Origin of the sequence: Streptacidiphilus jiangxiensis (assembly GCF_900109465.1) — a bacterium.
In the GTDB taxonomy this organism is placed as follows: domain Bacteria; phylum Actinomycetota; class Actinomycetes; order Streptomycetales; family Streptomycetaceae; genus Streptacidiphilus; species Streptacidiphilus jiangxiensis.
The window spans coordinates 1-57,520 of the sequence record NZ_FOAZ01000011.1 but is presented as its reverse complement, the minus strand read 5'-3'; the positions used below and the strand labels follow the sequence as shown (position 1 = coordinate 57,520).

Below are 57,520 nucleotides of genomic sequence, written 5' to 3'. Positions count from 1 at the left end.
AGGGCTGCCATCGCGCCAGCATAGGACGGCCCACCGACAGCCCGACCACCCCCGATCGGCCGGAAAACTCCCCGCCTCGCGCCCGGAGTTCCCCCGCGCCGGATACCGATCCTCATACCATCGGATACGTGCTCGACACCGCCGAACGGTCGGCCGGTCGACCGGCGGTCCCGAACAAGGAGCCGGTAAGAGATCTGATTAGTCGTCCCCCGTTCAACAACCGTCCCCCCTCAGGCCATGGCGGGCCACTACTCATGTCGCGGGCGTTGCGCTGGCCCAGACCACTTGAACGACAACTCGAGCAACAGCGCGCGACGAGGAGACCCAGAAGTGACCCGACGTTCCCTGCGCCTTGCTGCGATGCTCGGTTCCGCCGGCATGCTCGGTGGCGCGTTCTTCGCCCAGGCCGTTGCCTCCCCCCTGAAGAGCGCGTCCACATCGGAGCAGCGCCACGTCCTCCTGCTCTCGGTCGACGGTATGCACCAGTCGGACCTCGAGTTCTACATCGCCGCGCACCCGGACTCCGCGCTCGCCCGTCTGGTGAACGGCGGCACGCAGTACACGCACGCGAGCACCACCAACCCGTCGGACAGCTTCCCGGGCATGGTCGCCCAGGTCACCGGTGGCGGCCCCGGCACCACGGGCGTGTACTACGACGACACCTGGAACGCGAAGCTGCTGCCGGCCGGCACCACCGACTGCAAGGGCGTCAAGCCCGGCGTCGAGATCGACTTCACCGAGGACCTGGACAAGGACAAGTCCAGCATCGACGCCGGACAGGGCCTCAAGGGCCTGCCGGGCTCGATCCTCCAGATGACCGGCACCCCGCAGAACCTGATCGACCCGGCCAAGCTGCCGGTCGACCCGAAGACCTGCAAGCCGGTCTACCCGCACTCCTACCTGCAGGCCAACACCATCTTCGAGGTGGCCCAGGACGCGGGCCTGCGCACCGCGTGGTCGGACAAGCACGCGGCCTACGACATCCTGAACGGCCCGACCGGCACCGGCATCGACGACCTGTTCACCCCGGAGATCAACTCCGACGCGAACGGCTACCCGGCCGGCAACGACTGGACCACGGACAACAAGGCCACCGAGCAGTACGACAACTACAAGGTCGCGGCCGTCCTCAACGAGATCGACGGCTTCAACCACCAGCGCACCGACCGCGTCGGTACGCCGTCGATCTTCGGCATGAACTTCCAGGCCGTCTCCACCGCGGAGAAGCTGCCCACCTCGGAGGGCCTGCAGGGTGGCTACGTCGCCAAGAACGTGCCCGGCCCGCTCGTGATCAAGAACCTGGACTTCGTCAGCGACGAGATCGGCCGCATGGTCGCCGAGCTCAAGAAGCGCCACCTGGACAAGACCACCACGATCATCCTGTCCGCGAAGCACGGCCAGTCGCCGACCGACCCGAAGGCGCTCAACCGCATCGACGACGGCCCCCTGCTGGACGGCCTGAACGCGGCGTGGAAGAAGCTCCACCCGGCCGCCGGCGACCTGGTCGCCCACGCGGTGGACGACGACGGCATGCTGATCTGGCTGAACGACCGCTCCGCGGCGGCGACGGGCTTCGCCAAGGCGTACCTGCTCGCGCAGAGCGGCAACGGCACCGACATCAACAAGGCGCCGAAGGCGTTCACCCACAGCGGCCTGTCCAAGGTGTACGCGGGCGCGGACGCGGCGAAGTACTTCGGCGTCAAGCCCGGTGACGCCCGCGTCCCGGACATCTTCGGCATCGCGCAGTACGGCGTCGTCTACACCGGCGGCACCAAGAAGGTCGCCGAGCACGGTGGCGCCCACGCGGACGACCTGAACGTCCCGCTGGTGATCAGCGGCGCGTACGTGCCGCAGCAGGTCATCGACAACCAGGCGGTCCAGACCAAGCAGATCGCCCCGACCATCCTGGCCCTGCTGGGCCTGGACCCGACGTCGCTGGTCGCGGTCCACAAGGAGCACACCCAGGTCCTGCCGGTCCGCTAGTGCCGTCGAGGCCCGCACCGTCACCTACGGCGGTGCGGGCCGGCCCACGGGCGCGAGGAGACTGGGCGAACAACCGCCCTGGGCGGATGGCCCTGCACAGTGAGGACCATCCGCATGCCGGAGGGGGCACCTCCCGGCCGAAGGCCGGGGGCCGGGGGCTGGTCGCGCCCCGCGGCGGAGCCGCATACCGGCAGCGCCTCGCGCCCCTGGGGCTTCACCCCTACCGGGGCTCCGCCCAGGAGAGCAGCATGAGCGCGGCGTCGTCGCGGAGGGGGCCTCCGGTGGCGCGGACGACGTCGGCGTGGACGCCCACGAGCGCGGCGTCGAGGTCCTCGCCCGCCGCGGCGATCAGCTCGGGGAGGCGCGCGGCGAGGGGGTAGAAGGAGCCGTCGGGGCGGCGGGCCTCGACGACGCCGTCGGTGCACAGCAGGAGCCGGTCACCGGGCGCGAAACGCTCCCGCCAGGGCTCGGGCTTGCCCCCGGCCAGTTGGGCCAGGCCCAACGGGACCCACGGATCCGGCGGTTCCAGCGTGGCCGCCGTGCCGTCCCCGGCGACCCGCAGCGCCGGGACATGACCGCAGTGGACGAGCTCGATCGTGTCCGGTGGCTCGAACTGCACCAGCAGCGCCGTGGTGAACTCCCCGGCCACCGCGTGCCGCGCGACACTGCGCTCCAGACGCCGCGCGACGCCCGTCAGCTCCGGCTCGTCGTAGACGGACTCACGGAACGCGCCCAGCACCAGCGAGGCCATCCGCACGGCCGGCAGGCCCTTGCCGCGGACGTCGCCGATCAGCGCGCGGACGCCGTAGGGGGTCTCCAGGACGGCGTAGAGGTCGCCGCCGATCTGGGCGAGGTCCACCGCCGAGACGTAACGGGCGGCGACCCGCACGGGCCCGACGCGTGGCTCGGGCGGAGGGAGCAGGGCGAGCTGCGCGGCCTCGGCGACGGTGCGGACGGCCACCAGGTGCCTGGTCCTGACGATCCGGAAGTGCGAGATGAACACCGCCGCGAGGGTGAGCGCGGCGTAGGCCACCAGGGTGCCTTCGAAGAGCTTGCGGGCGTCGGCGTCGCCCAGGCCGTCGTAGCGGGTCAGCCCGACCATCAGCAGCAGCCCCAGGCAGCTGCTGACCACCACCTCCATCGGGTAGAGCAGCAGCGCGGCCAGCGGCGGGACGACGGACATCAGCGAGGCCAGATAGGTGTCCTGACCGGCGAGCAGGTCGGCGGCGCAGACGGCGGCCATCGCGCCGCCGATGGGCAGCAGGCGCTGCCACATCGGCAGGGCCAGCAGCGCGGATCCGTCGTCGAGCGGCTGCGGGACCGACGGCAGGGCGCTGCCCTCCTGCCGACCGACCCGATTGCGCGCCACGAGGCGAATCTATCGGAACGCCCTGTAAGCGACACGTTTGGAACGGATCGGGTGAGCTCACCGGCACCGCCGTCCGGAGCTGCGACTCGTCCGCGGATGTGGCAGAAAGAGGAGGTGGTCCACTCGCCCGGAGGTCCGGCCCAGCGCACGCACCGCTGGCGGACGTGTTTCCTCTCCGGCCTCGCGCTGTGGCTGGCGAGCGTCGGCGTGACCTACTGGACCGACAACCACAACCTGCTGCCCACCGTCGTGCTGCTGGGCAGCTTCCTGGTCCCGGGCACCTTCGTGGTCTGGGCGCACGAGCGGTACGGCCAGGACCTCGGCACGGACCGCATCGTCGCCTGTTTCGCGGTCGGCGGGATCATCGGCGTCCTCGGCGCCTCGCTCCTGGAGTACTACCTGCTCGAATCCACGATCTGGCTCTACCTGGGCGTAGGACTGATCGAGGAGGCGGTCAAGGCGTGGGCGCTGATCCTGCTCACCCGCAACGCGCCCGCCGCCGGAGTCCGGCACGGCCTGGTGCTGGGCGCGACGGTGGGCTTCGGCTTCGCGGCGTTCGAGAGCGCCGGCTACGCGTTCAACGCGGTGCTCACCGAGCACGGCTACTCGCTGCTGGACCTGGTCTCCACGGAGATCCTGCGCGGCATCCTCGCGCCCGTGGGCCACGGGCTGTGGACGGCGATCCTGGGCGCCGTCCTCTTCCACGAGCGTCGCGGAGACGGCCGGTTCCGCTTCAACGCGCCGGTGCTGCTCACCTATCTGGGCGTCTCGGTCCTGCACGCCCTGTGGGACAGCACGCATGGCATCGCGACCTGGATCGTCGGCAGGCTCACCGAGACGCGCTGGCAGCGGGCCGTCTTCGAGCTCGGCTACCTGCCCAGCCCCACGCACCACCAGGTGGAGCTGTTCGCGTTCTTCTCCACGAGCGGCCTGGTCCTGGTCGCGGCGCTCGGCCTCGGCTGGCTGGGGCTGATCGTCCACCGGGCCCGCCGCGAGGGTGATCTGCCACCGCGCCGACGGCGCCGCCCGCGACCTCCGCAGCCGCCCCTCGAGCCGCACCAACGGTGGTACCGGCCGGAGCCGCCGAAGCGGTGACGTGGAACACGTGACACACCTCCGAACCGAGGTGCGGCCCCGCCCACCTGTGGGCTAGCTTTTCCCTGATGATCCGTGCGCGCTCGTTGTCGCACGGGTCATGACGAACAACCACATCTATGGGGGGATTCATCATGCGCACTGTCATGCGCGCCGCCGCCGTGGCCGCCGCCGCGGTCGCCACCATCGCCGGCACCGCGGGCGCCGCCTCCGCCGCCCCGGCCACGCCGCACTACGCCACGCTCAGCGTCGCGCACACCGAGAAGGCCAACACGCCCTTCCACCTGTACGGCACGGGCTACGACGCCCGCACCAACTCCGGTGAGCTGTGCCTCCAGGGTCGCATCGACTACCGCGGCCACTGGAGCAACTGGCAGACCGTCCTGTGCGAGGCCCACCGCTCGGGCCACAAGCTCGCGTTCGACGGTGTCGCCCGGACCGGCTGGCCGGCCGGCACCTACGACCTCCGCATGGTGCTCGTGTCGCACCCGCGCGCGGGCGTGTGGAAGCCGCTCGACTACTCGTCGCAGCACATCCTGACCGTGCGCTGACACGGGTCGCCCGGCTGGGCGACGAGCACGACGGCCGGGCCCGCTCCCTCGGGGGGCGGGCCCGGCCGTTTGCTGTCCGCTATTCCCGGCACCCGACGTGGCTCATCTCACCTCCGTCAAGGCCTACCTACGGTGGCGTAGGTCACTTCATGCAGTGAAGTATCGACCCATGCCGACATCGCGATCATCCCAGGAGACCCCAGAGATCACGTCCTACGTGGCCATCGGCGACAGCTTCACCGAGGGCCTGAACGACCCCGGCCCCGACGGCGGCTTCGCGGGCTGGGCCGACCGGCTGGCCCGCCTGCTGGCCGAGCAGCGCCCGATGACCGGGAGCGGCCACTACGACCTGCGCTACGCCAACCTCGCGGTGCGCGGCCGCCTGCTCGACCAGATCGCCGCGGAGCAGGTACCGCAGATCGCCCAGATGCAGCCCGACCTGGTCAGCATCTGCGCGGGCGGGAACGACATCCTGCGCCCGGGCAGCGACCCGGACGACGTGGCCGAGCGCTTCGAGCAGGCGGTCACCCGGATCACCCCGCACGCGGGCCGCCTGCTGATCTTCACCGGGTTCGACACCCGGGAAACCCCGGTGCTCAAGCACCTGCGCGGCAAGATCGCCACGTACAACGCGCATCTGCGCGCGATCGCCGACCGTCACGACCTCGCCGTCGCCGACGTGTGGGCGCTGCGCTCGGTGCGCGACCGGCGCGCCTGGAGCGAGGACCGGCTGCACCTCTCCCCCGAGGGCCACGAGCGGGTCGCCCAGCTCGCCGCCCGCTCGCTCGGCGTACCCGCCGGCGACCCGGAGGCGCCGTGGCCGCCCACCGCCCCGCACACGCCCGCCGAGCTGCGCCGGGAGAACATCCAGTGGGCGCGGGAGTTCCTGCTGCCCTGGGTCGGCCGCAGGCTGCGCGGCGAGTCCTCAGGCGACCACGTCTCCGCGAAGCGCCCGGAGCTGGAGCTGCTGTAGGCCCACCCCTCCTCCTGGCACGACCTGGTCCGGCATGCCCGCCGACCACACCTTCGGGTGTGGTCGGCGGGCTTTCTGCTACCTGGAGCGACGGGTCGTTACTCTCGGTACTGTCGAGGATTTTCCACACCCTCCCCCCGCGCGATGGAATACCCCAGGGGGGTATGGTGTTGGCATCATCAGGAACGACAGAACGCACGACCCAAGCCTTCAGGAGGCAGCCATGACCACCGCCGTCTTCACCGTCACCGGCATGACCTGCGGCCACTGCGAGAAGTCGGTCTCGGAGGAGCTCGGCGCCCTGCCCGGCGTCCTCCAGGTCGACGCCGACGCCAAGACCGGCCTCGTCACCGTCGAGTCGGAGCAGCCGCTCGCCGACGACGCCGTCCGCGCGGCCGTCGACGAGGCCGGCTACGAGCTCACCGGCCGCAGCGCCTGAGCCACACCCCGCACGCCCACCGAGGAGGGAACGGCATGACCACGGCCACCCCGGGCATAGACCCGGCCGCCCAGCGGATCGAGCTCGCCATCGGCGGGATGACCTGCGCCTCGTGCGCGGCCAGGATCGAGAAGAAGCTGAACCGGATGGAGGGCGTCTCCGCCACGGTCAACTTCGCCACCGAGAAGGCCAGCGTCGACTTCGTGCCGGACGTGGACGTCGCCGACCTCATCGCCACGGTGGAGAAGGCCGGTTACACCGCCGAGCCGCCCCCGCCGCCGGCCGCTGCCACCTCCTCGCCCGAGGCGGACGGTGCCGAGGCGCCTTCCGCCCAGGCCGAGGAGACGGCGCGGCTGCGCCGGCGGCTGCTGATCACCGTGGCGCTGAGCCTCCCGGTCGTGCTGCTCGCCATGGTCCCGGCCTGGCAGTTCCGCAACTGGCAGTGGCTCTCGCTGACCCTGGCCGCGCCGGTCGTGGTCTGGGGCGGCTGGCCGTTCCACCGCGCCGCCTGGACCAACGCCCGGCACGGCGCGGCCACCATGGACACCCTCGTCTCGGTGGGCACCCTCGCCGCCTTCGGCTGGTCCGTCTGGGCGCTCTTCTTCGGCAACGCGGGCATGCCCGGTATGCGCCACGGCTTCGACTTCAGCCTGTCCCCGCAGGACGCCTCCTCCACGCTCTACCTGGAGACGGCGGCCGGAGTCACCGCCTTCATCCTGCTCGGCCGCTACCTGGAGGCCCGCGCCAAGCGCCGGGCCGGCTCGGCGCTGCGCGCCCTGCTGGAGCTCGGCGCGAAGGACGTCGCCGTGCTGCGCGCAGGCCGCGAGGAGCGCATCCCGGTCACGCAGCTGACCATCGGCGACCGGTTCGTCGTCCGGCCCGGCGAGAAGATCGCCACGGACGGGCAGGTCGTCGAGGGCAGCTCGGCGGTCGACGCGTCGATGCTGACCGGTGAGTCCGTCCCCGCCGAGGTCGGCCCCGGAGACGCCGTCACCGGGGCCACCGTCAACTCAGGTGGCCGCCTCGTCGTCGAGGCCACCCGGGTCGGCGCGGACACCCAGCTCGCCCGCATGGCCGCGCTGGTCGAACAGGCCCAGACGGGCAAGGCCGCCGCCCAGCGGCTGGCCGACCGGATCTCGGCGGTCTTCGTCCCGGTGGTACTGCTCCTCGCCGTCGGCACGCTCGTCACCTGGCTCGCCACCGGACACGGCGCGACGGAGGCGTTCACCGCCGCCGTGGCCGTCCTGATCATCGCCTGCCCCTGCGCGCTCGGCCTGGCCACCCCGACCGCCCTCATGGTCGGCACCGGACGCGGCGCCCAGCTGGGCATCCTGATCCGCGGCCCCGAGGTGCTGGAGTCCACCCGGCGCGTCGACACCGTCGTCCTGGACAAGACCGGCACGGTCACCACCGGCAAGATGGCACTGGTCTCCGTCCACGTCGCCGACGGCGAGGACGGAACCGAGGCGCTGCGGCTCGCCGCGGCCGTCGAGCACGCCTCCGAGCACCCCATCGCCGCGGCGATCGCGGCCGCGGTCGAGGCGCCCGCCCCGGTGGCGGACTTCCGCAACGTCCCCGGCCTCGGCGTCCAGGGCGTCGTCGACGGCCACGCCGTGGTCGCCGGGCGGGAGCGCCTGCTGGCCGACTGGGCGATGCACCTGCCCGCTTCCCTCGCCGAGGCGAAGGCAGCGGCGGAGGCGGCCGGGCGGACGGCCGTCCTCGTCGGTTGGGACGGCGCCGCCCGCGCCGTCCTGGAGGTCGCCGACCGCCCCAAGCCCACCAGCGCCGAGGCGATCCGTCGCCTGCGCGAGCTGGGCCTCACCCCCGTCCTGCTGACCGGCGACAACGCGGCCGTGGCCCACTCGGTCGCCGCCGAGGTCGGGATCGACGCCGAGCAGGTCATCGCGGAGGTCCTCCCCGAGGACAAGGCCGGCGTCGTCGCGAAGCTCCAGGCCGAGGGCCGCGTGGTCGCCATGGTCGGCGACGGCGTCAACGACGCCGCCGCGCTCGCCCAGGCCGACCTCGGCCTCGCGATGGGCACCGGCACGGACGCGGCGATCGAGGCGGCGGACCTCACCCTCGTCCGCGGTGACCTGCGGTCGGCGGCGGACGCGATCCGGCTGTCGCGACGGACGCTCGGCACCATCAAGGGCAACCTCTTCTGGGCCTTCGGCTACAACGTCGCGGCGCTGCCGCTGGCCGCACTGGGGCTGCTGAACCCGATGATCGCGGGCGCGGCGATGGCCTTCTCCTCGGTCTTCGTCGTCACCAACAGCCTCCGCCTCCGGCGGTTCCAGGCTCAGACCTGAGGTCGAACTCCCGCAGGAAGTTGCACGATCCAGGGGCGCGGGGAACTGCGCGACCAGCCACCCACGTGCGGATGGTCCTCAGAACAGGGCCATCCGCGCGTCGTTGGCTTCTCGCGCAGTTCCCCGCGCCCCTGAGGGCACTCACCTGCCCAGCAGTTCGCCGCCGTTGCAGTGGAGGATCTCGCCGGTGATGTAGCCCGCCTCCGGGGAGGCGAGGAAGTGCACCGCCGCTGCGACGTCCTCGGGTTCGCCGACGCGGCCGACGAGGGTCCTGCCCGCGCGGCGGACCAGCTCCGCCTCGTCCAGGCGGTCGCCGAAGAACTCCGTGCCGGCCACCGTGCCGGGCGCCACCACGTTCGCGGTGATCCCGTGCGGGCCCAACTGTGCGGCCATGAAGTGGTTCCAGGCGTGCAGCGCGGCCTTGGACGCGCCGTACGAGTCGGCGCCCCGCACCGCCGCGATCGAACTGATCGTCACCACCCGGCCCTGACCCTGCGTCAGCCGGTCCCGGACGGACTCGGTGAGCAGCACCGCCGTCAGCACGTTGCGCTCGAAGTCGCCGCGCCAGCGGGCCAGGACACCGTGCGGGCCGGTGCCGGGCGCGATCTCCCTGCTGCCCGCGTTGTTGACCAACACGTCGATCCGGTCCGGCAGTTCCTTCAGCAGCGACGCGACCGCGTCCGCGTCCGCGAGGTCGCAGACGAGCGGTCGGACCATGGCGCCGAGCGACGTCGCGGCCCGCTCCAGCACCTCCCGGCGCCTGCCGACGATGGTGACCTCGTCACCCGCCTCCGCGAAACGCCGCGCCACCGCGAGTCCGATGCCGGTGCCCCCGCCGGTGACCACGACAGATCTGGCCATCTCCGCCCCCACTTCGCAGTTCGAGCCACGTGATTCCTACCACGCGTGCTTTCGTCCCCTTCGTGCCGGGTCGCCCCGACCCGCCCGGGCGCTGCCCGGGACTGCGGGCGCACGCATGACCACGAACGGCGATGGGACCGCTCCCGACCGGCATATGCGGAGGTGGTGAGAGTGGCATCACATAGGCCGACCGTAACTTCGTCCGCCCAACTTTGTGTTAGAACTCCAGAGCCGGGGTTCCGGCGGATCCCGGTGCACGGCCGCCGTCGCTGGGCGGCCGACAGCGCACGGCGCGGGCGTGATCAGGGTGGTTGAGCGGCCTCCCCCGCGCCCCGCCGTGCGCGCAGCGCCCCCGCGGGCCACCGCAGACGTGAACGGGCCCCTACGGCCGCCGTGGCGGCCGTAGGGGCCCGTTCTGCATTGCGGGGATGCCCCCGGAGGCGTCAGCGCGCCTCGATCGGGACGTAGTCCCGGATGACCTCGCCGGTGTAGATCTGGCGCGGACGGCCGATCTTGTTGGTCGGGTCGACGATCATCTCCTGCCAGTGGGCGATCCAGCCGGGCAGCCGGCCCAGCGCGAACAGCACGGTGAACATGCTGGTCGGGAAGCCCATGGCCCGGTAGATCAGGCCGGTGTAGAAGTCCACGTTGGGGTAGAGCTTGCGCGAGACGAAGTAGTCGTCCGTCAGCGCGTGCTGCTCCAGCTTGAGCGCGATGTCGAGCAGCTCGTCGGCCTTGCCCAGCTGCGAGAGCACGTCGTGCGCGGCGACCTTGATGATCTGGGCGCGCGGGTCGAAGCTCTTGTAGACGCGGTGGCCGAAGCCCATCAGGCGGACGCCGTCCTCCTTGTTCTTCACCTTGCGGATGAAGGCGTCCACGTCGCCGCCGTCGGCCTTGATGCCCTGGAGCATCTCCAGCACGGCCTGGTTGGCGCCGCCGTGCAGGGGGCCCCAGAGGGCGTTGATGCCGGCCGATATCGAGGCGAACAGGTTGGCGTGGGAGGAGCCGACCAGACGGACCGTGGAGGTCGAGCAGTTCTGCTCGTGGTCCGCGTGCAGGATCAGCAGCTTCTCCAGCGCGTTGACCACGACCGGGTTGAGCTCGTACTCCTCGGCCGGGACGGCGAAGGTCATCCGCAGGAAGTTCTCCACGTACCCGAGGTCGTTCTTCGGGTAGACGAAGGGGTGGCCCTGGGCCTTCTTGAACGCGTAGGCCGCGATCGTCGGCAGCTTGGCCAGCAGACGGACGCCCGAGAGGTAGCGCTGCTCGGCGTCGAACGGGTTGTGGCTGTCCTGGTAGAACGTCGACAGCGCGCTGACCACGGAGGACAGCATGGCCATCGGGTGGGCGTCGCGCGGGAAGCCCTGGAAGAAGCGCTTGATGTCCTCGTGCAGCAGCGTGTGCTGATTGATGTCGTGCTGGAAGATGCGCAGCTGCTCCGCGTTGGGCAGCTCACCGTTGATCAGCAGGTACGCGGTCTCCAGGAAGGAGCCCTGCTCGGCCAGCTGCTCGATCGGGTAGCCGCGGTAGCGGAGGATGCCTTCGTCACCGTCGATGTAGGTGATCGCGGACTTGCAGGCGGCGGTGTTGCCGAAGCCGTTGTCCAGGGTGGTCAGGCCGGTCTGGCCAAGAAGCTTCGAGATGTCGAAGCCGTCGTTCCCGACGGTGGCCTCGGTCACCGGGTACTCGTACTCGGCGCCCTGGTAGCGGAGTACTACAGAGTTGTCGCTCACGTCTTCCCTCATCACCAGCGGAATGACCCTGTTCAAGGGTTCAAGGGGTGCCCTGACTCCCTCCTACCTTCCCCCAGGCGGGTTACACCTGTGCAGGCGGGGTGGCCCAAAAGAGCCGAAGGTCACAAAGAATCGGGTCATTCGCTTTCAAGTTCTGACAGCGGAACCTACCCCCGAGTCAGCCTATGGTCCAAAGCCGTGTGTCGGCGACCTGCGGAGACGGCACGTACGGCCTGGCCCAGGGCACGGCGTGAGCCGACCAGCACCACCAGCTTCTTGGCGCGGGTGACAGCGGTGTACAGCAAGTTTCGCTGCAACATCATCCACGCGCTCGTCGTGAGCGGGATCACAACGCAGGGGTACTCGCTGCCCTGCGAGCGGTGGATGGTCACCGCGTAGGCGTGGGCCAGCTCGTCCAGCTCGTCGAAGTCGTAGTCGACGTCCTCGTCCTCGTCGGTGCGGACCGTGAGCCTCTGCTCCTCCGGGTTGAGCGCGCAGACCACCCCGACGGTGCCGTTGAAGACCCCGTTCCGCCCCTTGTCGTAGTTGTTGCGGATCTGGGTGACCTTGTCGCCGACCCGGAAGGTGCGGCCGCCGAAGCGGCGCTCGGGCCGGTCCGGACGCGACGGCGTGATCGCGGCCTGGAGCAGGGTGTTCAGGTTGCCCGCGCCGGCCGGGCCGCGGTGCATCGGGGCCAGTACCTGGATGTCGCGGCTCGGGTCGAGGCCGAACCGCCGCGGGATGCGGCGGGCGACGACGTCGACGGTCAGGTCGGCTGTGCGCTCGGTGTCCTCCTCGGCGAAGAGGAAGAAGTCGGCGAGGCCGTCCGTGATCGGCGGGACGCCCTCGTTGATCCGGTGCGCGTTGGTGACCACGCCGGACTGCTGGGCCTGACGGAAGATCCGGGTGAGCCGGACGGCCGGGACCGGGCTGCCGGGCGCCAGCAGATCCCGCAGCACCTCGCCCGCGCCGACGGAGGGCAGCTGGTCGACGTCGCCCACCAGCAGCAGGTGCGCCCCGAGGGCGACGGCCTTGGCCAGCTTGTTGGCGAGCAGCAGGTCCAGCATGGAGGCCTCGTCGACGACGACCAGGTCGGCGTCGAGCGGGCGGTCCCGGTCGTAGGCGGCGTCCCCGCCGGGCTTGAGCTCCAGCAGCCGGTGGACGGTGGCCGCCTCGCCGCCGGTGAGCTCGGCGAGGCGCTTGGCGGCCCGCCCGGTGGGCGCGGCCAGCACCACCTTGGCCTTGCGGGCCAGCGCCAGGGTGACGATCGAGCGGACCGTGAACGACTTGCCGCAGCCCGGGCCGCCCGTGAGCACGGCGACCTTGCTGGTCAGCGCGAGCTTGACGGCCGCCTCCTGCTCGGGGGCCAGCTCCGCCCCCGTCTGCCCGCGCAGCCACGTCAGCGCCTTGGCCCAGTCGACGTCGGCGAAGGCGCCCAGGCGGTCCTCCGGTGCGCGCAGCAGGCGACCCAGCTGGGCGGCGAGGGAGACCTCGGCACGATGGAACGGCACCAGGTAGATCGCGCTGACCGGGACGGCATGCCCGCCCTCGTCGTGCTCCTCCCCCGGGACCTGCTCGCGGACCACGCCCTCCTCGGTGACGAGCTCCGCCAGGCACTCGATCACCAGGCCGGTGTCGACGGCGAGCAGCTTGACCGCGTCGGAGATCAGCTGCTCCTCGGGCAGGAAGCAGTGGCCCTGGTCGGAGGACTGGGACAGGGCGTACTGCAGGCCCGCCTTGACCCGTTGCGGGCTGTCCTGCGGGATGCCGACGGCCTGGGCGATCCGGTCGGCGGTCAGGAAACCGATGCCCCAGACGTCGGCGGCGAGGCGGTAGGGCTCGTTCCTGACCACGGAGATCGAGGCGTCCCCGTAGTTCTTGTAGATCCGGACGGCGAGCGAGGTGGAGACCCCGACGCCCTGGAGGAAGACCATCACCTCCTTGATCGCCTTCTGCTCCTCCCAGGCGGCGGCGATCAGCTTGGTGCGCTTGGGCCCGAGCTTGGGCACCTCGATCAGCCGGGCGGGCTCGGCCTCGATGACGTCGAGGGTCCGCTCGCCGAAGTGGTCGACGATCCGCTCGGCCAGCCGCGGCCCGATGCCCTTGATCAGCCCGGAGCCGAGGTAGCGGCGGATGCCCTGGACCGTGGCGGGCAGCACGGTGGTGTAGTTCTCGACGGTGAACTGCTTGCCGTACTGGGGGTGGCTGCCCCAGCGGCCGTGCATGCGCAGACTCTCCCCCGGCTGGGCACCGAGCAGCGCGCCGACGACGGTGAGCAGCTCGCCCCCGCCACGGCCGGTGTCGACGCGGGCGACCGTCCAGCCGGTCTCCTCGCTGGCGAAGGTGATGCGCTCCAGCACCCCCTCGACCACCGCCAGTTGGTTCATGGGCAGCACCGTAGCCGGTGTCACCGACAGCGGACGAGCCGCTCGAAAGCGTTCGAATCAGCTCGAAAATGACCAATAAAAATTCTTCCCGACCAGGCCGCCCCGGAGCGGGTGAATTGTCAGTGGGGCGCGGAAGACTGTGAACCGGCTCACCGGACACGACCCAATGGAGCGCACCATGCTGAGCACCGACTACACCCCGGGCACCCCGCGCTGGATCGACCTCGGCACCCCGGACGTGGCGGCCACCGACGCGTTCTACACCTCCCTCTTCGGCTGGGCGAAGGAGGACGCCGGCCCCGACGCCGGCGGCTACGGCTTCTACACGAGCGCCGGCAAGCGCATCGGCGGCGTCGGCCCGATGATGGACCCGGGCGCCACTCCGGCCTGGACGGTCTACTTCGGCAGCGACGACGCCGAGGCCGCGGTCAAGGCGGTCGAGCAGGCCGGCGGCACGGTCCGCATGCCGGCCATGGACGTGATGGGCTTCGGGCGCATGGCCCAGCTCACCGACCCGCAGGGCGGCGAGTTCGCCGTCTGGCAGCCGCAGCAGACCAAGGGCTTCGACATCGTCAACGTCCCGGTCTCCCTCTCCTGGACGGAGCTGCACACGGCTGACGCCGAGGGCGCCCGCGCCTTCTACACCTCCGTCTTCGGCTGGACGGTCACCGACAACGACATGGGCGAGTTCGTCTACACCGTCGCCTCGATGGGCGGCGACGAGAGCTCGTTCGGCGGTCTGATGGGCCACTTCCCCGGCGAGACGGAGACGTACTGGCTGCCCTACTTCGAGGTCGCCGACTGCGACGCGACGGCTGCCAAGGTCACCGAGCTCGGCGGCACCCTGCTGATGGGTCCGGCCAGCCTCGACGGCGTCGGCCGCATGGCCTCCGTCCGCGACCCCCACGGCTCCCTGTTCTCGATCATCACCAGCGAGCAGCCCAGCTGACACCCCGGACCGGGAAGCTGCCATCGCAAGCTGGGAAGAAGCCGCCACAGGACGCGGTTGTGGCTGAACGCTGCCGACTACCCTCTGCGTCAGCCCTGCCACGTTCCTCGGAGGATCACATGAGCCTGACCGACATTCCGCTGAAGACCCTGGGTGGCGAGTCCACCAGCCTCGCCGACTACACGGGCAAGGCGGTGTTGCTGGTCAACGTCGCATCCAAGTGCGGCCTGACGCCGCAGTACGCGGGTCTGGAGCGGCTCCAGGCGGCCTACGGCGAGCGCGGCTTCACGGTGCTCGGCGTGCCGTGCAACCAGTTCGGCGGCCAGGAGCCCGGTTCGGCGGAGGAGATCCAGACCTTCTGCTCCACCACCTACGGCGTCTCCTTCCCGCTGCTCGAGAAGACGGACGTGAACGGACCGGAGCGCCACCCGCTCTACGAGGCGCTGACCACGACGGCGGATGCGGCCGGCGAGGCGGGGGACATCACCTGGAACTTCGAGAAGTTCCTGATCTCCGCCAAGGGTGAGGTCGTGGGCCGGTTCCGCCCGCGCACCGAGCCGGAGGCGACGGAGCTGGTCACGGCCATCGAGGCGCAGCTGCAGGGCTGAACGCCGGTCGGGGGCGGGCCCGCCGCGTAGGGTGATGATCATGACCGACATCACCTTCCGGCGGGCGACCGCCGCAGATCTGCCCGCCATCGTGGCGCTGCTCGCCGCGGACTCGCTCGGCAGCGGCCGGGAGACCCCGGACGATCTCGCTCCGTACGAGGAGGCCTTCGTCCGGGTCTCGGCCGATCCGAACCAGCACCCGATCGTGGCCGAGCGGGCAGGCGAGGTGGTCGGCACGCTGCAGCTCACCGTGATCCCGGGACTCTCACGCCGGGGAGCCACCCGCACCATCATCGAGGCGGTCCGGGTCCGTGGTGACCAGCGCGGCAACGGCCTCGGCACGGCACTGATGGAACACGCCATCGCCGAGTCTCGCCGCCTCGGCGCCTCGCTGGTGCAGCTGACCAGCGACCACACGCGCGCTGATGCGCACCGCTTCTACGAGCGGCTGGGGTTCACCGGCTCGCACACCGGCTTCAAACTGCCGCTGAGCTGATCCGGGCCGTTCAGGCCTCTTCCTCGTCCTGCTCCTTGCGCTGGACGGTGCCGGGGGTGCCGTCGGCGCGGAACCACTCGGCGACCAGCTCGTCCTTGGTGCCGAAGCGGACCAGGTGTCGGCCGACGACGTCCTCCAGGCGGTCGAGGTCGGCCTCGTCGCCCTCGACGACGAGCAGCAGCGCGTCCGGGGCGGCGGTCATCGTGGCGGTGCCGGCGCCGAACGTCAGCGAGCCCTGCCCGGTCTCCTCGTCCCAGTGGGTCTCCAGCTTGCGGCTGAAGTGAGAGGCGAGCTGCTTGGCGTATCGGTTGGGGCGGGCGGTGGCAACGCGTGCGTGTGAGCGGGCCATGGGGACTCCAGAAGGATCGAACGGCATTCAGCCAAGGCGAATCCCTGGCCGCTTAGGCGAGCCTAAGGCATAATGAGTCTGGCTCTCTAATTATTTCTCTCGCCGGTTCTGACCGACTCTGTCGATATCCTGGCTTCCCCCGACGCAGGAGCCCATCCGTGACCGCCGCCCCCTCCGCGACCGCGCCCGAGCCGATCCCCACCGAGGTCGAGCTCGCCGACGCGATCATGCGCGCGAGCAAGCGCATGCGGAAGGCCACTTTCCATCGGCTGGCCCCGCACGGACTGACCCCCTCACAGGGCCGCGCGTTGGACACCCTCTCCTGGAGCGGCGGCCGCGGCATCCGCCTCAACCAGCTCGCCGAGCGGCTGCGGATCGCCCCCCGCTCGGCCACCACCGTGGTCGACGCCCTGGAGGCGGCCGGCCTGGTCACCCGCTCCCCCGACCCGGACGACCGCCGGGCCACCCTGCTCCAGCTGACCGAGCGGGGCGAGGCGGCGGTCGCCCAGATCGCGGCGGTGCGCCAGGAGGTGGCGGCGGAGTACTTCGGCCCGGTCAGCTCGGCCGAACGGGTGACCCTGCTGCACCTGCTGCGTACGGCGGAAGAGGCCTACGAGCAGGCCCACCCCCATCACGGCCCGCACGGCCATCAGCATCCGCATCCGCACGCCACCCCGGTGCAGCAGCCGTAGCCGCCGGGGCGCGGCGGAGCGAGGCGATGGCGATCCCGGAGATCACCAGCACCGCCGCGGCGCCGGAGAGCCAGGTGAGCGCCTCACCGCGGAGCAGCCACGCCGAGGACATCCCGAAGACCGGCACCAGCAGCGAGAACGGCGCCACCACGGACGCGTCGTGACTGCGCAGCAGCCGTCCCCACAGGCCGAAGCCCAGCAGCGTCGCACCCCAGGCGACATAGAGCAGTGAGCCGACGGCGCCGGGACTGAAGGTGGTGAGCGCCTCGAGGTCGGCCCGGGGGCCCTCCGTCAGCACGGAGAGCAGGGCCAGCGGCAGTGGCGGCACCGCGCTCACCCAGACCATCCAGCGCAGCGCGTCCGGCGGAGCGGCCCGACGGGTGATGATGTTGGAGAATCCGAAGGCCGCGGCCGCACCGACCACCAGGGCGAACGCCCCCAGTGGCGCGGATCCTCCACGGGACGCCTGGTCCAGCGCCGCGACAGCCATCCCGGCGACGGCGACGGCCAGCCCCGCGAGCCGTCGACGGCCGATTCGTTCTCGCAGCAGCGCCGCCGCAAAGACGGCGGTGAACACGGCCTGGCCCTGCTGCACGAGCGAGCTCAGACCCGGCGGCATGCCGGCCTTCATCCCCTCGAAGAGCAGCCCGAACTGCAGCGCGCCCAGCACCAGCCCACCGGCCAGGACGTAGCGCCAGGGCACCCCCGGCCGCCCGACCAGGAAGACGGCCGGTACCGCCGCGACCAGGAACCGCAGAGCGGTGAAGAGCAGCGGTGGATAGTGGCTCAGGCCGCCGTCGATGGCGACGAAGTTCACGCCCCAGACGGCGGCGACGATCACGGCGAGTCCGACATGGCGCCCGTTCATGCACCGAGCATCACGCCGGGCATCTCTTCAGCACCAGCAACTAGTCGTTCAGCAATCCGTTCACAGATGCTGAACAGAGCGGCGAGGCCCATCCGACGGACCGTCACCCACATGCTCCGATAAAGCTGACAGATGCGCTGCTCGTCCCAAAAGATACCGTTTATGACGTTTCGTTCGTTGGCGGCCGCCGGCGCGCTGCTCGCCCTGCTGCTCACCACACCCGAGAGCCAGGTCGCCGCCGCGGGAGCGCCCGACTCGACGGCGTTCGGCGGGGCGTCCCGGGTCGGCGCGATCTTCGGCGCCTCCCCCGACCGCCCCGACCACCACTTCTGCAGCGGCGCCGTCGTGGACAGCCCGACCCGCAACATCGTGGTGACCGCGGCTCACTGCGTCATGGCCCCCGGGTCCGGTCGCGCCCGCGGCGGTCTCACCTTCGTGCCCGGCTACCACGAGGGCGCCCGCCCGTTCGGCACCTGGTCGGTCGCCACGGTCGTCGCCGACAGCGAGTGGACCGTCCAGGGCAGCCAGGACTCCGACGTCGCCTTCCTGATCCTGCGCCCGGACGCCTCCGGACGCAGGATCCAGGACGTGGCCGGCGCGGAGGCCCTCGCCTTCAATCCCGCCGGGGGCTCGGCGGCGGTCGCCGTGGGCTACCCCAGCCGCACCGACCAGCCCGTCTTCTGCTCCTCCCGGCTGCAGCGCTTCACCTCCCACCAGTTCGAGTTCGACTGCCCCGGCCTCCCCGGCGGAACCAGCGGCGCCCCGCTCCTGCTCGACACCGCCCCCGGCGACCGCGGCCACGGCACGGTCGCCGGCGTCATCGGCGGCTACGAGGAGGGCGGGGATTCGAACGATGTCTCCTACGCGACGTACTTCGGCCCGTCCGTCGCGGCCGTCTACCGCGCGGCGGTCTCCTGGGGATGAGCAGCCGAGGGCGAGGGGCCGGGAGTGGAGGCCAAGGGTGAGCGGCCGTCGGCTCCCGACGGCCGTAGGCTGCGTGCATGATGGATCTGGGACGACTCCGCGCGCTGCACGCCGTGGCCGTGCACGGCTCCGTCGGGCGGGCGGCCGCGGCACTCGGCTACACGCCCTCGGCCGTCTCCCAGCAGATCAGCAAGCTCGAACGGGAGACCCGGACCCCCCTGCTGGAGAAGCGCGGCCGGGGCGTCGTCCTGACCGACGCCGCGCAGGAGCTGGCCCGGACTGCCCAGGCCGTGCTGGCCATGGTGGAACAGGCCGAGGTCGGGCTGGAGGCCCGGCGTGGGCAGGTGCTCGGGCGGCTCTCCCTGGCGGCGTTCGCCACGGCCGCCCGTGGCCTGCTGCCCCCCGTGCTCGCGGACCTGACCGACTGCTACCCGGAGCTGGAACTGCGGGTGCTGGAGAGCGACCCGTACCTGATGGCGGACCTGGTCAGCCGGGGCGAGATCGACCTCGCGGTCGTCCAGGACTGGCCGAACACCCCGCTCGCCACCCCGGAGGGCGTCGCCCGGCGCCATCTGGGCCTGGACGTGGTCGACGCGGTGCTGCCCGCCGACCACCCCCTCGCCGCACGGGACCTGCTGAGCGTCACCGATCTGCTCGGGCAGCGCTGGGTGAACACCCCCGCCGGGACCATCTGCCACGACTGGCTGATCCGCACCCTGCGCGAGGCCGGCGAGGAGCCGGACATCCGCTTCCAGGCCACCGAGTTCGACACCCAGATCGCGCTGATCGGCGCGGGCCTCTGCCTCGGGCTGGTGCCGCGGCTCGGTCGCGCCCCGCTGCCGCCCGGCGTGGTGGCCCGGCCGATAACGCCGGAACCGACCCGCCGCGTCTCCGTGCTGTGGCGGGAGCACGCCTCGCGACGCCCCGCGATCATCGCCGCCCTGGAAGCGCTGCGACGCCACTGGCCGGAACGCGCGGCGGCGCCGGAGCCGGTCGTCGCGGCCGTGGGCGCGCAGCGCGGCTGACGGTCCCGGCCGCTGTCCCGTCCCGACACCGGCACCGGCACGGGCACCGGCACCGGGAGCCGACGGGAGGTCAGCTGTTGGCCAGTCCGATGACGAGCCACATGAAGCCGGAGCCGGCCACCGTGCACAGCAGCGTGGAGCGCGAGGGGTGGGGGCTGTGCGCCTCGGGCAGGATGTCCGAGGTCGCCAGGTACATCAGGAAGCCGCCGAAGAACCCGAGGTAGAGCCCGACGACGTGCTCCGGGATGGTGAACGCCAGCGTGATCGCCGCACCGATGACGGGCGCGATCGCGTCCAGGGCCAGCAGCGTCAGCGCCCGGCGCCGGTCGTTCCCGTAGAGACGCGTGATCGTGTAGGTGTTGTAGCCGTCCGCGAAGTCGTGGGCCAGCACCGCGACGGCGACGACTGCACCGAACGTGTTGCCGACCTGGAACGCGGCACCGATCGCGAATCCGTCCATGAGGCTGTGCACGCACAGTCCTGCCGCGGCGGCGATGCCAAGCTTCTGCGACCTGCCGTCCGGGCCGACGGCACCCGCGACCCCGTGGGCGTGGCCGTGTCCGTGGGCGTGCGGCAGCCCGCCGTGCTCGTGAGCCGCGTACTCACTCTCGTGGGCCCGGTGGATCGCCACGGACCGCTCGGCTATGTGCAGCACGAGAAAGCCCACCACGAACATCAGCAGTGCTTCCGGCACACCCCACAGGTGCGTTCCGGCGGCGTCCAGCGCCTCCGGCAGCAGGTCGAAAGCGACGACGCCCAGCATCAGTCCGGCCGCGAGACCCAGCAGCAGATGTCGGCGGTCGCCGAACCTTCCGGCCACGAACCCGCCGAGGAGCGTCATCACGAAGGCCCCAGCAGCCACCAGTACCGGCATCAGCGCACTCGCATTCTCGTCACGACCCACAAGTCGGCAATGATAATGCTTACCGATAACCGCTTCGCTGTCGGGACGCGCGAGGGTGGCGGCGCCCTGCCCAGTCGCCGCCACCCTCCTTGCGGGCCCACCCTCGGCGCCCTGGACACCATCCTCGAGGACACCCCGCCACCCCGCGCGCCGACTGCTCCGCACGGGCGACGCGTTCCCCGGCCGCGGGCCCTCCGCCGCGGGCTCCTCGACCCAGGGCTCCTCGACCCAGGGCTCCTCGCGGGGTTCAGCCCTCGTCGGCCTCCGAGTACACCTGCCACAGCGAGGGCGCACCCTGCGCGGCCCAGTCCCGGCCGATCGCCGTCACGTCGAGCTCACGGCCGCTCGCCAGCCGGACGAACGGGCGCCCGTCCCGCAGCAGCTCCCAGCCGGCCCCGGCGACGGAGGCGACGATCACCGTTCCGAGGTAGAGCCCGGCGTCGTGCCCGAGCTCGGTGGCGTCCTGCGGGTCCGCCCGCGGGTCGTCCCGCCACGACGGCGGCAGTTGGTCGAGAGCGGACAGCGACTGCGGGCTGTCGTCCAGCTCCAGACCCGCGTCGGCGACCCGGCCGCGCAGCAGCGCGCACTCACCGAGCATCTCGGCCAGCGTCCCGGGGTCGTCCACACCCCCGGGGTAGAGCCCGGCCCGTGCCTCGGCGTCATCCCGGCGCGTGCGCCACCGGTCCAAGAAAGCGAAACCCATGGCTCAAGCGTGACACCGGACCGCCGGTTGCACCCGCAGGGGCGCGAGGAAGTACGCCTTGCTCCCGCCTCAGGTGTGGCAGCCACCTCAGTGGTGCGGGGAACTGCGCGGGAATCCCCCGACCTTCGGCCGGGAGGCGCCCCTCCGGCATGCGGATGTTCCTCGCTGAACAGGGCCACCGCACAGGGTGGCCTCTCGCGCGGTTCCCCGCGCCCCTGGCGGCCACGCCGCCAGGAGGCGGCTCAGCCGCCGAGCTCCGCGCCCAGGTGTTCGCGGATCAGGGCGCGCAGTTCGCCTCCGTCGATCAGGCGGAGCCCCGCGCAGTCCGCGGCGGCCAGCACCGCCTGCGGGTGGAAGCTGCCGGTCGTGGCCCAGATGCCCGCGTGGGCCGCCTCCTCGTCCATCACCTCGGCGACGTTGCGCACCGCCTCCGCACCGACCACCGCCGGACGGCGGGCCACGCAGACGACGTGCGCCTGCTCGACGAAGGTGGCGCCGTCTCCGTGGGCGATGGCGAGCAGGCCGTCACGGCCGACCAGGCGGGCGTCCCAGTCCGGCAGGCCCATCGCCGCGAAGAGCTCGGCCGCGAGGCCGGAGAACTCGCCCGGCGACAGCTCCTCCGGCAGCGGCGCGGTCGGGCTGCTCACGCCGTAGGGGGCCACCGGTCCGGGGCCGTAGGGGTCGTCGCTGATCCGGCAGGGCAGCTCGCGCAGCCGGGCCACCGCGTCCGCGTGCGCCGCGGGCAGCAGCGTGCGCGCGTACAGGTCGCCGCGTCGCGCGTCGACGCTGAGCAGAGTCGTCTCGCCCGCCTCCGCGGTGACGATGCGTCCGTTCAGGACGACGCCGTCGAGATGCGACTCGGTGTCCGCGGCGACGACGGCGTCCAGCGCGCGGAGCGCGACGCGGGCGACCAGGAGCAGGTAGCGCTCGACGCACTGCGCGCGTGGGCGCGGGATCGGCTCGACGCCGCCCTCGGACTCGTCCGGCGAGACCCGGAAGGCGAGCGCGGGCGGGACCACGCCGACGCCGGGCAGCACCAGATCGATGACGGCGGTACGGGTCAGCGGCCGGTAGCCGACGCGTGCGGGCACCTCCAGGCCGGGCAGCCGGCCGGCCGCGGCCAGCGCGCGTTCGAGGACCGACTCGACGGCGGCCGGCTCGCCGTCCTCGTAGGCGTGCCGGTACTCCACGAGGCGCTCGTTGTAGGAGCGGACCGCGTCGGCACGGTCACGCTCCTCGCGCTCGTAGGCGAGCCGGACCTCCTCGGCGCGGTCCCGCAGCGTCCGCTCCTGGTCGCGGTACTCGCGCAGGGCGCGCTGGTGGGTCAGCCGGGCGGAGGCGAGCCGCTGCTGATAGGAGGCGTCGAGCAGGGGCTGTCCGGAGTGGCCGACCGGCAGCCCGGCCATGTCCGGTTCGTAGTCGGCCCAGCGCGGCGGCTCGGAGACGGCCGCCGACGGCAGCGGGCGCGGGGTGTACTCCCGGCGCAGCGCGTCGAAGTCGACCGCGGGCGAGGGCTCGGCCGCCAGGTCGAGCAGTTCGTCCAGGCGCTGCTCCGCCGCCTCGGCCACCTCGGTGTACTGCTGCGCCAGAACCGCCCGCCGACGCCCCGTCACTTGGCCTTCCCCTCCGCCGTCCCGCTCACGCCACCTGGGGCCAAGCATCTCATCGGCAAGTCTGTCCATCTCCCCGATCAGCCACACTGCACGAGCCAACGGGCCGTCAGCGGCTGATCCTCCCACCGTCACTCGTCCGGGCGGTACATCGCGAGTATGGCGTGGAGCGGCACCCCGTCCGGATCGGCGGGCTCGGCATTGAGGTCGTCGACGAGCCGCCGCACCCGGTCCAGGTAGTGGGCCACACGGTCGGCGCCGATCCGGAAGTCGGCAATCATCACGACCGGCCGTCGGCCCTGGTCCTCGTCGTCGAGTCGGACCCGGCCCGCGCGCAGGGCCTCACCGAGCTCGCGCTCGAACGAGGTCAGCGCCGACTGGACGATGCCGAACGCCACGTCGCGCGCCTCGTCCTCACCCGCCGCGGTGGCGGCCAGAAAGCCCCGGCTCAGCTGGATGCTGCGCTGCGCGGGGGTGTAGCGCTGCTCGACGATCCCGGAGACCACGCGGGTCTCGGCGACGAGGATCAGGCCGGCCTCCTCCAGGTGCTTGAGGTGCCGGTAGAGCTTGGTCTGCGGCTCCCCCAGCTCGCGCGCGAGCTCCTTGGCCGTCCAGGTGCGGCCGCCCGGGCCGCTCATCGCCTGGAGGATGCCGAGCCGGAGGGGGTCCGAGAGCGCCTTGAGCGTCTCCACGTCCTCCACGATGCGCACGTCCTGAACTTCGTCCATGCCCCCATCTTGCCAGGCGCTCACCCATGCGCAATCATTCACGTCATAGTGAACGTCAGCGAGAGCGAGAATGTTCACGCCGTCGATCGGTGCCCGCGGGCGCCGAAGGATTCGGGGAGGCCCACCATGACCGCAAGCACCATCACCGGTGCCCACGAGGGCACCGCGGCGACGGCGCTGCCGCCGCTGCGCCGCAACTGGCGCTTCCAGCTGCTGTGGATCGGCTCCGCCTCGGCCCTGACCGGGGTCACCGCGGCGGACGTCGCCTACCCCCTCGTCATCCTGGCGCTCACCGGCTCCCCCGCCTGGGCCGGTCTCTTCGGCGTCTTCCAGGCCGCCGCGACGGTGCTCTTCGGCCTGCCCGCCGGCGTCCTGCTCGACCGGTACGACCGCCGCAAGGTGCTGATCGCCGCCGAGACCCTGCGCGTCACCGCCACCGGCTCGGTCGTCCTCGCGGGCGCGCTCGGCTCGCTGATGCTCGCGCACCTGCTCGTGGTCGCCGTCGCCCTCGGCGCCGCGCAGCCCCTGGGCGGCGCGGCCCGCATGCTGCTGGTGCGGGCAGTGGTCCCCGCCGAGCAGCTGACCGCGGCGCTCACCCAGGACGAGCTGCGCGTCGGCATCGCCGAACTGGCCGGCCCGCCGCTGGGCGGCTTCCTGTACGGCCTCGGGCGCGCGGTGCCGTTCCTGTTCAGCACCGTCGGCTTCGCGATCTCCCTGGTCTGCGCCCTGATCGTGCGTCCGCAGCAACCCACCGCCACCGACCCCGCCGCCTCGCTGCGCACCGTCTTCGACGGTGTCCGCACCCTGTGGCAGGCCCCGACCCTGCGCATGGCCCTGCTGCTGGTCACCGCGCTGAACGCCTGTGGCGCGCCGCTGAGCCTGTGCGTCATCTACCGCCTGCGCGAGCAGTCCACCCCCGCCTGGGCCATCGGTGCCGCGCTCGCCGGTTCGGCCGTCGGCGGCCTCGTCGGCGCCGCGCTGGTCGGCTTCCTGCACCGCCGCTTCCGCCCTGGCACGCTGCTGATCGGCATCATCGCCCTCGAGGCCCCGGTGATCGCCGGCCTCGCGGTCGCCCGCGGCCCCTGGGCGACGGGTGCCCTGCTGCTCGCGGGCATGCTCGGCATCCCGGCCCTGAGCGTCCTGCTCGACGTGCTGATCTTCCGCCAGGTCCCGGACGCTCAGCGGGGCCGGACCATCTCCGCGACGATGACGGTGATCGGGCTCGGCATCCCGCTCGGCACCGGCGTCACGGGTCTGCTGCTGCAGACGCTCGGCGGCACCGGCACCTTGCTGGTGCTCGCCGGCGGCATCGCCCTGGCCGCCCTCCGCGCCGCGGTCGGCCCCGCCCTGCGCGGCGCGACCTGGCCCTCGACGGGCGAATGACCGGCGGAAGCCGGGGGGACGCCGGACCCTTCGGGACGCCGAGGGCCGGTCCGCGGGTCGGCTGCCGGGAGCGGCAGCACCCAGCGGGCCGGCCCTCGTCCTGTCGTCAGGACCCGCGTTCGGCCCTGCGATTGGCCGTCGATCGGCCTATCGATCGAGGTCCGCGGGTAGTTCACCTGCTGACGACGGCGACCGGACGGGTGGCGGGATGATCGGCGATCTATGGGTGCTCGTGACACTGCTGGCGGACCCGGCCCGGAACGGGGCCGAGGTCGACGAACCGTGCCTGCTCGCACTCACCGACGCGGACACGACCGACGCGGAACGGGTGAACGGTCTGATCCCGGTCGACCAGGTCGAATGGGAGGCATGGCGCACCGCCGCCGACGCCTACCTGGCCGCCGTCACGGACGCGGCCCGCACGCTCGCGTCCGCGGAGCGGCGCGCCCAACGGGCCGCAGCACGGGTCCTGCCGGGCGTCCGGCGCCGCGCCACGCGCGAGGCGGAGAGTGCCTTCCGGTCCGCCGCGGCGGACTACGCCGTCGCGGTCCGGGCGGCGACCACCGGGTACTGGCCGATTCACTGCGAGATCCGGCGCCGCCTCGACTCCCAGATCGCGAGCCGCCGTTGGGTCGACATCCGCGCCCGCTTCGCGGGGCGGGGCACCGAGCCCGTCTGGGGCTGGTCCCTGCGCGAGCTGGAGCCGGAGCAGACGCCCGGCCTGGTCGAGCTGACCGTCTTCCGATGGGACGGCGACCCGCCCGCCCGAGCGGCCGACTTCGTCTCCCCCGAGCGCTTCGGAGCCCCCGAGCTCGACCGCGAACTGCTGCGTCTGCGCGCGGAATGGACGGTCCGACGCATCGTCTGGGACGAGGCGGCCCGCCTGCGCGTCGAGGACGAGAACGGCGGCGTCCCCTTCGCCCTGTGGTGGCGCGCGGTGACGGCCCGCGTCGACGCGGCGGAGAAGGTCGTCCCGCCACGCTCGCCCGGCAGCGCCTTCGCCGGCCCACCGGCGCAGTCCGGCCGCCGTCGCATCGAGGTGCTCCAACTCCCTGAGTGAGGGCGCCCGGGCCTCGGGCCCGGGCCTCGGACAGGCCTCGTGGGAGGGCCCAGGCGGCCGACCCGGGTCAGGGCCGAGGGCCGAGGGCCGAGGGCCAACCGGGACGGGGCCCAGGGGGCCAGCCGGGGCAGGGTCGAGGGCCCAGGACTGGCCAGGGCAGGACCGAGGGGGCCGGCCGAGGCAAGGCCGAGGGCCGAGACCTCGGGCAGAGCCCGGGGGACCGACCGGGGACAGGGCCCAGGGGGCCGACCGGGACGGGGCCCTGGGAGGCCGGCCGGGGACAGGGTCGAGGGCCCAGGACTGGCCAGGGCAGGACCGAGGGGGGCCAGCCGGGGCAGGGGCGAGGGCCCAGCGCTGGCCGGGGCAGGGTCGAGGGCCGACGTCGGACAGGGCCCAAGAGGCTCGGCCGGGGACAGGGCCCAGGGGGGTCGGCCGGGACGGGGGCCAGGGCGGTGGCTAGGCCGGGACGGGGGCCAGGGCGGTGGCTAGGCCGCCGCGCTGGAGGCGTCCGGGTCGGGCGTGGGGGTGCCGGACCCGCGGGGCGCCGGGACCGGGACGGGTTCGGTCGTGGTCCGGGCGGCCTCGGCGCGGCTCTCCTTCGCGCTGTTACGGGCGACGGTCACGAGCGGTCCCGCCACGGCGAGCAGGACTGCGGCGAGCGTCACGCCCATCGCCGGATATCCGGCGGCGCTGACCAGCAGCGTTCCGGCCAGCGGGCCGCAGGCCACGCCGATGGAGGAGGCGGCGCCTGCCAACACGCCCCAGCGGCCCTCGCGGTCGAGAGTCGCGGCCAGGCCGAGAAGGTAGCTGAGCACGAAGGGGTAGACCGCGTTCCACGCGATCTCGCCGAACGCGAACGGCGCCTCGTGATGGGCCGCGCCGGTCAGCGCGACGCAGGCGGCGATCGCCAGTGTGCCGGCCCCGATCGGGAGCGCGGTGCCGAAGCGCGAGCCCACCAGGCCGGCTCCCACGGTGCCGACCAGCCCGGCGCCGAGCGCGGCGGCCAGCACCACCCCGAGCACCGCCTCCGTCAGCCCCGCCCGGTCCAGGCCGATCCGCCCGCTCACACCCCACAGGGCGTTCTGCGTCAGCGACCAGAGCATCAGGCAGAGGGCCAGGGTGATCCCGGCCCCACGACGGGGCAACGGCAGGCGCACCGCCCGGGCGGCGGCCTCCCCGCCGCCCACCGGGAGCCGGTGACCCCCGCGCCCGGGGAGGCCCGAGGTCGTCGGCAACGCGAGCGCACCCGTCACCGCGATGGACGCGAAGGCCAGGCCGTGACCGGTGCCGAGATGCGGCAGGACCAGGAAGATCCCTGCAGCCAGCGCCGAGGTGACCAGCAGCCCGATGACGAACACCCGGTGCGGATCAGGTCGTTTGGCCAGCACGGACGCGGCCACCGCCGTCGACGCGCCCGAACCCGCCCCGCCCAGCACACAGCCGGTCAGCAGCAGGGGCAACGAGTGCGTCACCGCGGCCAGCCCGTAACCCAGTCCCACGACGACGAGGGCGCAGCGGGCGATCCGGTCCGGGCCGAGCCGGGAGATCCGGCCGGTCAGTCCGATCCCGGCGAGGGCCGAGGCCAGCAGCAGGGCGCTGCCCACGCCACCGGCCTGGGTCGGGGTCAGTCCGAAGTCGGTGCCGAGACGGCCGACGAGGCTGGGCAGGAGGTAAGGGGCCAGGTAGCCGGCACAGAACAGGGCGACCAGAGCGAGCACGGCTGCCTCGACAGAAGCTGGGGACAGGACGGTGGTGCGGTCGCGCCCTACCCCCGTGCCGCGGTGCCGTCGAGCGGTGCGCAAAGACTGTCTATCAAAGCGGAGGGTGATGCGACAGATGCGGTTGAGCCACGCGACGAACGGATGTCCGGTTGTCGTCTGGTCGTTATGTCGACGAAGCCAGACATTCCATATCAGCCTGCCACTGCCGCAGACCCCGGAGGCCCTGCAGATCCCGCAGGCCGCGGCAGCTCCCGTAGCCGACTGACCGGCGAGAGCAGCACCGGGAGCACCATCACGGCCGAGGCCACGGCGAGCAAGGCCACCCCCGCGCGCAGACCCAGCGCGTCGGCGATCAGGCCCGCCCCGAGCCCGCCGAGGGAGCCGCCGCCGAACAGGACCGTGCGGAAGGCGGCGTTCATCCGACCCATCAGCGCGGGCGGGGTCAGCGTCTGGCGCAGGCTCACCATGACCACGTTGGCCACCCCGAGGCCCAGGTAGCCGACGAAGAAGGAGAGGACGAAGAACGCCGTCACCGCCGTCCTGGATCCGGACGCGAGGGGGATCAGCACCGGCCCGGCGAAGATCGCCGACATGGCGACGGCGTAGACCCGCCCGATCCGGAACCGGTCGATCACCCGGCGCGAGACCGCCGCCCCCAGCAGCCCGCCGACCGAGGAGGCGGAGAAGACCACGCCGACCTGCGCCGCCGTCAAACCCTGCACCCGCACCGCGTAGAGCAGGAAGAGCGTCCAGACGGAGACCATCGAGAAGTTGCAGAACGGGGCGATCAGCGCGAGCGGCCGCAGCACGCGGTCCGCGAAGACCCAGTGGAGCCCCTCGCGGATCTCGCGGACCAGACGACGCTTCGCGGGCGCCTGCGCCCCCGCTCGGGCAGCCGGCTCCGGTCGGGCCTCCGGCGTGCGGATCCACAGCAGCGTCGCCAGCGAGACGAGGTAGGAGGCGGCGTCGGCGGCCAGGGCGATCGGCGCCGACAGCGCACCGATCAGGGCCCCGGCGAGCCCCGGTCCGGCGACGTCGGCTGCGGACGAGGTGGTGCCCAGCTTCTGGTTCGCCTCCGGGTAGCGGGCCGGATCGCGGACGAGCGTCGGCACGAACGACATCCAGCTGACGTCGAAGAGCACGGAGAAGACGCCGATCGCGCAGGCCAGCGCGAGCAGGAGCGGGAGGGTCAGCAGGTGGGTCGCGGACAGCAGCGGGACCAGCCCGACCAGCACCATCCGTGCGCCGTTGGCCAGCAGCATCACCCGCTTGCGGCGCGCCCGGTCGACCCAGGCGCCGAACACCATGGCGAGCCCCAGGTACGGCACGAGCTGCAGGAAGCGCAGCAGGCCGACCTGCGTGGAGGTGGCGTGGAAAACGAGGACCGCGGTGAGCGGCAGGGCCAGGCTGGTCACCTGGCTGCCGAGGAGCGAGAGCGTCTCGCCCGACCAGAACGTCAGAAAGTCGGCGTTCCGCCAGAGCGTCTGCCGGCCGGTCACGGCCGTCTCGGTGCTCTGTCCGGACTCGACGTGTGTGGCGGACATGCCGGTACCCCCGAGGCAATTCCAACGGCAAAATGCCGTTGCATCCATGAGAACGACCCGATCATGGCAGCGACTTCTAACGGATGCAACCACGGGATACCATTAGCCCATGACGACGACAGGGAAGCGGGCAACGACCGGCGTGCTCACGGGGTCACGGGAGCCGCTGGCCGTGGAGTTCGCCAACACGCTCTACGCCGTGCGCGGCCGACAGCGCGACGGCATCGCGACGCCGGACCAGCTGGCCGCCTGGCTGAGCGAGCACGCCGCAGCCCTGGGAGCCGGCGAGGACGAGCCACTGACGGTGGCTCAGCCCACCACCGCCGAGGTCGCGGACTTCGTGGCGCTGCGGGACGCGGTCCGCGGACTGATCCGGGCCGCCGCCGGGGAGGACGAGGTGCGGGAGGCGGACGTGACCGGCGTCAACGCGGCCGCCGCCATCGCCCCCGTCTGGCCGGTGCTCCGCCACGGCGAGGACGGCTTCAGCTCCGTCGAGGCGACGGACCACCCGCGCCTGCCCGCGGCGCTCGCCGCACTCGCCCGCAGCGCCGTCGGCCTGCTGACCGGTCCGACGCGCACGGACCTGCGGGCCTGCCACGGACCGGGCTGCGTGCTGTTCTTCGTCAAGGACCACCCGCGCCGCGAGTGGTGCGGCGCGCCCTGCGGCAACCGCGCCCGCGCGGCGCGGCACTACCAGCGCCACCGCGAGGGCTGACGTGGGGCCGGATCACCCCCGTAGCCCGGCGCCCGGGCGGATCACGAGGGGCTGAGCCCGTGGACCGGCCAGGCGGCTGACCGCGTGCTCGGACGCCTCTCGCGCACGATGCACGTTCCTAGCGGCGGCGAGTCGGTGGCGAAGCAGCGGCGCCGATCCGCGCTGCCGTCTCAGGCAGTGCAGACCGGCGCCGAGTGCCGAGTGCCGCGTGCGGACGCGGGCGAGCGGGGTGCGGGCGTCAGCCGACGGTGGCCGTCTGCTCCTCCCCCGCGAACGCGCGCCACAGGCGGGCGTATGCACCGTCCGCCGCCAGGAGCTCCGCGTGGGTGCCGTCCTCGACGACCCGGCCGTGGTCCATGACCACGACCCGGTCCGCGCGGGCCGCCGTGCTGAGGCGGTGCGCGATGACGAGCGTGGTGCGGCGCTTGCCGCCGTGGCGGGCCAGGCGGTCGGCGGCGCGGTTCACCGCGGCCTCCGTCGCCAGGTCCAGCGCGGCGGTGGCCTCGTCGAGCAGCAGCAGATCCGGGTCCACCAGCTCGGCCCGGGCCAGCGCGATGAGCTGACGCTGCCCGGCGGACAGGTTCCGGCCGCGCTCGCTGACGCGGTAGAGGTAGCCGCCGTCCAGGCGCGCGATCATCTCGTGCGCGCCGACGGCCCGCGCCGCCGCCTCGACCTCGGCGTCGCTCGCCTCCGGCCGACCATAGGCGATGGCGTCCCGGATCGTGCCCGCGAAGAGGTAGGCCTCCTGAGGCACGACACCCAGGCGGTGCCGGAACCCGGCCAGATCCAGCTCGCGCACGTCCCTGCCGTCCACCCGGACCGCGCCGCCGGTCACGTCGTAGAACCGGGCCAGCAACTTGACGAGCGTGGACTTGCCCGCGCCCGTCTCGCCCACCAGGGCGACCGTCTGACCGGCGGGTATGCGCAGATCGACGCCGCCGATCACCTCCGGCTTCCGCGCTCCGGGGGCGGCGCCTGCGGTTGCCGCGTCCGCCGCGTTGTAGGCGAAGTGCACGTCGTCGAAGTGGATCTCGCCGCCGAGACGGCCGACCGCCTCCGGCTGCGCCGCCTCCGGCGTCGAGGTCGGGGTGCGCAGCAGTTCGCGGATCCGGGAGAGGCCGACGGCCGCCTGCTGGTATCCGTCGAAGACCTGCGAGAGCTGCTGCACCGGCGAGAAGAACAGGTCGATGTAGAGCAGGTAGGCGACCAGCGCGCCCGTCGTCAGCGTCCCGGCGTTGACGCGGTTCGCGCCCACGATCAGCACCAGCGCCGCGGCGACGCTGGAGAGGAACTGCACGAACGGGAAGTAGATCGATATGTACAGCTGGGCCCGGACCCGGGTGCGACGGTAGTCGTCGCTGCGCTCGGCGAACCGGCTGCGATTGTGGTCCTCACGCAGGAACGCCTGCACGATCCGCATGCCCGCGACGTTCTCCTGCAGGTCGGCGTTGACCGTGCTGACCTTCTCCCGGCCCAGCTGGTAGACCTTCGACGACTTGGCCCGGAAGACCAGCGTCGCCACGATCAGCACCGGCAGCACCGCGAAGACGTACAGCGCCAGACCGGCGTCCAGGACCAGCAGCACCACGAAGATGCCGAAGAAGGTGAGCAGGCTGACCACGGCGGTGACGACCCCGGTCTGCAGGAACGACGTCAGGGCGTCGACGTCCGTCGTCATGCGCGTCATGATCCGGCCGCCGAGCTCGCGCTCGTAGTAGTCGAGGCCGAGCCGTTGCAGGTGCGCGAAGATCTTCACCCGCAGCCCGTACAGGACGCGCTCACCGGTGCGGCCGCTGACCTGTGTCTCGGCCGTCTGCACAGCCCAGTCGACGATGACGACGCCCAGGGCGATCAGCGAGACGAGCGCGACCGCGCCACCCGCCGCCTTGCTCACGCCGTCGTCGATGCCGTGCCTGATCAGGATCGGCAGCACGAGGGAGGCGAGCGCGTCCAGCGCCACCAGGAGCAGGGCCAGCAGCAGCGGACCCTTGAACGGCGCCAGCATCCGGCGAACGTTGAACTGCGGATCCGGGCGGCGGGCCTCCTCCAGCGGGATCTGCGGGGTCTCGTTCGCCGGAGGCAGCGCGGCGACCTTGGCCAGCAACTCGGGCGTGGCGGCCATGGCGCCCATCGCCGAGTGCATGCCGCCGGGGCCGCCCGGGTGTCCGCCGGCCGCGGCGGAGCGGTTGGCGGCGGGCGGGGCGTCCGGGTCGGGCTCCGGGTAGCGCTCGCGGTCCCACAGTTCCGGCGTCACACCGACCCCGACGGGGACCCGGTCGACGGGGACCCGGTCGAGGGCGGTGCCGTCGACAGTGGCGCCGTTGACGACGGTGCGGCTGACGGCGGTGCCGTTGACAGTGGCGTCGGCCGGCGGAGCCGGAGTGGCGTCGGCGGCGGCCTGGGCCGCCGGGCCCCGGACGGCGTCCGCCAGCTCGGCGGCGAGAAGCGAGTCGGTGAGGATCTGTGCGGCCGGATCGGCGGCACGAATGTCCCCGGCCATCGCGTCCGGGTCGGTCAGCAGGGACCGGTAGAGCGGACAGCGCTCGTCCAGCTCCTCGTGGGTACCGAGGTCGACGAGGCGCCCGCGGTCGAGAACGCCGATGCGGTCGGCCAACTGGAGCGTGGAGCGACGGTGCGCGACCAGCAGAGTGGTTCGTCCGGCCATGACCGCGCGCAGGGCCTCGTGGATCTCCGCCTCCACCTGGGCGTCGACCGCCGAGGTGGCGTCGTCCAGCAGCAGGATGTGCGGGTCGGCCAGGATCGCCCGAGCCAGGGCGACGCGCTGCCGCTGCCCGCCGGAGAGAGTCAGGCCCTGCTCGCCGACGACGGTGTCGTAGCCCTCGGGCAGCTCCTGGATGAAGCCGTCCGCCTGCGCGGCGCGGGCTGCGGCGAGCACCTCCTCCTCGGTCGCGTCGGGGCGACCGTAGGCGATGTTGGTGCGCACCGACTCGGAGAACAGGAAGCTGTCCTCCGGCACGATGCCGATCGCGGCGCGCAGCGAGCGCAGCGTGAGATCGCGGACGTCGTGCCCGTGCACGCGCACGGTGCCGCTGGTCGCGTCGTAGAACCGCGGCACGAGCATGCCGACGGTCGACTTGCCCGAGCCGGAGGCGCCCACCAGCGCCACGGTCTCCCCGGCGCTGAGGCTGAGATCGAGGCCCCGCAGCACCGGCTCGGCGGAGGTGGGGTAGGAGAAGTCGACGTTCTCGAAGGCGACGGCGGCGGGCCGGCCGAGGCCTTCGATCTCGTCCAGGCCGTCCAGCCCGTCCAGGCTGTCGAGGTCACCGATGCCGCCGAGGCGGTCGAGGCTGTCGAGTTCGTCGAGCTCAAGGTCGATCGCGGCGGCGCGTTCCTTGATCACCGGGCGCTCGTCGATCAACTGGAGTACCCGCTCGACACTGGCGCGCGCCTGCTGGCCCACGGTGAGCAGCATGGTGAGCATGCGCACCGGGGCGGTCATCTGGGCGACGTAGGTGGAGAAGGCGACGAAGGTGCCGAGGGTCACCTGACCGCGCACGGCGAGCCAGCCGCCGAGTGCCAGCACGGCCACCTGGGCGAGGGCCGGGATCGCCTGCATGGCCGGGCTGTAGCGGGCGCTCAGGCGGATGCCGCGCAGTCGCCTGGCGTAGAGGCGGCGGCTTGCCGATTCGAGGCGGGCCAGCTCCTGCTCCTCCTGCCCGAACCCCTTGACGACCCGGACGCCGGAGACGGCGCCGTCAACGACGCCGGCCACCCGGCCGGACTCCTGCTGCGCCGACCAGGTCGCCGGGAAGAGCCGCTTGCGGCTGAGCGAGGCGAACCACCACAGCGCGGGCGCCATCGCCAGGGCGATCAGCGTCAGCAGCGGTGACAGGAAGAGCATCACCACGATGGACAGCAGGAACATCAGGATGTTGCCGGTCATCATCGGCAGCATCGAGAGCAGGCCGACGATCATCTGCAGGTCGGAGGTGGCCCGGCCGACGACCTGACCGGTGTCGAGGCCGTCCTGCTTGACCCCGTCCAGCCGGGTCAGCGAGTCGAACAGGTCCTGCCGCATGTCGTGCTGGACGTCCATGGCCAGGCGTCCGCCCCAGTAGCGGCGGACCAGCGTCAGCAGGAAGACCAGCACCGCGGCCCCGATCAGGGCGATCGCCCACGGGGCGAGCGAGCTGCTGTGGGTGGTGATGACGTCGTCGATGATGTGGCGCGGGATCAGCGGCACCAGGGCGCTGATCGCCATGCCGAGGAGCGAGGCACCGAAGGACAGCAGCACGTTGGTGCGGTAGCGCCAGGCATAGCCGCTCAGCCGACGCACCCACCCGGCCTGGCGCCCGGCGCCTGTACTGGTGGAGGGGGCTGCGACTTCCCCCTGAGACTTATGAGCCTGAGACATATTTAGCGATACTAATCTTCTCGATGGTCAGCTGTCCATGCCACATTGGGGGCTTACATCGGCCCCTGCTGCTCGCGGTCACCATCCACCCCAGCCGTAGACCCGCTCCACCGGAATGCGCACCACGAGCCGACGGTCGGCGACCATGGCCGCGCGGTACTCGTCCCAGTTCGGGTGCTCCCCGGCGATGCGCCGGTAGACCTCGACCAGCTCGTCGACCGTCGCGTCGTCCGGCGCCGCGGAGACCGGGGTGAGCTCGGCCGTTCCCTCGACGACCGCGTAGCCACCGAAGTCCGGCCGGGTCACGTAGAGGCTGACCCGGGCATCACGGCGCAGGTTGGCCACCTTGGCCCGGTCCGCCGTGGTCGAGAACCGGATCAGCCCACCGACGCCGTCCGGACCGCCCTCGGCGTCCGGACCGCCCCGTGCGTCCGACTCGAAGATGATGCTCACGTTGGAGAGCTGGGGCCTGCCGTCCCGCTTGAGGGTGACCACGGCACCGCTCTTCGCCTGCGCGACCAGATCCAGTAGTTCCTGCTTAGCCATCGTGCATCCTCCCGCGTCCGCCGACCTCTGGGTCAGCACCAGAGTGCCGCCCGGTGTTCCCGTCCGCACCGGGCGGCGGTCCCGGCGGGGCCTCCTCCTTGGTCGTAGGTCCCCGGACCGACCCCGCGAGGAGGAGGGACCTAAAGGAGGAGGGGCGGCCAGACGGAGGAGCGGCCAGACGGAGGGGCGGTCAGGGGAGGGGCGGCCAGACGGAGGGGCGGCCAGGCGGAGGGGCGGTTAGGAGGAGGGGCGCAGGTAGCGCGCGGCGAGGGCCAGGCCCGCGAGGAACGCGGTGCCGATGATCGCGAAGTACCAGGATGCCGCCTCGTACCAGCGCTCCCCTGTCGCCGCCAGCACGATCGCCGTCAGGGCGACACCGACCAGCGTCCCCACCTGACGGGTGGTGTTCATGGCCGCCGAAGCGGGATTGGCCCGCTCCGCACCGGCGGAATTGACCAGGGCCGCCATCGCCGCGGGCACCGCCAGGCCGATGCCGAGATTGCCCACCGACACCAGCCCCGCGAGCAGGGCGTAGGGCATGGCGGGCGAGACGAGGCTCGACAGCAGCGACGCCGCCGCAGCGGTCGCGAGCCCCAGCAGTACCAGGCGACGCGCGCCGACCCGGAGCAGCAGCCGGGCACAGAGCAGGTTGCCGATCACGAAGACGCCCGTGGCGGGCAGCAGCTCCATCCCAGCACGCAGCGCCCCTGCGCCCCCGGCGGCCTGCAGGAAGAGGCCCAGCAGGTACAGCCCGCCGTAGGCGCCTGCATTGAAGAGGAAGCCCAGCACGTTGGCACTCGTGAACGTCGCGTCGCGGAAGAGCGAGGCGGGCAGCACGGGCGCGGCCGAGCGTCGCAGATGCCGCACGAAGGCAGGCACCGCAAGCCCGAGGCCCAGCACGGACGCCGCGATCCGCGGCGACCCCCAGCCGAGAACCGGCCCCTGGATCAGCGTGAAGCAGAGCAGTGCCAACGCCGCCGCCCCGGCCAGGTGCCCACCCCAGGCCGGCCGCACAGCGCGCCCCGGCGGCCGCGGCAGCAACCGGACGGCCAGCACCAGGCCGACGACGCCGACGGGCAGGTTCAGCAGGAACATGCTGCGCCACCCCCAGGTGGCGACGAGCACACCACCGACGATCGGCCCGAGCGCCATGGCGCTCGCCGCCAGCGCCGCCCAGAACGCCACCATCCGGGCCCGGCGGACCGGGTCCGCGAACGAGGCGGTCAGCAGGGTGAGCGAGCTCGGCATGGAGAGCGCCGCCCCCACTCCCTGCGCGAACCGGGCCGCCACCAGGACTCCACCGCCGGGGGCGACCGCGCACGCCAGCGAGGCCAGCAGGAAGACCCCCATGCCGATCAGGTAGGTCCGGCGGGCCCCGAAGCGGGTGGCGAGCGAGCCGGCGAGCAGCATCAACGAGGCGAACGCGAGGGTGTAGCCATCGACCACCCAGGTGAGCTGGGAGAGCGTCAAGCGCAGCCCGTGCTGGAGCACGGGACCGGCGACGTTGACGACCGTGGCGTCGACCGCCGCCATCACGTACCCCGCCGCGAGCGCCACCAGGAGCAGCCCCGTCCGGCGTGGGGGCACGGCCGACCAGTGACCCAGATCCGGCCTCCGCCCGAGCTCCGGCTGGGGCTCGGGCGGAGCGAGGCCGCCGGTCGGGACGGACCCGGCCGCATCAGGCCCGGTCGGGGCTGGGTCGGCCGCATCCGGCCCGGTCGGGGCAGGGTCGGCCGAGGCAGGCCCGCTCGGGACAGGGGCGGTCCGGACAAGGTCGCCTGAAGGTGGGCCGAATTCCTCGTCGGGGCTGGGAGTCTGACTACCGATCTGCCGCATGGGCAGGACAACGGCCGCAGGGGCCGGATTGCTTTCCTCCTGTCCGATCCTCGGGACAGGCCCTACGCCGTCGGACCGGTTTCGGCGGCGGCGCCCAGCGCGCCCAGGGCCAGCCGGTGCAGGAGCTCGGCCATCGCCGCGCGACCGGCCGGGTGGTCCGCGCCCGAGGGGCCGACGGCGGCACTGTGCGGGGTGGAGTTCAGCAGCCCGAAGACGGCGTGGACCGCCGGGCGCGCCTCCTCGCCGAGACCGGGGAAGACGTCACGGGCCACGCCGACCCACAGCTCCACATACTGCCGCTGCAGGCTGCGCACCTGGCGGCGCTCCTTGTCCGGGAGGTTCAGCAGCTCCCGGTCGTGCAGGGTGATCAGCGCGCTCTCGTCGAGGGCGAAGTCGATATGGCCCTGGAGCAAGGATTCGAGCGCGGCCCTCGGGTCGTCGGCCCCGTCGACGCGGCGGCGGCCCTGGTCGAGCAGCCGCTCGCTGATGCCGATCAGCAGATCGGCCAGCATGGCGTCCTTGCCGGCGAAGTGCCGGTAGAGGCCGGGGCCGCTGATCCCGACGGCCCGGCCGATCTCGTCGACGCCCACGCCGAGGAAGCCGCGCTCGGCAAAGAGCCGGGCGGCCTCACGACGGATCTGCGCCCTGCGCGGGTTCTCCGCCACCATGCCGGCGCCGCCCGCGACAGCGACCGACGACGGCGCGGCCGAGGCATCAGAGGGAATCGAGGGCTTCGCCATTGGGCCATCGTAGACAGAGCTGTTAGGCAGCGTTAACCTGGCCCGTATAAGTTAACGATCGTTCACAGGCTCAAAGGAGCTCTTGGCGATGGCACCCGCTCCACTCCCCACCGGCTTTCCCCCGAGCCCACAGGCTCGGGCCGCCGCTCCGCGGCTGGAGAGCTCCGCGAACCCGACCTCGGACTCCTACCGGAGCAACACCGAGGCCCACCAGGCGCTGGCCGACGAACTGCGCGCCAAGCTGGCCGCGGCCGCCGCCGGCGGCGGGGCCCGCGCCCGCGAGCGCCACACCTCGCGCGGCAAGTTGCTGCCGCGCGACCGCGTGGACACGCTGCTCGACGCCGGCTCCCCCTTCCTGGAGCTCGCCCCCCTCGCGGCCGACGGCCTCTACAACGGGGACGCGCCCGCGGCGGGCGTGATCGCCGGCATCGGCCGGGTCGCGGGCCGGGAGGTGGTGGTCGTCGCCAACGACGCCACCGTCAAGGGCGGCACCTACTACCCGATGACGGTCAAGAAGCACCTCCGTGCCCAGGAGGTCGCCCTCGACAACCGCCTGCCCTGCGTCTATCTCGTCGACTCGGGCGGCGCCTTCCTGCCGATGCAGGACGAGGTCTTCCCGGACCGGGACCACTTCGGCCGGATCTTCTACAACCAGGCCCGCCTCTCGGCTGCCGGCATCCCGCAGCTGGCCGCTGTGCTCGGCTCCTGCACCGCAGGTGGTGCCTACGTCCCGGCCATGAGCGACCAGGCCGTCATCGTGCGCAACCAGGGCACGATCTTCCTCGGCGGTCCGCCGCTGGTGAAGGCCGCGACCGGCGAGGTCGTCACGGCCGAGGAGCTGGGCGGCGGCGAGCTGCACTCCAAGACCTCCGGCGTCACCGACCACCTGGCCGAGAACGACGGTCACGCGCTCTCCATCCTGCGCACCATCGTCGGCGAGCTCGGCCCGCGCGCGCCGCGCCCGTGGACCGTCGAGCCCTCCGAGGAGCCCGCCGTCGACCCGGCCGGCCTCTACGGCGCCGTGCCCGTCGACTCGCGCACCCCCTACGACGTGCGCGAGGTCATCGCACGGATCGTCGACGGCAGTCGCTTCGCCGAGTTCAAGGCGGAGTACGGCACCACGCTGGTCACCGGCTTCGCCCGGATCCACGGCCACCCCGTCGGCATCGTCGCCAACAACGGCATCCTCTTCGCCGAGTCGGCACTCAAGGGCGCGCACTTCATCGAGCTCTGCGACCAACGCGGCATCCCGCTGCTCTTCCTGCAGAACATCTCCGGCTTCATGGTCGGCCAGAAGTACGAGGCGGGCGGCATCGCCAAGCACGGCGCCAAGATGGTGACCGCCGTGGCCACCACCCGGGTGCCGAAGCTGACCGTGGTCGTCGGCGGCTCCTACGGAGCGGGCAACTACTCGATGTGCGGGCGGGCCTACTCCCCCCGGTTCCTGTGGATGTGGCCGAACGCCAAGATCTCCGTCATGGGCGGTGAGCAGGCCGCCTCCGTGCTGGCGACGGTGCGCCGCGACCAGATGGAGGCGCGCGGCGAGGAGTGGCCGACCGAGGCGGAGGAGGACTTCCGCCGCCCGGTGCGCGAGCAGTACGAGCGCCAGGGCAACGCCTACTACGCGACGGCCCGGCTCTGGGACGACGGCGTGATCGACCCGATGGACACCCGGACCGTCCTCGGCCTGGCGCTGAGCGCCTGTGCCAACGCCCCCCTGCCCGAGCCGCGCCCGTACGGCGTCTTCCGCATGTGACATGACGAGAGGTCACCTCCAGTGCCTATGTTCGAAAGTGTTCTGGTGGCCAACCGCGGCGAGATCGCGGTCCGGGTCATCCGCACGCTGAAGCGGCTCGGCGTCCGCTCCGTCGCCGTGCACAGCGCCGCCGACGCCTCCGCGCCGCACGTCCTCGCCGCCGACACGGCGGTCCTGATCGACAGTTACCTGGACGGCGCCGAGCTGGTCGCCGCCGCCAAGCGGGCCGGTGCCCAGGCCGTCCACCCCGGCTACGGCTTCCTCGCGGAGAACACGGGCTTCGCCCGCGCCTGCGCCGAGGCCGGTCTGGTCTTCATCGGTCCGCCCGCCGAGGCGATCGAGCTGATGGGCGACAAGATCAACGCCAAGGAGGCCGTCAAGGCCGCCGGCGTCCCGGTCGTCCCCGGCAGCAGCGGCGACGACCTGGACGACGACGCCCTGATCGCGGCCGCCGCCGAGATCGGCTTCCCGGTGCTGCTCAAGCCGTCCGCCGGTGGCGGCGGCAAGGGCATGCGCCTGGTCCGCGAGGCGGACCGGCTGGCGGAGGAGATCGCCGCCGCGAGGCGCGAGGCCCGCACCTCGTTCGGCGACGACACCCTCCTGCTGGAGCGGTGGATCGACCGCCCCCGTCACATCGAGATCCAGATCCTTGCCGACGCGCACGGCAACGTCGTCCACCTGGGCGAGCGTGAGTGCAGCCTCCAGCGGCGCCACCAGAAGCTGATCGAGGAAGCCCCCTCCGTGCTCCTCGACGAGGCCACGCGCGCCGAGATGGGTGCGGCCGCCGTGCGTGCGGCGAAGTCCTGCGGCTACACGGGCGCAGGCACCGTCGAGTTCATCGTCCCAGGGGCCGATCCCTCCTCTCATTTCTTCATGGAGATGAACACCAGGCTCCAGGTGGAGCACCCGGTGACCGAACTGGTCACCGGCCTGGACCTGGTGGAGTGGCAGCTCCGCGTGGCCGCGGGCGAATCGCTCCCCTTCGCCCAAGCCGACGTCACTCTCACGGGGCACGCCGTCGAGGCGCGCATCTGCGCCGAGGATCCCAGCCGTGGGTTCCTGCCCTCGGGAGGGCGGGTCCTGCTGCTGAAGGAGCCCGAAGGGGAGGGGGTCCGGGTGGATTCCGGACTGGCCTCCGGGCTTGTCGTCGGCACCAGCTACGACCCGATGGTGTCCAAGGTCATCTCCTACGGCCCCGACCGGGACACCGCCCTGCGCAGGCTGCGCGCCGCCCTTGCCGAGACGGTGGTTCTCGGGGTCGTCACCAACGCCGGCTACCTGCGCCGGCTCATCTCTCATCCCGACGTCGTCGCGGGGCGTCTCGACACCGGTCTGGTCGAGCGCCACCCGGAGCTGACGCTAGTCCCGTCCGGCGACACCGGCCAAGCCGGCACCGCCCAGCCTGTGGATAACTCCTTCCCGCTGCTGGCCGCCGCACTGCTGCGCCAGCTGGCCCTCGCCCCGGCGCCGGCCGACCGGGGCACCGGCTGGACCGACCCGTTCGCGCAGCCCACCGGCTGGCGGATCGGCGGGACGCCCGCGTGGACCCGACACCACCTGCGCGTGCCCGGCGCCGAGCCGGTGCTCGTCCAGGTCCGCCCGCTGCGTGGCGGCGGCGACCACGCCTTCGAGGTCCGCGTCGGCGACGGCGAGCTCGTCCGCGCCGAGGCCCGTACCGATCTCGTCGACGGAGCGGGCCGACTGGCCGTCACCGTCGACGGGTTGACCCGCGGCTTCGCCTGCGGCGTGGACGGGGCCGCCCACGGCGACGGCACCGTCTGGCTCTCCCGTGACGGCGACAGCTGGGCCTGCCACGTCCACGACCCGATCGCTGAGCTCGCCCTCGGCGGCGCCGGTGCCCACGGCGGCAGCCTGACCGCGCCGATGCCCGGCACGGTGACCCTGGTCAAGGCATCCGTCGGCGACCAGGTGAAGCGCGGTCAGGCCGTGCTGGTCCTGGAGGCGATGAAGATGGAGCACGTCATCACCGCCCCCCACGACGGCACGGTGGCCCAGCTCAAGGTCGTCCCCGGCGGCACCGTCTCCATGGACGACCTGCTCGCCGTGATCGCTCCGGCCGAGTCCGCGTCGGCCGACGGGACCGAGCCGACCGGCCCGTCCACGGAATCCTGAGGAGTGGCGATGACCGATCACACCGAGCCGACCGTGCTGGAGCTCGGCCTGCCCATGCCCGTCCGTTCGGACGGCCTGCCGGCCCGCGTCCGGATCCACGAGGTAGGCCCGCGCGACGGCCTGCAGAACGAGTCCGTCGCCCTGCCGATCGAGGTCAAGGCCGAGTTCATCGGCCGCCTCGCGCAGGCGGGGCTGCGGACCGTCGAGGCGACCAGCTTCGTCCACCCCAAGTGGGTCCCCCAGTTGGCCGACGCCGAGGAACTCTTCCCGCGCGTCGCCGAGTTGCCGCGGCAGTACCCGGGGCTGCGGCTGCCGGTCCTGGTGCCCAACGAGCGCGGGCTGGACCGGGCGCTCGCCCTCGGCGCCACGGACATCGCGGTCTTCGGCAGCGCCACGGAGACCTTCGCGTCCAGGAATCTGAACCGGACGGTCGCCGAATCGCTGGAGATGTTCGCCCCCGTCGTCCACCGCGCCACCGAGTCCGGGCTCACCGTCCGCGGCTACCTCTCGATGTGCTTCGGCGACCCGTGGGAGGGCCCGGTGGCGGCCGAGCAGGTCGTGGCCGTCGGCAAGGCCCTGCTCGACCTCGGCTGCGCCGAACTCAGCCTCGGTGACACCATCGGCACCGGTACGCCGGGCCAGGTGGAGGCGCTGCTCGGCGCGTTCGCCGCCGCCGGTGTCGGCCCGGAGCGGCTCGCCGTGCACTTCCACGACACCTACGGCCAGGCCCTCGCCAACACCCTGGCCGCACTGCGCTGCGGCGTCTCGGTGGTGGACGCCTCGGCCGGCGGCCTCGGCGGCTGCCCCTACGCCAAGAGCGCCACCGGCAACCTCGCCACCGAGGACCTGGTGTGGATGCTGCACGGCCTCGGCATCGAGACCGGCGTCGACCTCCCCTCGCTGGCCGCCACGAGCCAGTGGCTCGCCGGCCACCTGGGCCGACCGAGCCCCTCCCGGGCCGTTCGGGCCCTGGTCGGACCGAGCTGAACGAGCGCCGGTCCCGGCCCGGCGAGCCGTGACCGGCACCCGCACCCGCACCCGCACCCGCACCGGCACCCGCACCCGCACCGGCACCGACGCCGGAACAACCGCATACGACCACCGGACGGCCGCCGCGATTCGCCCACGAGGCCGCTCGGCAGCCACCCGTTTCCCTTCTTCCGCCTCCCCACCCTCAGGAGACCACCATGCTGGACCACCGCCTCGAACCCGAGCACGAGGAACTGCGCCGCACGGTCCGGGAGTTCGCCCGCGACGTGATCGCCCCGAAGATCGGCGAGTTCTACGAGCAGGAGGAGTTCCCCTACGAGATCGTCCGCGAGATGGGGCGGATGGGCCTGTTCGGCCTGCCCTTCCCGGAGGAGTACGGGGGCATGGGCGGTGACTACTTCACGCTCGGCCTCGTCCTGGAGGAGCTGGCCCGGGTCGACTCCTCCGTGGCGATCACCCTGGAGGCCGCGGTCTCGCTCGGCGCCATGCCGATCCACCTCTTCGGCACCGAGGAGCAGAAGCGCACCTGGCTGCCGAAGCTCTGCTCCGGCGAGATGCTCGGCGCCTTCGGCCTGACCGAGCCCGAGGGCGGGTCGGACGCGGGCGCCACGCGGACCACCGCCCGGTACGACCGGGAGACCGACGAGTGGGTGATCAACGGCACCAAGTGCTTCATCACCAACTCCGGCACGGACATCACCGGTCTGGTCACCGTCACTGCCCTCACCCCTTCGGATGAGGATTCCGGGAAGACCTCGCCCACGCGCTCGATCTCCAGCATCATCGTGCCCACCGGGACGCCGGGCTTCACGGTGTCCAAGAAGTACTCGAAGGTCGGCTGGAACGCCTCGGACACCCGGGAGCTCTCCTTCACCGACTGCCGCGTGCCAGCGGCCAACCTGCTCGGTGCGCCGGGCCGCGGGTACGCCCAGTTCCTGCGGATCCTGGACGAGGGACGCATCGCGATCGCCGCGCTGGCCACCGGTCTGGCCCAGGGCTGCGTCGACGAGTCGGTCCGCTACTCGGCCGAGCGGCACGCCTTCGGCCGCCCGATCGGCGCCAACCAGGCGATCCAGTTCAAGGTCGCCGACATGGAGATGCGGGCCCACCTGGCCCGTCTGGCCTGGTACCACGCGGCCAGCAAGATGGTGGCCGGTGAGCCGTTCAAGAAGGAGGCGGCCATCGCCAAGCTGTACTCCTCCGAGGCGGCCGTGGACAACGCGCGTGAGGCCACGCAGATCCACGGCGGCTACGGCTTCATGAACGAGTTCCCGGTGGCCCGGTTCTGGCGGGACTGCAAGATCCTGGAGATCGGCGAGGGCACCTCGGAGGTGCAGCGGATGCTCATCTCGCGCGAGCTCGGCATGCCGTCCTGACCGGATGACTCCCGTGGGGCGCCCCAGGGCGCCCCACCTGCCGCTCGGTGGCCTTCAGCGGCCCCGGTACCGGCCCGGCGGTCAAGCGCGGGCCCAGGGGCTCCGGGAGCTCCGGGGATGCTCGGACGCGCTCCGGAAGGCGTGCTCAGGGAATGACGACGACGGGGCGGTTGGCCCGCTTGGCCAGCCGACCCGCGACGGAGCCGAAGAGGCGGCCCAGCAGGCCGTGGGAGCCGCCGACGACGATGGCGTCCGCGGCGTACTCCCGCGCGACCTCCTCCAGCTCGTGGCAGATGTCCCCGCCACGCTCCACCAACACCCACGGGACGTCGGCCAGATAGTCCGCACAAGCCAGCTCCAGGCCGAGCACCTCGGTCCGGTGGTCCGGTACGTCCACGAAGACGGGCGGCTCGCAGCCGGCCCAGACCGTCGCCGGCAGCCGGTTGGCGACATGCACCAGCACAAGACCTGATCCGGACCGCCGTGCCATGCCCACCGCGTAGGCGAGCGCCCGCTCGCTGGAGACGGACCCGTCGAAGCCGACTACGACACCGTGGAGGAACGCCGGGTCACACGGGCGTGTCCGCTGTGGCTTGACTTCAAAACTGGGCATCGGCAGGTGGGGTCCCGTCGTCTGTTCGGGGTCGCGGGGCTCTCGGTGCTCGTAACCGGCCATAACTTGAGGACGTTTCGCGAGGTGGGATGCGAGGAGTGGTGCGCTGGCGGAGCACGGGGAAGCCGACGGCGATCTTGGCGGAGTGGGGCCTGTGAGCGGCCGGTTTTCCCCTTCCCTCCAGGGTACGGCGACATTCTGTCCGCGCCCAGATGCGGAGCGCACAGGCTGCACAGTTCCCGCGAACGGAGGATGCGCACGCCCGGGGCGTGCATGGAGCATGCCTGAGCTCCGGGCCATGTGCAACGGTGCAGGCGCAGACAGCGCGCCCTGAGCTTCGATTCACTTTCGGACAAAAGCTGTCGAGACGACTGCCGCATATGCCATCAGACTGAAACCATGCGGCCATGCCGCCTCTGCTCCTCTTCGATCTTGACAACACCCTCATCGATCGGAACCAGGCCTTCCGTGGCTGGGCACGGCACTTCCTCCGAACCCGGGCCCTGCCCCAGGAAGACCTCGGCTGGCTGTCCACCCTGGACTGCGGCGGGTACTTCCCCCGGGAGGCCCTGATGCGTGCCGCGGTCGCCCGCTACGGCCTGCGGGTATCGCTCGAATCCCTGCTCGACGACTACGCGGAGACGATGATCGAGCTCATCGACTGCCCCGAGGCCCACTGCGCCGCGCTCCGGAAAGCCCGGGCCGCCGGCTGGACCCTCGGGATCGTGAGCAACGGATCGACCAGACAGCAGCAGGCCAAGATCGAGCGCACCGGCCTGGACGGCCTGGTCGACGCCTGGGTGATCTCGGAGGAGGCGAACTACGAGAAGCCCGACCCGCAGATCTTCCGCCTGGCCGCGGACCGCTGCGGCCTCGCCGGCCAGGGCACCGCGAACACCTGGGCGGAGGAGGAGTGGACACGCAGCACCTGGATGGTCGGCGACCACGCCCCCGCCGACATCGCCGGCGCGGCCGTGGCAGGCCTGCGCAGCGTCTGGCTCGACCATGGCCGCCCCTGGCCCGAGCTGGGCTACCACCCGACCCTCACCGCCGCGGGGCTGCCGGAGGCCGTGGACGAGGTCCTGGCAGCTCCGCTCGTCCCCTGACACCCCCTCCCGGCTGCGCCACCCACCCCCGGCCGGGGCGCGTCCGGCGGGGCTCGTCCGCCGGGGCGCTGCGACCATGGGACGCCCGGGACCGAGGCGGCATCGCCGCAGGTGGCCGCCACCGGCAACGTTCGACCGACGGGCGAGGCGGCGGTCTCCACGGAGCCGGGAGGGCTCCGGCACACCGAGCCCCAGGTCGACAGCCGGGACTCACCCACCGGGGCGCGGCGACCGTAGGACGGATCGGCGCGACCGCTCGCGGCGGCCCGGGCTCCGAAACCGGGCGCGGCGACCGTAGGACGGATCGGCGCGACCGCTCGCGGCGGCCCGGGCTCCGAAACCGGGCGCGGCGACCGTAGGACGGACCGGCGCGACCGCTCGCGGCGGCCCGGGCTCCGAAACCGGGCGCGGCGACCGTAGGACGGACCGGCGCGACCGCTCGCGGCGGCCCGGGCTCCGAAACCGGGCGCGGCGACAGCTATAGGACGGATCAGCGCGACCGCTCGCGGCGGCCCGGGCTCCGGAACGTCGCGGACTGCGGCGAGGCCGCGCCACCAGACGGCGGGAGAGGGCTGCCGGGGGAGATCACCGACGGGGCGCGGCGGTCGTCGCCGGAAACTGCCACCAGCGGGCGAGGCCGCCCTCGACGAAGCCCAGGCGGCGATAGAGGGGTTCACCCAGAAGGGTGGCCGTCAAGGTGGCCGGACGGTCCGGGTGGGCGGCGAGGGCGGCGCGCAGCAGGGCGCGGGCTGCCCCGCGCGAGCGATGGTCGGGAAGGGTGGCCACCCAGTAGAGGCCAACCGCCGCTCCGTCGTCGTGGGTGATGCACGCGGCGGCCGGGCGGCCGTCGACGTGGGCCAGCCAGCTGCGACGTCCCGCTATGTCGCCGTCGCAGGCCGGGAAGTGTCCGCCGCGTCGCCACGGTTGGTGTCGGGCGATCGGGAAGCCCTCCACGACGACGCGCTCGACCTCGGCCAGGTCGCGCTCGTCCCGGGCCTCCCCGGCCTGGACCCGCTCCGGGTCGCCCCGATGGCGCAAACCGTCCCCGTCCACCACCGGACCGGGCGGACGGATCATCACCGGCATGGCCAAGGCGGCTTCGAAGCCGAGGTCGGACAGATCGAGAGTCCTCGTCGGGTCCTCCACGCAGGCGTGGCTCGACTCCCATCGGCGGAAAAGCGCCCGCAGCTCGGCCCGCAGCGCCTCCGTGTCCGAGGGGGGACCGGCCGCCAGCAGGACGCGGTGCACCGTGTCCGCCCGGACCGCGGTGAACCCCGCGCCCTCGATCGACTGCCAGCCACGGACCTTCGCCATGGCCGTCCAGTGGCTTGCGGCGTTGGCGACGGCGAGTTCGACTCCCATCCGCTCACCCTAAAGACTGAGTCAACGCACCCCTGTGGTCAGGACCACACTCGACCCGGCGGAAAACCGCCTCACGGGGCGCGATGCCCGGTCGCGACCCGCGCCCGGCGCGGGCGCCGTCAGGGCCCGCTTGAGGTGGAGCGCAGGGGGAAATGTGCGCGGGGCGTGCGCCCCCCGCGCTCCAGGACGCCTCTTTTCGGTCAACTTGATGACACATGCCCGTGGTTGGCCATACGCGCAGCCCAGGCGGCCCGGCCGGGCCACGGCGGCGGTGTCAACTGTGTTGGAACCGTGCGACAACTGGCCACGCCGTGACACGCCCCCTTCCCTGACGGAGTGATGGGTGCCACGCTTCGAGATCGAATGCTTCACGCCAAATTGCCATGTCGACATAGCGTCTGATGGTGAACTAGTCGCAACAGCATCATCCGAGCCAGTAGATTCGATCTTGATGGAAACGGAGCGAGAGCGGGGGCTCGACCAGCAACCATCAAGGACGGGTGCGCACGGCACCGAGGAACCACAGGACCGGGACGACCATGACAGCGAGGGGGGCCGGAGCGCCTTGAGCAGGGTCAGCAGGAATACCGCCACCGGGGACGAGGCGGCCGCCGGCGTCCCCATCGGCGCCACCGGTTCCGGCAGCCTCGCCAGCGGATCAACCGGCCTCGCCACCGCCTCACGGAAGCTCTCAGGCCGTCGCCGCCCGGAGATCGTGGCCGTCCTGCTCTTCAGCGGTGGGCCCATCTTCGAGAGCTCGATCCCGCTCTCCGTCTTCGGCATCGACCGCCAGGACACCGGACTCCCCCACTACCGGCTGCTCGTCTGCGCCGGGGAGAACGGCCCGCTGGCCACGACCGGCGGCCTGACCATGACCGCGCCCTACGGACTCGACGGCCTCGCCCGCGCCGGCACCGTCGTCGTCCCCGCCTGGCGCTCGGCCGGACAGACGCCTCCCGCCGAGGCGCTCGCCGCGCTCCGCAAGGCCCACGCCGAGGGCGCCCGCATCATCGGCCTCTGCACGGGCGCCTTCGTCCTCGCCGCCGCCGGCCTGCTGGACGGCCGCCCCGCGACCACGCACTGGATGTACGCGCCCACCCTGGCCAAGCGCTACCCCCAGATCCAGGTCGACCCGCGCGAACTCTTCATCGACGAGGGCGACGTGCTGACCAGCGCCGGCACCGCCGCCGGCATCGACCTGTGCCTCCACGTCGTCCGGACCGACCACGGCGCGGAGGCAGCCGCCACGCTCGCCCGCCGCCTGGTCGTCCCGGTGCGCCGCTCCGGCGGACAGGCTCCCTACGTCGATCGGTCTTTACCCGAGGAAATCGGCAACGACCCGCTCGCCGAGGTCGTGACCTGGGCGCTCGACAACCTCTCCAAGCAGTTCGACGTCGAGGTGTTGGCCGCCCGCGCCTACATGAGCCGACGCACCTTCGACCGGCGCTTCCGGTCGCTGACCGGCAGTGCCCCGCTGCAATGGCTGATCTCACAGCGGGTGCTGCAGGCACAGCGGCTGCTGGAGACCACCGAGCTCTCCGTCGACGAGGTCGCACGCCGCTGCGGCTTCCGCTCGCCGGTGGCGCTCCGCGGCCACTTCCGGCGGCAGTTGGGCGTGTCCCCGGCGGTCTACCGGAGCACGTTCCGGGCCAAGCGCCCGGAGCCCGGCGGGCCCGGTGGCGGAGCCGTCGGCGGCAACACCGGCAGCGGCCTCGGCAGCGCGGTCGGCACCGGATCGGCCGTACCCACGCAGGGCACGACCGGCTCCGGTGGCGGTGAGGCGTTCGGCTCCTCGCTGCCGACGGTGCCGCCCCAGGGCAGCCCCGGACGCGGTCGCCCCACGCCCCGGGTCGGCAGCCGTTCACGGCAGCCCGGTCCGAGCCGACCGGCCTCGGCCGACCACTCCTCCCCGACGGAGGACGGCCGCCCCGGACCCGCTCAGGCGCTCAGTCACCCGGAAAGCGCCCCCACCCCGCTCCGCCGCCGCGGCGCGGAAAGGCGCTGAGTCCGTCCCGCCCGCCTTTGGACGTCCCCGGTCGCGGCACCTCGCAGGGTGCCGCGACCGCGCCGGGCCCTGAACGGCCTCCCAGGGCGAACCCCGGATCGGCCCGGCGACCCCGAGCGCCCCTCGGCGTCTCTCGGCGGGTCCCGAGGTCCTTGGACGTCCTTGGGTGTCTCCGGGTACGAAGGGCAGCATCGGGAGGCGGCCCGGGCAACTCCGGAGGGGTCCGGACTCCGCCGTGGACAGCGGCCGCGCTCAGGACCAACCTGACCGGCCGTTCGCCCGCTCCTCCCCTCCGAAGAGCCCCCTGCGGGGTGCGCGCCACCCGGCGCCGACGTGTCGACTTGCACGCGGGAAGCGTGATGATCGACCATGACGGGTCAGCCGATCGCCCTCACGAGTCTGTGGCGAGGCTCCTGGTTGACGTCGACAGCAGGACGCGCAATAGCCCCGGGACGGTGAGCCGGATGAACGACCGCATGGTGTGGATCGACTGCGAGATGACGGGACTCGATCTCGAACGAGACGCCCTGGTGGAGGTCGCCGCGCTGGTGACCGACTCAGAGCTGAACATTCTCGGAGAGGGCGTCGACATCGTGGTCCGCCCGCCGGACGCGGCGCTCGCGCAGATGCCCGACGTGGTCCGGGAGATGCACACCTCCTCCGGGCTGCTCGACGAGCTGGCCGACGGGGTCACCCTCGCCGAGGCCGAGGCACAGGTGCTGGCCTACGTCCGGGCCCACGTGCCGGAGGCCGGCAAGGCTCCCCTGTGCGGCAACTCGGTCGCGACCGACCGCGGCTTCCTCTCCCGGGACATGCCCGCACTGGAGAGCCACCTGCACTACCGGATCGTCGACGTGTCGTCGATCAAGGAGCTCGCGCGCCGCTGGTACCCGCGCGCCTACTACAACAGCCCCAAGAAGCAGGGCAACCACCGTGCCCTCGCGGACATCCGCGAGAGCATCGCGGAGTTGAAGTACTACCGCGAGGCCGTCTTCGTGCCGCAGCCGGGACCCGACACCGAGGCCGCCCGCGCGATCGCCGCGCGCTTCGAGCAGCCGCCGGCGTGAGCCGACCGCAGCTCCCTCCAGGTCACACCTGGCGGGAGCTGCGGAAGCCGCCGAAAAGCTGGTCGTGAGCACCCCTGCGGATCCTGTAGAGTTATCTCCGTCAGCACGCGAGAGCGAAGCGGACAGATGGTGGGCGTAGCTCAGCTGGTAGAGCACTGCGTTGTGGTCGCAGGTGTCGCGGGTTCGAGCCCCGTCGCTCACCCCACCAGAGGCTTCGGGCCCGATCGTTCAACGATCGGGCCCGAAGTCGTTTTCCGGCTTTGCCCTTTGAGGCCCACTCAGCCGGTCGCCCGGCACCGGGCAATCCTCCGAGCCGCTGAGGCCTCCGAAGCGCTCAGTCCTCCGGGAGCGTCTCTTCGGGATCGGGGAAGAGCAGCCCCCCGGCCTCCAGCTCGGCGTCGGCCTCGGCCTCCAGCTCCGGCACGCTCGGCACCGGGGCCACGCCGGGCACCTCGGCGGCAGCGGGGACGGGGGCAGGCTGCGCGACGGGTGCCGGCGCGCCGCCGTTTCCGTCGGGCTTGGGCGTCATGCCGTCCAGGAAGCGCAGCAGCTCCACCGGGAACGGCAGCACCAGCGTGGAGTTCTTCTCCGCGGCGACCTCGACGACCGTCTGCAGCAGGCGCAGCTGCAATGCTGCCGGAGCGTCCGACATGATCGTCGCCGCCTCGGAGAGCTTGCGGGACGCCTGGAACTCGCCGTCGGCGGTGATGATGCGCGCGCGGCGCTCACGCTCCGCCTCGGCCTGCCGGGACATCGACCGCTTCATCGACTCCGGGAGGGCCACGTCCTTGATCTCGACGCGATCGATGTGGATGCCCCAGCCGACGGAGGGGCTGTCGAGCATGAGCTCCAAGCCCTGGTTCAACGGCTCGCGGTTGGTGAGCAGGTCGTCGAGCTCGCTCTTGCCGATGATCGAGCGCAACGAGGTCTGTGCGACCTGCGACATGGCGAAGGTGTAGTTCTGCACCTGGACCGTGGCGAGCACCGGGTCCTCGACACGGAAGTAGACGACGGCGTCAACCCGGACGGTGACGTTGTCGCGCGTGATGCCCTCCTGCGCGGGCACCGGCATGGTCACGATCTGGACGTTCACCTTGCGCAGCCGGTCGGCGACGGGCAGCAGCAGCGTCAGCCCGGGCTGCTTGACCCCACTGCGGACCCGACCGAAACGGAACACCACGCCGCGCTCGAACTGCTGGACCACCCGGACTCCGGTGGCCACCCATATGGCGCCCACGCCGAGCACCCCAAGGATGACATCCACAGCCACCATTGCCATCACCCGTTCTCGTCCGCGGACACACGGATCCCGCCCCGTCGCCTTCCACGCTACTCGCGGCCCCGGCCCGGAGGAACCGTCGTGCGGGCGCCGTGATCAGCGACCCGCACGGCGTCGGCCGGCTCCGGGGAGCGAGCGGTGGCGGCGCCGCTCATGCCGGGGTTCTGCCCGGCATGAGCCGATCTACGCCGACTCGCGGACGACGAGCTCGGTGGAGAGGATGATCTGCCGGTGGCTGCGCGCCGGTGCGGCAATTTCCTCCAGGAGCAGCCGGGCCATGGCTCGGCCCATCTCCTCGCTCGGCTGGCGCACCGTGGTCAGCGGCGGCTCGGTGTGCCGGGCCAGTGGCGCGTCGTCGAACCCGACCAGCGCCACGTCCGTCGGTATCCGGCGGCCGGCCCGACGCAGGGCGCGCATCGCCCCCGCCGCCATCAGGTCGGACGCGACGAAGACGGCGTCGACGGCCGGCTCCCGCTCCAGCAACTCGGCCATGGCCTGCTCGCCGGACACCTCGGAGAAATCTCCGTGGGCGATGAGCGCGGCCTCGATCGGGACCCCGGCCTCCTCCAGGGCCCGACGGTAGCCCTCCAGGCGGACGCAGGACGCCTCCATGTCGAGCGGACCGGTGATCGTCGCGACCCGCTGCCGCCCGAGGCCCAGCAGATGACGCACCGCCGACCAGGCGCCGCCGAGGTTGTCCGGATTGACGTAGCTGATCGGCTCCAGCTCGGAGCGGCGGCCGCCGAGCACGGTGGGCAGACCCGTGCGCTCCAGCAGCTCGACGACCGGGTCGTCCGCATGAACCGAGACCATGAGCACCCCGTCGACCCGGCGCCCGTCCAGGAAGCCGGCGAGGCGACGACGCTCCCGCTCGGTGCTGACGAGGATCAGCAGCAGCTGCAGCTCGGTGTCCGAGATCTCGCTGGCCACGCCGCGGATGATCGAGGCGAAGAACGGCTCGGAGGCGAGCCGGGTCTCCGTCTCCGGCACGATCAGGGCGATGGCGTCGGCCCTGCTGGTCGCCAGTGAGCGGGCGGCGCGGTTGGGCACATAGCCGAGCTCGGCGATCGCCTGCTCCACCGCCGTGCGCGCCCGCGGGCTCACCCCGACCGCGCCGTTGACCACCCGGGACACGGTGCCCCGACCGACGCCGGCCAGGGCTGCCACGGCCTCCAGCGTGGGCCGGCCTTCGCCGCGTGCGGCGGACCTGCTGCTCATGGCGTTCCCTTCGTTCCCCTCGCTCGTGACGCGGCAGCGTACGTGTCCATGGGCTGTGAGTGACATCCTGCCAGCGCGAGAAGAACGCAAGGCCCTCTAGACCGCAAGCGGCTCGGCCGCAGACTTCTCGGCCGGAGACTTCTCGCCCGCGGGCCACCCGCAACCGCCCCCGGCAGTCCCGTGGTCGGCCGGCGCGCTCCAGAGCTGTGCAGGGTGGTCCGGGCCCGACCGAGGCCCGACTGCCCTGCCGCGGGCCGGTGCCATCACCCTAGCGCCTCCGACCGTCATTTTGGGAGCGCTCCCAACTTTCCGATGAAAGACGCGCGAGACTGCTTGACATCTCCCCGTAACAGGATTCAGGCTTCCGACACCAGGACATGGGAGCGCTCCCAGATCCAGGCGGTCCGGAACATCCGGATACGCCCGGGAACGTCAGGCGCTCCCCTCGCCCCTCACCGCCATCCGTCTCGGAATCTCGGGAGCCTGCTGCGATGACCTCCGTCGGCGCCTCGCCGTTCCTCCGCCCCTCCGGCCTCTCGACCGCAACCCGCTCCTCTCCGGCCGACGACGGTCGGCTGCACTTCCCGCCCGACTTCCTCTGGGGCGCCGCGACCTCGGCCTACCAGATCGAGGGCGCGGCCGACGAGGACGGGCGCACCCCCTCCATCTGGGACACCTTCAGCGCCACGCCCGGCCGGGTGCACCACGGCGACACCGGCGCCATCGCGGTGGACCACTACCACCGCTTCCGCGACGACGTGACGCTGATGCGCGATCTCGGCCTCACCGCCTACCGCTTCTCGGTCTCCTGGCCCCGGGTCCAGCCGACCGGTCACGGCCCCGCAGTCGAGCGCGGGCTGGATTTCTACCGGCAGCTGGTGGACACACTGCTGGAGGCCGGCATCACCCCGGTCGCCACGCTCTACCACTGGGATCTGCCCCAGGAGCTCGAGGACGCGGGCGGCTGGCCGGCACGGGACACCGCCGAGCGTTTCGGTGCCTACGCCGCCCTGGTCGCCGAGGCCCTGGGCGACCGGGTCAAGCGCTGGACGACGCTCAACGAGCCGTGGTGCTCGGCGTTCCTCGGCTACGGGTCCGGGGTGCACGCGCCCGGCCGCACTGATCCCGGCGACGCGCTGCGCGCCGCACACCACCTGAATCTCGGGCACGGCCACGCCGCCGCCGCGTTGCGCGCCACGGTGCGGGACCTTCACCTGTCCGTCAGCCTGAACCTGCACCAGGTCATTCCGCTCACCGACAGCGCGGCGGACGCCGAGGCGGCCCGACGCATCGACGCCGTGGGCAACCGGATCTTCCTCGGGCCGATGCTGCACGGCCGCTACGACGAGGATCTGCTCCGCGACACCGCCCACCTGGTCGACTGGGACCGGCTGATCCACTCGGGCGACGCGGCGACAGCCCATGCCCCGCTCGACGCGGTCGGCATCAACTACTACACGCCGGCCTGGGTTTCGGCCGACGGGCCGAGCAGCAGCGCGGTGCACGGAACGAGCAGCGCCTCGCCGTGGCCCGGCTCCGAGTCCGTCGCCTTCCACCAACCGGCGGGCCCCACCAGCACCATGGGCTGGCCGATCAACGCCGACGGGCTGTTCGGACTGCTCTCCCGCGTGCACGAGGAACGTCCCGACCTGCCACTGCTGATCACCGAGAACGGCATGGCCTGCGAGGACTATCCGAACCCCGAGGGCGAGGTGCGGGACCCCGAACGGATCGCCTACCTCCACGACCACCTTGCGGCCGTGCACCGGGCACTCTCCGAAGGAATCGACGTGCACGGCTACTTCCAGTGGTCGTTCATGGACAACTTCGAGTGGGCCTACGGCTACGCCAAGCGCTTCGGCATGGTCTACGTCGACTTCGCCACACAGCGACGAACCCCCAAGTCCAGCGCCTACTGGTACGCCGAGGTGGCACGCCACGGGGCAATACCTCGACCAGAACAGTAACGCTCCGTAGCACCTGATCGTTGGACAGAGCGTGCATGTGTTCGCCGTTCTGTTCGCCCCAGCGCCCACGCCCGCGCCCGCCCACGGGCCGGGCCCGGTTCCGGTCGAACAGGTCGACACCACTGCGTGGCTGCTGCCCGTCCTCCTGGGCCTGCTCCTGACAGCCATCGCCTGCTACAAGCACCGTGGGCTGCCCGGCGGGCACTGATCTGCGCGCCACCATCCACTGTCGACTGCCAGCCTCGCTGTAAGCGCTTCCTGACAGCTCTTCTGCTCAGCGCCGCACGCAGGACAACATGTACTGGCCATTCAGTTCTTGATGGTCCATCACCTCCGCACGACCGCTCCGCCAACGAAACATTGCACCAACGTAACGCCGCTGACGCAGAGTCTTGTCAGGCCTCGAAAGCGGACTTACGGTCGTCCAGACCTTCGACGAGTAAGCGCTTACAGCTGAGGTTCCGATGGATTCACACCCCAAAGCCGACACCCCGCCGACGATCTACGACGTCGCGCGGCGAGCCGGCGTCTCCATCGCCTCCGTCTCGCGGGTGCTCAACGGCCGGGACAACCCGCGCCCGGCCACCCGGGACCGGGTGCTCAAGGCCAGCGCCGAGCTGGGCTTCGTCCCGGACGGCGCGGCCCGGGCCCTGAGCAGCCGGCTCAAGCACGTGGTGGGCGTCGTCTTCCGCCGGGTCTACGGGACGGACGACGGCGGCACGTTCGCCGACGAGGCCGAGAGCCTGCTCTTCGGCGACCAGATCAACCGCGGCATCGAGATCGTCGCCCAGCGCTACGGCTACGACCTCCTGGTCTGCTCGGTCAACATCGACGAACGGACACTGCCCAACCGGATCATGACCATCGCGGGCAAGTGCGACGGCCTGATCCTGCACGACCAGGTGCTCTCCCCGGCCGGGCTGGCCGCGGTCGCCCGGGTGGCCCCGGTCGTCTCGCTGGCCGGCGCGGGCGGCGGCGACGTCGCCGTCGTGCGCAGTGAAAGCGCTGACAGCATGCGCGAGTTGGCCCGGCACCTGGTGCAGGACCACGGCTATCGCCGCCTCGCCTACATCGCCGGTCACGCCGACAGCCCGGACAACGTCGTCCGCGGCCGGTCCTTCGCCGATGAGGCGCGCGCGCTCGGGGCCGAGTGCCTGACCGGCCCGGCCTGGCAGGGCGACTACTCCGCGGCCGGCGGAGTCGAGATCGTGCGCGGCCTGATCTCCCTGGGAGCGACCCTGCCCCGGGCGATCGCCTGCGCCAACGACCAGACGGCGCTCGGTGTGCTCTATGCACTGGCCGAGCACGGGCTGGACGTCCCCGGCGACATCGCCGTCACCGGCTTCGACGACCTGCCCTTCGCCCGCCATCTGCGTCCGCAACTCACCACGGTGCGCCAGCCCATCCAGGAGATCGGCGCACAAGCCTTCGAGGTCCTCCATTCCATGATCACTACTGGCCAGCCTGCCTCGACCACCACCGAGGCCGCCGCCGACATCGTCCTGCCCACCCGGTTGATACGCCGCGAGAGCTGCGGCTGCCCACCCGACCCCGCGACGCCCTCCTGGCGTCGCCTCGTCTGAGCGGAGGTCGCCATGAGAGCGCTCCTGCGCAGGCTCTGGTTCTATCTGCTCGCCGCCTATGCGGCGATCACTCTCAACTTCTTCATCCCGCGGATGGTGCCGGGCAGCGCCCTGCAGAACTTCCTCGCCAAGATGAACACCGCCTCGCTGACGCCCGACCAACTCAGGGCCCTCCAGGCCCAGTACGGCGGGGGGCACCAGGGGCTCGCCGGGCAGTACCTGACCTACCTCGGCAACCTGCTCCACGGTGACCTGGGCATCTCGACCTCGCTGTCCACCCCCGTCTCCACGGTGCTGGCCAACGACCTGCCGTGGACGATCGGCCTGGTCGGCTCGGCCACGGTGATCGCCTTCCTGCTCGGCACCCTGATCGGCGTACTGGCCGGCTGGCGACGCTCCGGTGCGCTGGACGCCCTGCTCCCCGCGGCCACCTTCTTCCAGGCCGTCCCCTACTTCATCCTCGCGTCGCTGCTGATGCTCAGCCTCGGCTTCTACGGCGGGTTCTTCCCGACCGGAGGTGCCTACGACACCGGCCGCTACGCGACGGTCACGCCCGGGTGGAACGGGCCGTTCATCGCCAACGTGATCGACCACGGCGCCCTGCCGGCCGCGACCGTCGCGCTGGCCTCGATCGCCGGGTGGATCATCGGGATGCGCAACATGATGATCACCACCATGGACGAGGACTACGTCCTGGTGGCCGCGGCCAAGGGCCTGCCACGTCGGCAGGTGGTGGCCGTGGCGGCCCGCAACGCGCTGCTGCCGAGCATCTCCAACTTCGCGCTCTCCATCAGCCTCGTCGTGACCGGGTCGATCGTCACCGAGATCGTCTTCAACTACGCGGGTGTGGGGCGTGAGATCTTCAACGCCGCCCAGGCCGCCGACTACCCCGTGATGCAGGGCATCCTGCTCGTCGTCACGTTCACCGTGCTCGGCGCCAACCTGCTCGCGGACATCGTCTACGTCGCGCTCGACCCCCGCGCGAGAAAGGGGGCCTGAGCCGTGGCTCCTGCAACAAGCCCACGCCGAAGCCGCTCCGGCGGCCGCGCCCGTCTGCTGCGCTCGCCCAAGGTGGCCACCGGATCGCTGATCCTGCTCTTCTTCGTGCTGCTCGCCGCCTTCGGCCCCATGGCCGCCCCGCACTCGCCGGACTGGCGCGCCTCCCGCCTCGACAACGTCCCGCACCCGCCGTCGGGCCAGTTCTGGCTCGGCACGGACGTGCAGCAGCACGACCTGTTCTCGCAGCTGCTGGCTGGCGGCCGGGACACCCTGCTGATCGCCTTCGTCGCGGGTGGGATCGCCACCGTGCTCTCGGTGATCGTGGGAGTCAGTGCCGGCTACCTCGGCGGCAAGGCCGACGAGGTGCTGTCGATCCTGACCAACATCTTCCTGGCGCTGCCCGGCCTGCTCATCCTCATGGTCGTCATGAAGATGATGCCGGACGGCGACACCGGCAACCCGCTGCTCATCGGCGCCGTCATCGCCCTCAGCGCCTGGGCGTGGGGGGCCCGGGTCCTGCGGGCGCAGACGCTGGCCCTGCGCAACCAGGACTACGTCGAGTCCGCCCGGGTCGTGGGCGAGAGCCGGGT

47 protein-coding genes, 1 tRNA gene and 1 pseudogene (1 of these 49 cut by a window edge) are annotated in these 57,520 nt (G+C 72.2%); 28 read left to right on the top strand and 21 right to left on the bottom strand.

The annotated features are described in order from the left end of the window. Positions 1-11: the start of a hypothetical protein gene (locus tag BMY61_RS21420; RefSeq protein ID WP_042448995.1), read on the bottom strand. Its footprint begins 1,018 nt before the window's first position; only the first 11 of its 1,029 coding nucleotides appear in the window; its start codon is at positions 9-11; its stop codon lies beyond the left edge, outside the window. 319 nt (positions 12-330) lie between these two features. Between BMY61_RS21420 and BMY61_RS21415 the strand changes: the two genes are divergently transcribed. Further along, complete coding sequence (locus BMY61_RS21415; RefSeq protein ID WP_042448992.1) at positions 331-1,983, top strand: alkaline phosphatase family protein; 1,653 nt, start codon at positions 331-333, stop codon at positions 1,981-1,983. A gap of 220 nt (positions 1,984-2,203) precedes the next feature. On the opposite strand, the gene BMY61_RS21410 is transcribed toward BMY61_RS21415, so the two are convergent. Next, positions 2,204-3,352: a PP2C family protein-serine/threonine phosphatase gene (locus BMY61_RS21410; RefSeq protein WP_052438773.1), complete on the bottom strand. Its 1,149-nt coding sequence runs from the start codon at positions 3,350-3,352 to the stop codon at positions 2,204-2,206. Positions 3,353-3,466: 114 nt separating this feature from the next. Here BMY61_RS21410 and BMY61_RS21405 point away from each other — a divergent pair, with 114 nt between their 5' ends. The 5 genes from BMY61_RS21405 to BMY61_RS21385 all read left to right on the top strand — a co-directional run bounded on the left by BMY61_RS21405 (position 3,467) and on the right by BMY61_RS21385 (position 8,719). Beyond that, entirely contained in the window at positions 3,467-4,447 is a 981-nt protein-coding gene (locus BMY61_RS21405; protein WP_236656052.1) for a PrsW family intramembrane metalloprotease, read from the top strand. A gap of 134 nt (positions 4,448-4,581) precedes the next feature. After that, on the top strand, positions 4,582-4,998 hold the full coding sequence (locus BMY61_RS45110) for a hypothetical protein (protein WP_161791267.1): 417 nt from the start codon (positions 4,582-4,584) through the stop codon (positions 4,996-4,998). A 169-nt stretch (positions 4,999-5,167) separates the two neighbouring features. Next, complete coding sequence (locus tag BMY61_RS21395) at positions 5,168-5,971, top strand: SGNH/GDSL hydrolase family protein (protein ID WP_042448986.1); 804 nt, start codon at positions 5,168-5,170, stop codon at positions 5,969-5,971. 223 nt (positions 5,972-6,194) lie between these two features. Further along, complete coding sequence (locus BMY61_RS21390; protein ID WP_082015081.1) at positions 6,195-6,410, top strand: heavy-metal-associated domain-containing protein; 216 nt, start codon at positions 6,195-6,197, stop codon at positions 6,408-6,410. A 35-nt stretch (positions 6,411-6,445) separates the two neighbouring features. After that, positions 6,446-8,719: a heavy metal translocating P-type ATPase gene (locus BMY61_RS21385; protein WP_042448983.1), complete on the top strand. Its 2,274-nt coding sequence runs from the start codon at positions 6,446-6,448 to the stop codon at positions 8,717-8,719. 141 nt (positions 8,720-8,860) lie between these two features. On the opposite strand, the gene BMY61_RS21380 is transcribed toward BMY61_RS21385, so the two are convergent. The 3 genes from BMY61_RS21380 to recD2 all read right to left on the bottom strand — a co-directional run bounded on the left by BMY61_RS21380 (position 8,861) and on the right by recD2 (position 13,700). Further along, complete coding sequence (locus tag BMY61_RS21380; RefSeq protein WP_042448980.1) at positions 8,861-9,580, bottom strand: SDR family NAD(P)-dependent oxidoreductase; 720 nt, start codon at positions 9,578-9,580, stop codon at positions 8,861-8,863. A 443-nt stretch (positions 9,581-10,023) separates the two neighbouring features. Beyond that, entirely contained in the window at positions 10,024-11,325 is a 1,302-nt protein-coding gene (locus BMY61_RS21375; RefSeq protein WP_075004022.1) for a citrate synthase, read from the bottom strand. Positions 11,326-11,480: 155 nt separating this feature from the next. Continuing rightward, on the bottom strand, positions 11,481-13,700 hold the full coding sequence (gene recD2, locus BMY61_RS21370) for an SF1B family DNA helicase RecD2 (RefSeq protein WP_042448974.1): 2,220 nt from the start codon (positions 13,698-13,700) through the stop codon (positions 11,481-11,483). 178 nt (positions 13,701-13,878) lie between these two features. Here recD2 and BMY61_RS21365 point away from each other — a divergent pair, with 178 nt between their 5' ends. The 3 genes from BMY61_RS21365 (at position 13,879) to BMY61_RS21355 (ending at position 15,753) form a co-directional block, all read left to right on the top strand. Next, positions 13,879-14,649 (top strand): VOC family protein, encoded by a 771-nt coding sequence (locus BMY61_RS21365; protein ID WP_042449333.1) that lies wholly within the window; start codon positions 13,879-13,881, stop codon positions 14,647-14,649. Between the two features lie 119 nt (positions 14,650-14,768). Then, the gene (locus BMY61_RS21360) at positions 14,769-15,257 is read left to right on the top strand and encodes a glutathione peroxidase (RefSeq protein WP_042448971.1); all 489 of its coding nucleotides are present in this window, start codon (positions 14,769-14,771) and stop codon (positions 15,255-15,257) included. A 40-nt stretch (positions 15,258-15,297) separates the two neighbouring features. After that, a complete protein-coding gene (locus tag BMY61_RS21355) occupies positions 15,298-15,753 on the top strand; it encodes a GNAT family N-acetyltransferase (protein ID WP_042449331.1) in 456 nt (151 codons plus the stop codon). 10 nt (positions 15,754-15,763) lie between these two features. Here the strand turns inward: BMY61_RS21355 and BMY61_RS21350 are convergent, their stop codons facing one another. Further along, complete coding sequence (locus tag BMY61_RS21350) at positions 15,764-16,102, bottom strand: DUF2218 domain-containing protein (protein WP_082015080.1); 339 nt, start codon at positions 16,100-16,102, stop codon at positions 15,764-15,766. Positions 16,103-16,329: 227 nt separating this feature from the next. Between BMY61_RS21350 and BMY61_RS47800 the strand changes: the two are divergent. Continuing rightward, a pseudogene (locus BMY61_RS47800) lies at positions 16,330-16,554 on the top strand (MarR family winged helix-turn-helix transcriptional regulator); the annotation flags it as partial. 103 nt (positions 16,555-16,657) lie between these two features. Here BMY61_RS47800 and BMY61_RS21340 read toward each other — a convergent pair. Then, a complete protein-coding gene (locus tag BMY61_RS21340) occupies positions 16,658-17,662 on the bottom strand; it encodes an EamA family transporter (RefSeq protein WP_075004011.1) in 1,005 nt (334 codons plus the stop codon). 162 nt (positions 17,663-17,824) lie between these two features. Between BMY61_RS21340 and BMY61_RS21335 the strand changes: the two genes are divergently transcribed. Further along, positions 17,825-18,586, top strand: a complete 762-nt coding sequence (locus BMY61_RS21335) for a trypsin-like serine peptidase (protein ID WP_042448965.1) — start codon at positions 17,825-17,827, stop codon at positions 18,584-18,586. A 77-nt stretch (positions 18,587-18,663) separates the two neighbouring features. Beyond that, positions 18,664-19,611 carry a LysR family transcriptional regulator gene (locus BMY61_RS21330; RefSeq protein WP_042448962.1) on the top strand — a complete coding sequence of 316 codons (948 nt, stop codon included), beginning with the start codon at positions 18,664-18,666 and terminating at the stop codon, positions 19,609-19,611. Between the two features lie 70 nt (positions 19,612-19,681). On the opposite strand, the gene BMY61_RS21325 is transcribed toward BMY61_RS21330, so the two are convergent. From BMY61_RS21325 to BMY61_RS21310, 4 genes are all read right to left on the bottom strand, one after another. Beyond that, complete coding sequence (locus tag BMY61_RS21325; protein ID WP_042448951.1) at positions 19,682-20,485, bottom strand: ZIP family metal transporter; 804 nt, start codon at positions 20,483-20,485, stop codon at positions 19,682-19,684. 277 nt (positions 20,486-20,762) lie between these two features. After that, on the bottom strand, positions 20,763-21,218 hold the full coding sequence (locus tag BMY61_RS21320; protein ID WP_042448948.1) for a DUF6278 family protein: 456 nt from the start codon (positions 21,216-21,218) through the stop codon (positions 20,763-20,765). Between the two features lie 242 nt (positions 21,219-21,460). Next, positions 21,461-22,831 (bottom strand): restriction endonuclease, encoded by a 1,371-nt coding sequence (locus BMY61_RS21315; RefSeq protein ID WP_052438770.1) that lies wholly within the window; start codon positions 22,829-22,831, stop codon positions 21,461-21,463. 128 nt (positions 22,832-22,959) lie between these two features. Then, the gene (locus BMY61_RS21310) at positions 22,960-23,556 is read right to left on the bottom strand and encodes a winged helix-turn-helix domain-containing protein (protein ID WP_052438769.1); all 597 of its coding nucleotides are present in this window, start codon (positions 23,554-23,556) and stop codon (positions 22,960-22,962) included. Between the two features lie 126 nt (positions 23,557-23,682). Between BMY61_RS21310 and BMY61_RS21305 the strand changes: the two genes are divergently transcribed. After that, complete coding sequence (locus BMY61_RS21305; protein ID WP_042448945.1) at positions 23,683-24,939, top strand: MFS transporter; 1,257 nt, start codon at positions 23,683-23,685, stop codon at positions 24,937-24,939. 208 nt (positions 24,940-25,147) lie between these two features. After that, positions 25,148-25,999 carry a hypothetical protein gene (locus BMY61_RS21300; protein ID WP_042448942.1) on the top strand — a complete coding sequence of 284 codons (852 nt, stop codon included), beginning with the start codon at positions 25,148-25,150 and terminating at the stop codon, positions 25,997-25,999. A 485-nt stretch (positions 26,000-26,484) separates the two neighbouring features. Here the strand turns inward: BMY61_RS21300 and BMY61_RS21295 are convergent, their stop codons facing one another. Both BMY61_RS21295 and BMY61_RS21290 read right to left on the bottom strand, forming a co-directional pair. Continuing rightward, a complete protein-coding gene (locus BMY61_RS21295; RefSeq protein ID WP_042448940.1) occupies positions 26,485-27,717 on the bottom strand; it encodes an MFS transporter in 1,233 nt (410 codons plus the stop codon). A gap of 194 nt (positions 27,718-27,911) precedes the next feature. Then, on the bottom strand, positions 27,912-29,264 hold the full coding sequence (locus BMY61_RS21290; protein WP_042448937.1) for an MFS transporter: 1,353 nt from the start codon (positions 29,262-29,264) through the stop codon (positions 27,912-27,914). A 109-nt stretch (positions 29,265-29,373) separates the two neighbouring features. On the opposite strand from BMY61_RS21290, the gene BMY61_RS21285 reads away from it, so the two are divergent. Further along, the gene (locus BMY61_RS21285; RefSeq protein ID WP_042448935.1) at positions 29,374-29,979 is read left to right on the top strand and encodes a CGNR zinc finger domain-containing protein; all 606 of its coding nucleotides are present in this window, start codon (positions 29,374-29,376) and stop codon (positions 29,977-29,979) included. Between the two features lie 238 nt (positions 29,980-30,217). On the opposite strand, the gene BMY61_RS21280 is transcribed toward BMY61_RS21285, so the two are convergent. From BMY61_RS21280 to BMY61_RS21265, 4 genes are all read right to left on the bottom strand, one after another. Continuing rightward, positions 30,218-34,354 (bottom strand): ABC transporter ATP-binding protein, encoded by a 4,137-nt coding sequence (locus tag BMY61_RS21280; RefSeq protein WP_063773265.1) that lies wholly within the window; start codon positions 34,352-34,354, stop codon positions 30,218-30,220. Positions 34,355-34,432: 78 nt separating this feature from the next. Further along, entirely contained in the window at positions 34,433-34,900 is a 468-nt protein-coding gene (locus BMY61_RS21275) for a PPOX class F420-dependent oxidoreductase (RefSeq protein ID WP_042448928.1), read from the bottom strand. A gap of 237 nt (positions 34,901-35,137) precedes the next feature. After that, positions 35,138-36,487 carry an MFS transporter gene (locus tag BMY61_RS21270; protein ID WP_201777575.1) on the bottom strand — a complete coding sequence of 450 codons (1,350 nt, stop codon included), beginning with the start codon at positions 36,485-36,487 and terminating at the stop codon, positions 35,138-35,140. 311 nt (positions 36,488-36,798) lie between these two features. After that, positions 36,799-37,404 (bottom strand): SACE_7040 family transcriptional regulator, encoded by a 606-nt coding sequence (locus BMY61_RS21265; RefSeq protein WP_042449321.1) that lies wholly within the window; start codon positions 37,402-37,404, stop codon positions 36,799-36,801. A gap of 160 nt (positions 37,405-37,564) precedes the next feature. Between BMY61_RS21265 and BMY61_RS21260 the strand changes: the two genes are divergently transcribed. From BMY61_RS21260 to BMY61_RS21245, 4 genes are all read left to right on the top strand, one after another. Then, positions 37,565-39,232, top strand: coding sequence for a carboxyl transferase domain-containing protein (locus BMY61_RS21260; RefSeq protein ID WP_042448925.1), 1,668 nt, complete (start codon positions 37,565-37,567; stop codon positions 39,230-39,232). 27 nt (positions 39,233-39,259) lie between these two features. Beyond that, entirely contained in the window at positions 39,260-41,365 is a 2,106-nt protein-coding gene (locus BMY61_RS21255) for an acetyl/propionyl/methylcrotonyl-CoA carboxylase subunit alpha (RefSeq protein ID WP_042448923.1), read from the top strand. A 9-nt stretch (positions 41,366-41,374) separates the two neighbouring features. After that, positions 41,375-42,352, top strand: coding sequence for a hydroxymethylglutaryl-CoA lyase (locus tag BMY61_RS21250; RefSeq protein WP_042448920.1), 978 nt, complete (start codon positions 41,375-41,377; stop codon positions 42,350-42,352). 203 nt (positions 42,353-42,555) lie between these two features. After that, positions 42,556-43,731: an acyl-CoA dehydrogenase family protein gene (locus BMY61_RS21245; protein ID WP_042449319.1), complete on the top strand. Its 1,176-nt coding sequence runs from the start codon at positions 42,556-42,558 to the stop codon at positions 43,729-43,731. A 145-nt stretch (positions 43,732-43,876) separates the two neighbouring features. Here the strand turns inward: BMY61_RS21245 and BMY61_RS21240 are convergent, their stop codons facing one another. After that, entirely contained in the window at positions 43,877-44,407 is a 531-nt protein-coding gene (locus BMY61_RS21240; RefSeq protein WP_042448918.1) for a universal stress protein, read from the bottom strand. A 344-nt stretch (positions 44,408-44,751) separates the two neighbouring features. On the opposite strand from BMY61_RS21240, the gene BMY61_RS21235 reads away from it, so the two are divergent. Further along, positions 44,752-45,450 (top strand): HAD family hydrolase, encoded by a 699-nt coding sequence (locus BMY61_RS21235; protein ID WP_042448915.1) that lies wholly within the window; start codon positions 44,752-44,754, stop codon positions 45,448-45,450. Positions 45,451-46,035: 585 nt separating this feature from the next. Here the strand turns inward: BMY61_RS21235 and BMY61_RS21230 are convergent. Further along, positions 46,036-46,812 (bottom strand): GNAT family N-acetyltransferase, encoded by a 777-nt coding sequence (locus BMY61_RS21230; protein ID WP_052438768.1) that lies wholly within the window; start codon positions 46,810-46,812, stop codon positions 46,036-46,038. 622 nt (positions 46,813-47,434) lie between these two features. Between BMY61_RS21230 and BMY61_RS21225 the strand changes: the two genes are divergently transcribed. From BMY61_RS21225 to BMY61_RS21215, 3 genes are all read left to right on the top strand, one after another. Then, positions 47,435-48,817 carry a helix-turn-helix domain-containing protein gene (locus BMY61_RS21225; protein ID WP_042449315.1) on the top strand — a complete coding sequence of 461 codons (1,383 nt, stop codon included), beginning with the start codon at positions 47,435-47,437 and terminating at the stop codon, positions 48,815-48,817. A 464-nt stretch (positions 48,818-49,281) separates the two neighbouring features. After that, positions 49,282-49,884: an oligoribonuclease gene (gene orn, locus BMY61_RS21220; protein ID WP_042448913.1), complete on the top strand. Its 603-nt coding sequence runs from the start codon at positions 49,282-49,284 to the stop codon at positions 49,882-49,884. A 129-nt stretch (positions 49,885-50,013) separates the two neighbouring features. Further along, positions 50,014-50,089 (top strand) — tRNA-His (locus BMY61_RS21215). A 129-nt stretch (positions 50,090-50,218) separates the two neighbouring features. Here the strand turns inward: BMY61_RS21215 and BMY61_RS21210 are convergent. Further along, a complete protein-coding gene (locus tag BMY61_RS21210) occupies positions 50,219-51,163 on the bottom strand; it encodes a slipin family protein (protein WP_169791859.1) in 945 nt (314 codons plus the stop codon). A gap of 183 nt (positions 51,164-51,346) precedes the next feature. After that, positions 51,347-52,381, bottom strand: coding sequence for a LacI family DNA-binding transcriptional regulator (locus BMY61_RS21205; protein ID WP_042448910.1), 1,035 nt, complete (start codon positions 52,379-52,381; stop codon positions 51,347-51,349). A 491-nt stretch (positions 52,382-52,872) separates the two neighbouring features. Here BMY61_RS21205 and BMY61_RS21200 point away from each other — a divergent pair, with 491 nt between their 5' ends. The 5 genes from BMY61_RS21200 to BMY61_RS21185 form a co-directional block, all read left to right on the top strand. After that, on the top strand, positions 52,873-54,348 hold the full coding sequence (locus BMY61_RS21200) for a GH1 family beta-glucosidase (protein WP_042448908.1): 1,476 nt from the start codon (positions 52,873-52,875) through the stop codon (positions 54,346-54,348). A gap of 37 nt (positions 54,349-54,385) precedes the next feature. Then, on the top strand, positions 54,386-54,556 hold the full coding sequence (locus BMY61_RS46355; RefSeq protein WP_161791266.1) for a hypothetical protein: 171 nt from the start codon (positions 54,386-54,388) through the stop codon (positions 54,554-54,556). A 256-nt stretch (positions 54,557-54,812) separates the two neighbouring features. Continuing rightward, positions 54,813-55,931 (top strand): LacI family DNA-binding transcriptional regulator, encoded by a 1,119-nt coding sequence (locus BMY61_RS21195; RefSeq protein ID WP_042448905.1) that lies wholly within the window; start codon positions 54,813-54,815, stop codon positions 55,929-55,931. A 12-nt stretch (positions 55,932-55,943) separates the two neighbouring features. Beyond that, entirely contained in the window at positions 55,944-56,930 is a 987-nt protein-coding gene (locus BMY61_RS21190) for an ABC transporter permease (RefSeq protein WP_042448902.1), read from the top strand. 3 nt (positions 56,931-56,933) lie between these two features. Next, positions 56,934-57,520 (top strand): ABC transporter permease (locus BMY61_RS21185; RefSeq protein WP_143094461.1); only part of this gene is annotated, 587 nt, incomplete at its 3' end.

Bases quoted from the DNA above. Each gene is read 5' to 3' on its own strand.
- BMY61_RS45110 (WP_161791267.1), top strand. From the start codon at position 4,582: ATGCGCACTGTCATGCGCGCCGCCGCCGTGGCCGCCGCCGCGGTCGCC.
- BMY61_RS21395 (WP_042448986.1), top strand. From the start codon at position 5,168: ATGCCGACATCGCGATCATCCCAGGAGACCCCAGAGATCACGTCCTAC.
- BMY61_RS21390 (WP_082015081.1), top strand. From the start codon at position 6,195: ATGACCACCGCCGTCTTCACCGTCACCGGCATGACCTGCGGCCACTGC.
- BMY61_RS21385 (WP_042448983.1), top strand. From the start codon at position 6,446: ATGACCACGGCCACCCCGGGCATAGACCCGGCCGCCCAGCGGATCGAG.
- BMY61_RS21380 (WP_042448980.1), bottom strand. From the start codon at position 9,580: ATGGCCAGATCTGTCGTGGTCACCGGCGGGGGCACCGGCATCGGACTC.
- BMY61_RS21375 (WP_075004022.1), bottom strand. From the start codon at position 11,325: ATGAGGGAAGACGTGAGCGACAACTCTGTAGTACTCCGCTACCAGGGC.
- recD2 (WP_042448974.1), bottom strand. From the start codon at position 13,700: ATGAACCAACTGGCGGTGGTCGAGGGGGTGCTGGAGCGCATCACCTTC.
- BMY61_RS21365 (WP_042449333.1), top strand. From the start codon at position 13,879: ATGCTGAGCACCGACTACACCCCGGGCACCCCGCGCTGGATCGACCTC.
- BMY61_RS21360 (WP_042448971.1), top strand. From the start codon at position 14,769: ATGAGCCTGACCGACATTCCGCTGAAGACCCTGGGTGGCGAGTCCACC.
- BMY61_RS21355 (WP_042449331.1), top strand. From the start codon at position 15,298: ATGACCGACATCACCTTCCGGCGGGCGACCGCCGCAGATCTGCCCGCC.
- BMY61_RS21350 (WP_082015080.1), bottom strand. From the start codon at position 16,102: ATGGCCCGCTCACACGCACGCGTTGCCACCGCCCGCCCCAACCGATAC.
- BMY61_RS21340 (WP_075004011.1), bottom strand. From the start codon at position 17,662: ATGAACGGGCGCCATGTCGGACTCGCCGTGATCGTCGCCGCCGTCTGG.
- BMY61_RS21335 (WP_042448965.1), top strand. From the start codon at position 17,825: ATGACGTTTCGTTCGTTGGCGGCCGCCGGCGCGCTGCTCGCCCTGCTG.
- BMY61_RS21330 (WP_042448962.1), top strand. From the start codon at position 18,664: ATGATGGATCTGGGACGACTCCGCGCGCTGCACGCCGTGGCCGTGCAC.
- BMY61_RS21325 (WP_042448951.1), bottom strand. From the start codon at position 20,485: ATGCCGGTACTGGTGGCTGCTGGGGCCTTCGTGATGACGCTCCTCGGC.
- BMY61_RS21320 (WP_042448948.1), bottom strand. From the start codon at position 21,218: ATGGGTTTCGCTTTCTTGGACCGGTGGCGCACGCGCCGGGATGACGCC.
- BMY61_RS21310 (WP_052438769.1), bottom strand. From the start codon at position 23,556: ATGGACGAAGTTCAGGACGTGCGCATCGTGGAGGACGTGGAGACGCTC.
- BMY61_RS21305 (WP_042448945.1), top strand. From the start codon at position 23,683: ATGACCGCAAGCACCATCACCGGTGCCCACGAGGGCACCGCGGCGACG.
- BMY61_RS21300 (WP_042448942.1), top strand. From the start codon at position 25,148: ATGATCGGCGATCTATGGGTGCTCGTGACACTGCTGGCGGACCCGGCC.
- BMY61_RS21290 (WP_042448937.1), bottom strand. From the start codon at position 29,264: ATGTCCGCCACACACGTCGAGTCCGGACAGAGCACCGAGACGGCCGTG.
- BMY61_RS21285 (WP_042448935.1), top strand. From the start codon at position 29,374: ATGACGACGACAGGGAAGCGGGCAACGACCGGCGTGCTCACGGGGTCA.
- BMY61_RS21280 (WP_063773265.1), bottom strand. From the start codon at position 34,354: ATGTCTCAGGCTCATAAGTCTCAGGGGGAAGTCGCAGCCCCCTCCACC.
- BMY61_RS21275 (WP_042448928.1), bottom strand. From the start codon at position 34,900: ATGGCTAAGCAGGAACTACTGGATCTGGTCGCGCAGGCGAAGAGCGGT.
- BMY61_RS21265 (WP_042449321.1), bottom strand. From the start codon at position 37,404: ATGGTGGCGGAGAACCCGCGCAGGGCGCAGATCCGTCGTGAGGCCGCC.
- BMY61_RS21260 (WP_042448925.1), top strand. From the start codon at position 37,565: ATGGCACCCGCTCCACTCCCCACCGGCTTTCCCCCGAGCCCACAGGCT.
- BMY61_RS21255 (WP_042448923.1), top strand. From the start codon at position 39,260: ATGTTCGAAAGTGTTCTGGTGGCCAACCGCGGCGAGATCGCGGTCCGG.
- BMY61_RS21250 (WP_042448920.1), top strand. From the start codon at position 41,375: ATGACCGATCACACCGAGCCGACCGTGCTGGAGCTCGGCCTGCCCATG.
- BMY61_RS21240 (WP_042448918.1), bottom strand. From the start codon at position 44,407: ATGGCCGGTTACGAGCACCGAGAGCCCCGCGACCCCGAACAGACGACG.
- BMY61_RS21235 (WP_042448915.1), top strand. From the start codon at position 44,752: ATGCCGCCTCTGCTCCTCTTCGATCTTGACAACACCCTCATCGATCGG.
- BMY61_RS21230 (WP_052438768.1), bottom strand. From the start codon at position 46,812: ATGGGAGTCGAACTCGCCGTCGCCAACGCCGCAAGCCACTGGACGGCC.
- orn (WP_042448913.1), top strand. From the start codon at position 49,282: ATGAACGACCGCATGGTGTGGATCGACTGCGAGATGACGGGACTCGAT.
- BMY61_RS21210 (WP_169791859.1), bottom strand. From the start codon at position 51,163: ATGGCAATGGTGGCTGTGGATGTCATCCTTGGGGTGCTCGGCGTGGGC.
- BMY61_RS21205 (WP_042448910.1), bottom strand. From the start codon at position 52,381: ATGAGCAGCAGGTCCGCCGCACGCGGCGAAGGCCGGCCCACGCTGGAG.
- BMY61_RS21200 (WP_042448908.1), top strand. From the start codon at position 52,873: ATGACCTCCGTCGGCGCCTCGCCGTTCCTCCGCCCCTCCGGCCTCTCG.
- BMY61_RS21195 (WP_042448905.1), top strand. From the start codon at position 54,813: ATGGATTCACACCCCAAAGCCGACACCCCGCCGACGATCTACGACGTC.
- BMY61_RS21190 (WP_042448902.1), top strand. From the start codon at position 55,944: ATGAGAGCGCTCCTGCGCAGGCTCTGGTTCTATCTGCTCGCCGCCTAT.